Origin of the sequence: Methylobacterium goesingense (assembly GCF_022179225.1) — a bacterium.
Taxonomy (GTDB): Bacteria; Pseudomonadota; Alphaproteobacteria; order Rhizobiales; family Beijerinckiaceae; genus Methylobacterium; species Methylobacterium goesingense.
In genome coordinates, this window is sequence record NZ_BPQL01000053.1 from 1 (window position 1) to 51,996 (window position 51,996).

General features: G+C 69.8%; 48 protein-coding genes. 26 read left to right on the top strand and 22 right to left on the bottom strand.

Going from position 1 to position 51,996, the window contains the following annotated elements; genetic code table 11:
- From cobO to MFF30_RS10110, 4 genes are all read left to right on the top strand, one after another.
- The coding region (gene cobO / locus MFF30_RS10095) for a cob(I)yrinic acid a,c-diamide adenosyltransferase (protein ID WP_238279217.1) at window positions 1-539 on the top strand (539 nt) is incomplete at its 5' end.
- On the top strand, window positions 539-1,255 hold the full coding sequence (locus tag MFF30_RS10100) for a hypothetical protein (RefSeq protein ID WP_238279218.1): 717 nt from the start codon (window positions 539-541) through the stop codon (window positions 1,253-1,255). The genes cobO and MFF30_RS10100, both read left to right, overlap by 1 nt.
- Complete coding sequence (locus tag MFF30_RS10105) at window positions 1,252-2,706, top strand: cobyric acid synthase (protein WP_238279219.1); 1,455 nt, start codon at window positions 1,252-1,254, stop codon at window positions 2,704-2,706. Before MFF30_RS10100 ends, MFF30_RS10105 begins: the two co-directional genes overlap by 4 nt.
- A gap of 66 nt (window positions 2,707-2,772) precedes the next feature.
- On the top strand, window positions 2,773-4,116 hold the full coding sequence (locus MFF30_RS10110; RefSeq protein WP_238279220.1) for an MFS transporter: 1,344 nt from the start codon (window positions 2,773-2,775) through the stop codon (window positions 4,114-4,116).
- 1 nt (window position 4,117) lies between these two features.
- On the opposite strand, the gene MFF30_RS10115 is transcribed toward MFF30_RS10110, so the two are convergent.
- A complete protein-coding gene (locus MFF30_RS10115; RefSeq protein ID WP_238279221.1) occupies window positions 4,118-5,224 on the bottom strand; it encodes a DUF3616 domain-containing protein in 1,107 nt (368 codons plus the stop codon).
- Window positions 5,225-5,232: 8 nt separating this feature from the next.
- Window positions 5,233-6,234, bottom strand: coding sequence for an adenosylcobinamide-phosphate synthase CbiB (gene cbiB, locus MFF30_RS10120; RefSeq protein ID WP_238279222.1), 1,002 nt, complete (start codon window positions 6,232-6,234; stop codon window positions 5,233-5,235).
- A gap of 12 nt (window positions 6,235-6,246) precedes the next feature.
- Between cbiB and cobD the strand changes: the two genes are divergently transcribed.
- Window positions 6,247-7,257, top strand: coding sequence for a threonine-phosphate decarboxylase CobD (gene cobD, locus MFF30_RS10125; RefSeq protein ID WP_238279223.1), 1,011 nt, complete (start codon window positions 6,247-6,249; stop codon window positions 7,255-7,257).
- Window positions 7,258-7,263: 6 nt separating this feature from the next.
- On the opposite strand, the gene MFF30_RS10130 is transcribed toward cobD, so the two are convergent.
- The gene (locus MFF30_RS10130) at window positions 7,264-8,454 is read right to left on the bottom strand and encodes an MFS transporter (protein ID WP_238279224.1); all 1,191 of its coding nucleotides are present in this window, start codon (window positions 8,452-8,454) and stop codon (window positions 7,264-7,266) included.
- Window positions 8,455-8,947: 493 nt separating this feature from the next.
- Here MFF30_RS10130 and MFF30_RS10135 point away from each other — a divergent pair, with 493 nt between their 5' ends.
- The 13 genes from MFF30_RS10135 to MFF30_RS10195 all read left to right on the top strand — a co-directional run bounded on the left by MFF30_RS10135 (window position 8,948) and on the right by MFF30_RS10195 (window position 25,672).
- Window positions 8,948-9,145: a hypothetical protein gene (locus MFF30_RS10135; RefSeq protein ID WP_238279225.1), complete on the top strand. Its 198-nt coding sequence runs from the start codon at window positions 8,948-8,950 to the stop codon at window positions 9,143-9,145.
- A gap of 156 nt (window positions 9,146-9,301) precedes the next feature.
- Complete coding sequence (locus MFF30_RS10140) at window positions 9,302-10,708, top strand: malonyl-CoA decarboxylase (RefSeq protein ID WP_238279226.1); 1,407 nt, start codon at window positions 9,302-9,304, stop codon at window positions 10,706-10,708.
- A gap of 115 nt (window positions 10,709-10,823) precedes the next feature.
- The gene (locus MFF30_RS10145; protein ID WP_238279227.1) at window positions 10,824-12,359 is read left to right on the top strand and encodes a malonate--CoA ligase; all 1,536 of its coding nucleotides are present in this window, start codon (window positions 10,824-10,826) and stop codon (window positions 12,357-12,359) included.
- 1 nt (window position 12,360) lies between these two features.
- Window positions 12,361-13,308 carry an alpha/beta hydrolase gene (locus tag MFF30_RS10150; protein ID WP_238279228.1) on the top strand — a complete coding sequence of 316 codons (948 nt, stop codon included), beginning with the start codon at window positions 12,361-12,363 and terminating at the stop codon, window positions 13,306-13,308.
- 128 nt (window positions 13,309-13,436) lie between these two features.
- Window positions 13,437-14,594: a YihY/virulence factor BrkB family protein gene (locus MFF30_RS10155; RefSeq protein WP_238279229.1), complete on the top strand. Its 1,158-nt coding sequence runs from the start codon at window positions 13,437-13,439 to the stop codon at window positions 14,592-14,594.
- A gap of 80 nt (window positions 14,595-14,674) precedes the next feature.
- Complete coding sequence (gene msrB / locus MFF30_RS10160) at window positions 14,675-15,085, top strand: peptide-methionine (R)-S-oxide reductase MsrB (protein ID WP_238279230.1); 411 nt, start codon at window positions 14,675-14,677, stop codon at window positions 15,083-15,085.
- Between the two features lie 329 nt (window positions 15,086-15,414).
- Window positions 15,415-16,398: a CYTH domain-containing protein gene (locus MFF30_RS10165; RefSeq protein WP_238279231.1), complete on the top strand. Its 984-nt coding sequence runs from the start codon at window positions 15,415-15,417 to the stop codon at window positions 16,396-16,398.
- Window positions 16,399-16,832: 434 nt separating this feature from the next.
- Entirely contained in the window at window positions 16,833-18,239 is a 1,407-nt protein-coding gene (locus tag MFF30_RS10170; protein WP_238279232.1) for a dicarboxylate/amino acid:cation symporter, read from the top strand.
- Window positions 18,240-18,263: 24 nt separating this feature from the next.
- A complete protein-coding gene (locus MFF30_RS10175; protein ID WP_238279264.1) occupies window positions 18,264-19,178 on the top strand; it encodes an ROK family protein in 915 nt (304 codons plus the stop codon).
- A gap of 77 nt (window positions 19,179-19,255) precedes the next feature.
- Complete coding sequence (locus MFF30_RS10180) at window positions 19,256-20,281, top strand: ArsR/SmtB family transcription factor (protein WP_238279233.1); 1,026 nt, start codon at window positions 19,256-19,258, stop codon at window positions 20,279-20,281.
- A 52-nt stretch (window positions 20,282-20,333) separates the two neighbouring features.
- The gene (gene metF, locus MFF30_RS10185; RefSeq protein ID WP_238279234.1) at window positions 20,334-21,251 is read left to right on the top strand and encodes a methylenetetrahydrofolate reductase [NAD(P)H]; all 918 of its coding nucleotides are present in this window, start codon (window positions 20,334-20,336) and stop codon (window positions 21,249-21,251) included.
- A gap of 71 nt (window positions 21,252-21,322) precedes the next feature.
- The gene (metH, locus tag MFF30_RS10190) at window positions 21,323-25,075 is read left to right on the top strand and encodes a methionine synthase (protein WP_238279235.1); all 3,753 of its coding nucleotides are present in this window, start codon (window positions 21,323-21,325) and stop codon (window positions 25,073-25,075) included.
- A gap of 150 nt (window positions 25,076-25,225) precedes the next feature.
- Window positions 25,226-25,672 carry a hypothetical protein gene (locus MFF30_RS10195; RefSeq protein WP_238279236.1) on the top strand — a complete coding sequence of 149 codons (447 nt, stop codon included), beginning with the start codon at window positions 25,226-25,228 and terminating at the stop codon, window positions 25,670-25,672.
- A 21-nt stretch (window positions 25,673-25,693) separates the two neighbouring features.
- Here MFF30_RS10195 and MFF30_RS10200 read toward each other — a convergent pair whose 3' ends face one another.
- Complete coding sequence (locus MFF30_RS10200) at window positions 25,694-25,903, bottom strand: hypothetical protein (protein ID WP_238279237.1); 210 nt, start codon at window positions 25,901-25,903, stop codon at window positions 25,694-25,696.
- Window positions 25,904-26,095: 192 nt separating this feature from the next.
- Here MFF30_RS10200 and fae point away from each other — a divergent pair, with 192 nt between their 5' ends.
- A complete protein-coding gene (gene fae / locus MFF30_RS10205) occupies window positions 26,096-26,635 on the top strand; it encodes a formaldehyde-activating enzyme (RefSeq protein ID WP_238279238.1) in 540 nt (179 codons plus the stop codon).
- 36 nt (window positions 26,636-26,671) lie between these two features.
- Here fae and MFF30_RS10210 read toward each other — a convergent pair whose 3' ends face one another.
- The 4 genes from MFF30_RS10210 to MFF30_RS10225 all read right to left on the bottom strand — a co-directional run bounded on the left by MFF30_RS10210 (window position 26,672) and on the right by MFF30_RS10225 (window position 33,394).
- The gene (locus MFF30_RS10210) at window positions 26,672-28,282 is read right to left on the bottom strand and encodes an FAD-dependent oxidoreductase (RefSeq protein WP_238279239.1); all 1,611 of its coding nucleotides are present in this window, start codon (window positions 28,280-28,282) and stop codon (window positions 26,672-26,674) included.
- Window positions 28,283-28,399: 117 nt separating this feature from the next.
- Entirely contained in the window at window positions 28,400-28,879 is a 480-nt protein-coding gene (locus tag MFF30_RS10215; protein WP_238279240.1) for a hypothetical protein, read from the bottom strand.
- Entirely contained in the window at window positions 28,846-29,934 is a 1,089-nt protein-coding gene (locus MFF30_RS10220) for a sensor histidine kinase (protein WP_238279241.1), read from the bottom strand. The genes MFF30_RS10215 and MFF30_RS10220 overlap by 34 nt, the downstream gene beginning before the upstream one ends.
- Window positions 29,935-30,034: 100 nt before the next feature.
- Window positions 30,035-33,394, bottom strand: coding sequence for an error-prone DNA polymerase (locus MFF30_RS10225; protein ID WP_238279242.1), 3,360 nt, complete (start codon window positions 33,392-33,394; stop codon window positions 30,035-30,037).
- A 161-nt stretch (window positions 33,395-33,555) separates the two neighbouring features.
- Between MFF30_RS10225 and MFF30_RS10230 the strand changes: the two genes are divergently transcribed.
- Window positions 33,556-34,512 carry a D-2-hydroxyacid dehydrogenase family protein gene (locus MFF30_RS10230; RefSeq protein WP_238279243.1) on the top strand — a complete coding sequence of 319 codons (957 nt, stop codon included), beginning with the start codon at window positions 33,556-33,558 and terminating at the stop codon, window positions 34,510-34,512.
- Window positions 34,513-34,530: 18 nt separating this feature from the next.
- Here MFF30_RS10230 and nudC read toward each other — a convergent pair whose 3' ends face one another.
- The 7 genes from nudC to MFF30_RS10265 all read right to left on the bottom strand — a co-directional run bounded on the left by nudC (window position 34,531) and on the right by MFF30_RS10265 (window position 39,784).
- Window positions 34,531-35,436: an NAD(+) diphosphatase gene (gene nudC, locus MFF30_RS10235; protein ID WP_238279244.1), complete on the bottom strand. Its 906-nt coding sequence runs from the start codon at window positions 35,434-35,436 to the stop codon at window positions 34,531-34,533.
- 16 nt (window positions 35,437-35,452) lie between these two features.
- A complete protein-coding gene (locus MFF30_RS10240) occupies window positions 35,453-35,869 on the bottom strand; it encodes an HIT domain-containing protein (protein WP_238279245.1) in 417 nt (138 codons plus the stop codon).
- A gap of 49 nt (window positions 35,870-35,918) precedes the next feature.
- Window positions 35,919-36,698, bottom strand: a complete 780-nt coding sequence (locus tag MFF30_RS10245) for a molybdopterin-dependent oxidoreductase (RefSeq protein WP_238279246.1) — start codon at window positions 36,696-36,698, stop codon at window positions 35,919-35,921.
- Window positions 36,698-37,336 (bottom strand): cytochrome b/b6 domain-containing protein, encoded by a 639-nt coding sequence (locus tag MFF30_RS10250; protein WP_238279247.1) that lies wholly within the window; start codon window positions 37,334-37,336, stop codon window positions 36,698-36,700. The genes MFF30_RS10245 and MFF30_RS10250 overlap by 1 nt, the downstream gene beginning before the upstream one ends.
- A 106-nt stretch (window positions 37,337-37,442) precedes the next feature.
- Window positions 37,443-38,042 carry a hypothetical protein gene (locus tag MFF30_RS10255; RefSeq protein ID WP_238279248.1) on the bottom strand — a complete coding sequence of 200 codons (600 nt, stop codon included), beginning with the start codon at window positions 38,040-38,042 and terminating at the stop codon, window positions 37,443-37,445.
- Between the two features lie 135 nt (window positions 38,043-38,177).
- Window positions 38,178-38,786: a hypothetical protein gene (locus MFF30_RS10260; protein ID WP_238279249.1), complete on the bottom strand. Its 609-nt coding sequence runs from the start codon at window positions 38,784-38,786 to the stop codon at window positions 38,178-38,180.
- A gap of 137 nt (window positions 38,787-38,923) precedes the next feature.
- On the bottom strand, window positions 38,924-39,784 hold the full coding sequence (locus MFF30_RS10265) for a universal stress protein (protein ID WP_238279250.1): 861 nt from the start codon (window positions 39,782-39,784) through the stop codon (window positions 38,924-38,926).
- A gap of 390 nt (window positions 39,785-40,174) precedes the next feature.
- Between MFF30_RS10265 and MFF30_RS10270 the strand changes: the two genes are divergently transcribed.
- The gene (locus MFF30_RS10270) at window positions 40,175-40,885 is read left to right on the top strand and encodes a DUF4142 domain-containing protein (RefSeq protein ID WP_238279251.1); all 711 of its coding nucleotides are present in this window, start codon (window positions 40,175-40,177) and stop codon (window positions 40,883-40,885) included.
- A gap of 99 nt (window positions 40,886-40,984) precedes the next feature.
- On the opposite strand, the gene MFF30_RS10275 is transcribed toward MFF30_RS10270, so the two are convergent.
- The 3 genes from MFF30_RS10275 to MFF30_RS10285 all read right to left on the bottom strand — a co-directional run bounded on the left by MFF30_RS10275 (window position 40,985) and on the right by MFF30_RS10285 (window position 43,105).
- Window positions 40,985-41,656, bottom strand: coding sequence for a carbonic anhydrase (locus tag MFF30_RS10275; protein ID WP_238279252.1), 672 nt, complete (start codon window positions 41,654-41,656; stop codon window positions 40,985-40,987).
- 122 nt (window positions 41,657-41,778) lie between these two features.
- Complete coding sequence (locus MFF30_RS10280; protein WP_238279253.1) at window positions 41,779-42,294, bottom strand: NUDIX hydrolase; 516 nt, start codon at window positions 42,292-42,294, stop codon at window positions 41,779-41,781.
- A gap of 28 nt (window positions 42,295-42,322) precedes the next feature.
- A complete protein-coding gene (locus tag MFF30_RS10285) occupies window positions 42,323-43,105 on the bottom strand; it encodes a DUF429 domain-containing protein (RefSeq protein ID WP_238279254.1) in 783 nt (260 codons plus the stop codon).
- Between the two features lie 114 nt (window positions 43,106-43,219).
- Between MFF30_RS10285 and MFF30_RS10290 the strand changes: the two genes are divergently transcribed.
- Window positions 43,220-43,618 (top strand): DUF3775 domain-containing protein, encoded by a 399-nt coding sequence (locus tag MFF30_RS10290; protein WP_238279255.1) that lies wholly within the window; start codon window positions 43,220-43,222, stop codon window positions 43,616-43,618.
- 77 nt (window positions 43,619-43,695) lie between these two features.
- On the opposite strand, the gene MFF30_RS10295 is transcribed toward MFF30_RS10290, so the two are convergent.
- Window positions 43,696-44,154, bottom strand: coding sequence for a phospholipase A2 family protein (locus MFF30_RS10295; protein ID WP_238279256.1), 459 nt, complete (start codon window positions 44,152-44,154; stop codon window positions 43,696-43,698).
- A 301-nt stretch (window positions 44,155-44,455) separates the two neighbouring features.
- On the opposite strand from MFF30_RS10295, the gene MFF30_RS10300 reads away from it, so the two are divergent.
- Window positions 44,456-45,115 (top strand): transglutaminase-like cysteine peptidase, encoded by a 660-nt coding sequence (locus MFF30_RS10300; protein ID WP_238279257.1) that lies wholly within the window; start codon window positions 44,456-44,458, stop codon window positions 45,113-45,115.
- A gap of 90 nt (window positions 45,116-45,205) precedes the next feature.
- The gene (locus MFF30_RS10305) at window positions 45,206-45,544 is read left to right on the top strand and encodes a hypothetical protein (RefSeq protein WP_238279258.1); all 339 of its coding nucleotides are present in this window, start codon (window positions 45,206-45,208) and stop codon (window positions 45,542-45,544) included.
- Between the two features lie 20 nt (window positions 45,545-45,564).
- On the opposite strand, the gene MFF30_RS10310 is transcribed toward MFF30_RS10305, so the two are convergent.
- The 3 genes from MFF30_RS10310 to MFF30_RS10320 form a co-directional block, all read right to left on the bottom strand.
- Window positions 45,565-46,698, bottom strand: coding sequence for an ABC transporter permease (locus tag MFF30_RS10310; RefSeq protein WP_238279259.1), 1,134 nt, complete (start codon window positions 46,696-46,698; stop codon window positions 45,565-45,567).
- 22 nt (window positions 46,699-46,720) lie between these two features.
- Window positions 46,721-47,161, bottom strand: coding sequence for a DUF4112 domain-containing protein (locus MFF30_RS10315; RefSeq protein ID WP_238279260.1), 441 nt, complete (start codon window positions 47,159-47,161; stop codon window positions 46,721-46,723).
- Between the two features lie 111 nt (window positions 47,162-47,272).
- Window positions 47,273-48,427, bottom strand: a complete 1,155-nt coding sequence (locus MFF30_RS10320; protein WP_238279261.1) for an aminotransferase — start codon at window positions 48,425-48,427, stop codon at window positions 47,273-47,275.
- A gap of 699 nt (window positions 48,428-49,126) precedes the next feature.
- Between MFF30_RS10320 and MFF30_RS10325 the strand changes: the two genes are divergently transcribed.
- Together MFF30_RS10325 and MFF30_RS10330 are read left to right on the top strand one after the other, a co-directional pair.
- Complete coding sequence (locus MFF30_RS10325; protein WP_238279262.1) at window positions 49,127-50,548, top strand: MdtA/MuxA family multidrug efflux RND transporter periplasmic adaptor subunit; 1,422 nt, start codon at window positions 49,127-49,129, stop codon at window positions 50,546-50,548.
- A 244-nt stretch (window positions 50,549-50,792) separates the two neighbouring features.
- The coding region (locus MFF30_RS10330; protein WP_238279263.1) for an efflux RND transporter permease subunit at window positions 50,793-51,996 on the top strand (1,204 nt) is incomplete at its 3' end.

A 51,996-nucleotide genomic window follows, 5' to 3' on the forward strand; every position in this document is an offset into this window, starting at 1 on the left:
CCGGGCCGGTATTGACGATGAGGAGCCCCTTCTCGATCGTCAATACCGGCCCGGGCAAGGGCAAGACCACGGCGGCCCTCGGGCTGATGCTGCGCGCGCTGGGCCACGGCTGGCGCGTCGGCGTGGTGCAGTTCATCAAGGGCGCCTGGGACACGGGCGAGAAGCACGCCCTCAAGACCTTCGGCGACCGGATCGACTGGCATACGCTCGGCGAGGGCTTCACCTGGGAGACCCAGGACAAGGCCCGCGACATCGCCGCCGCCGAGCACGCCTGGGCCAAGGCCCTCGACCTCATGGCCGACCCGACGATCCGCCTCGTCGTGCTGGACGAGCTCAACATCGCGCTGCGCTACGACTACCTGGACCTCGACGCCGTCGTGGCGGCCTTCCGGGCGCGCCGACCGGACCTGCACGTCGTCGTCACCGGCCGCAACGCCAAGCCGGCCCTGATCGAGGCCGCCGACCTCGTCACCGAGATGGCATCCGTCAAGCACCACTTCGCCGCCGGGGTGAAGGCGCAGGTGGGGATCGAGTTCTGATGCGGGCGGCCATCGTCGCGCTCGCCCTGTCCACCGCGATGGGAACGCACGGCGTCCGAGCCGATCCAGCCCCCTCCTGGCCCGCCACCTATCTCGGCCGCGTCGAGGCCCTGGCGGTGGTGGAGGGCCTGAACGCCCGGCTGCTCGCCAGCCGCTCCGCGACCGCGACACTCGAAGGCTGGTGCGCCGAGCACGGCATGGCCGCCTCGTCCCGGCTCACGGCGGACCTGCAGCGCGGCGCGGACAAGCCGGCCTCGGAGGAAACCCGCAAGCGCTTGAATGCCGGCCCCGACACGGTCCTCCGCTACCGTCGGGTGCGGCTCGCCTGCGGCGACCGCGTCCTGTCGGAGGCGGACAACTGGTACGTGCCCGAACGCCTGACCCCGGAGATGAACCGCCTGCTCGAGACCACCGACACGCCGTTCGGCCGGGCGGTCCAGGCCCTCGGCACGACGCGGCAGACCCTCGGTGCGGAACGCCTGTGGCAGCCGCTGCCGCAAGGCTGGGAGCAGGCGCCACCCCCGCCGGGGGCTTGCGGCGCGCTCGCGATTCCCGAGCATCTGTTCCGGCACCGGGCCGTGCTGTTTACGGCCGAGCGCGTGCCGTTCTCGGAGGTGGTCGAGACCTACGGAGCCGCCATCCTGGCCTTTCATCGCGCCGCGCGGCCCGTCGATCCGGCCTGCGCCACGGCTCCGTCTGGGCAACCGCAGCCATGACCCGCGCCATCATGATCCAGGGCACCGGCTCGGATGTCGGCAAGTCGCTGATCGTCGCCGGCCTGTGCCGGGTCTTCGCGCGGCGGGGGCTCGCCGTGCGGCCCTTCAAGCCGCAGAACATGTCGAACAACGCCGCCGTCACCGCCGATGGCGGCGAGATCGGCCGGGCCCAGGCGCTGCAGGCGCGGGCGGCCGGGGTGGCGCCCTCCGTGCACATGAACCCGGTGCTGCTGAAGCCCCAGAGCGAGACCGGGAGCCAGGTCGTGGTCCAGGGCCGCATGGTCGGCACCGCCAAGGCGCGGGACTACCAGGCCTGGAAGCCGCGCCTCCTGGCCTCCGTGCTGGAGAGCTTTTCGTATCTGAAGGCGCAGGCCGACCTCGTGGTGGTGGAAGGCGCCGGCTCGGCCTCCGAGGTCAACCTGCGGGCCGGCGACATCGCCAATATGGGGTTCGCCCGCGCGACGGACACGCCGGTGATCCTGCTCGGCGACATCGACCGGGGCGGCGTCATCGCCAGCCTCGTCGGCACGAAGGCGGTGATCGATCCGGCCGATGCGGCGATGATCCGGGGCTTCCTCGTCAACCGCTTCCGCGGCGACCCGAGCCTGTTCGCCGACGGCATGGCGACGATCGCGCGGGCGACCGGCTGGCCGAGCTTCGGCCTGATCCCACACTTTCCCGACGCGGCGCGCCTGCCGGCGGAGGACGCCCTCGGGCTCGCGGGCTCGGGCGCCGGCGCGGCCCGGCGCAAGGTCGTGGCCGTGCCGGTGCTGCCGCGCATCGCCAATTTCGACGACCTTGACCCGCTACGCGCCGAGCCCGACGTGGCGGTGGTGCTCGTGCGCCCGGGCGAACCGATCCCGGTGGCCGACCTCGTGCTGCTGCCGGGCTCGAAGACCACCATCGACGATCTCGAGGCCTTCCGCACCGAGGGCTGGGACATCGACCTGCGCGCCCATGTCCGGCGGGGCGGACGGGTGCTCGGCCTGTGCGGCGGCTACCAGATGCTCGGCCGGCGCATCGACGACCCGCACGGCATCGAGGGCGCGCCCCGCTCAGTGCCGGGCCTCGGGCTCCTCGACATCGAGACCGTGATGACGCCGGTGAAGCATCTGGCCGCCGTCACCGGCACCAGCTTGGCCGACGGCGTGCCGTTCTCGGGCTACGAGATGCATGTGGGCGACACCACCGGGCCGGATACGGTGCGGCCGGCGATCCGGCTCGCGGACGGGCGCTTCGACGGCGCGGTCTCGGCCGATGGCCTGGTCACCGGCACCTACGTGCACGCCCTGTTCGCCGACGACCGGCAGCGCGGGGCCTGGCTCGCCCGTCTCGGGGCGGCGCCGAGCGGGCTGGCCTACGAGGCTGGCATCGAGGCGGTGCTGGACCGGCTGGCCGATCATCTCGAAGCGCATGTCGCCTGCGACGCGCTGCTCGCCCTGGCGTTGTAGCGGGCGAACGGATTAGGCTCGCCTCCGGAACGCCCGCACCGAACGGGCGCCATGAGGAAGCACCCGATGAGCCCAGCCCCTCCCCAGGTGGATGCGCGCGTCGCCGAGGCGACGATCCGTACCGTGACGCTGCGGCTGATGCCGCTCCTCGGTCTGATGTACCTGATCGCCTATATCGATCGGCAGAACATCTCCTACGCCAAGCTGCCGATGGTGGGCGATCTCGGCCTCAGCGAGAGCGTCTACGGGCTCGGGGCATCGCTGTTCTTCCTCGGCTATTTCCTGTTCGAGGTGCCGAGCAACGTGATCCTGGAGCGGGTTGGCGCCCGGCGCTGGTTTGCCCGGATCATGCTCACCTGGGGGCTGATCACCATCCTGCTCGGGTTCACCCAGAATACGACGATGTTCTACGCCTTGCGCTTCCTCCTCGGGGTGGCGGAGGCGGGGTTCTTCCCCGGTGTCCTGTTCGCCCTGACCCTGTGGTTCCCGCAATCGCACCGGGCGCGGATGATCGGCTGGTTCATGATCGCGAGCGCGCTCGCCAACGCGGTCGGCGCGGCCATCGGCGGCGCGCTCCTCGACCTCGACGGCACCCTCGGCCTCAAGGGCTGGCAATGGGTGTTCGTAGCCACCGGCCTTCCCGCCCTTGCGCTGGCGGTCATCGTCCTGCGCATCCTGCCCGACGGGCCGGACCAGGCGCCCTGGCTGAAGCCGGAGGGGCGGGACTGGCTGAGCCGCACCCTCGCGGCCGAGCGCGAGTCTGGGGGGAAGGTCGAGCACGGCAACCCCTTCGCGGCCCTCCTCGACCGGCGGGTCTGGATGCTCGCCTCCGTCTACATCGCCTTCCCGCTGGCCGCCTACGGCCTGAGTTACTGGCTGCCCACGGTGGTGCGCAGCTTCGCGGTCTCGAACACCCTCAACGGCTTCATCAACATCATCCCGTGGCTGATCACCGCGCTCGCCCTGTGGTGGGTGCCCCGTCGCGCCGCGCGGACGGGCGATCAGGTCTGGCACGTGGTGGTGCCGGGCCTCGTCGCGGCACTCGCCCTGGTGCTCAGCGTGGTGGTGCCGGGATCGGTGCTGAAATTCGCCTGCCTGTGCGTGGCGGCGGCCGGCGTCTTCTCGGCCCAGCCGGTGTTCTGGTCCCTGCCGGCGACCTTCCTTAAGGGTGCGAGTGCCGCCGCCGGCATCGCGGCGATTAACTCCGTGGGCAATCTCGGCGGCTTCATCGCGCAGAATGCCGTGCCGTTCATCCGCGACCAGACCGGCAGCAACCTCGCGCCGATGTACTTCCTGGCGGCCTGCCTCGGCCTCGGCGCGAGCCTGATGTTCTGGGTGCTCTCGGCCCTGCGCCGCGACGCCGCGCGCCGGGTCGCGGCGGATGCGGGCGCCGGCCTCCGGGTGGCGTAGGCTACGGGAGCGGCACCGCGTAGGCGTGCGGCGCCCCGTTCAGCAGGCTGTCGAACAGGACGAGGACCCGGCCCGGCCCGAGCGGAACCACGGCCTCGGCCTTGCCGTCGATGCGCTTGCCCGCCTCGTTCTCGCCCCGCACGGGGGCGATGGTCGCGACCGGGGTCAGGGTTCCGGTGGGTAGTTCGGCGAGGTACAGCCGGTAGGGCACGGGAAGGCCGTTGCGGGACGAGCCCGTGAGCACCAGCATCCGTCCGTCGGGCAGGATCGTCAGGTCGCGGATGCCCGCATCCGGTCCGGCCGCCAGGGGAATCGTGGTCACGTCGGCCGTCAGAGTGGCGTTCCCCTCCGCGAACAGCGCCTCGACGGGCACGGAGACGAGGAAGGCCCTGCCGTCGAGGCTCGGCGCCCGCAGGCCCGCATAGAGCCGCCCGCCCACCACGGCGAGGCCCTCGATGTTCAGCCCGTTCGGCTGCGGTGTGCCCTCCGGCGGCCGGTCGTTCCAGTCGAACTCCAGATCGCGCAGCACGAAGTCGCGCACCGGGCCGGCGGCCATCAGGGCGTCGAACAGGCGGTAGGTGCTCACCGTTTCCACGGCGGCGGTGCCGCCGGCGTTCGGGCGCAGCCGCGTGAGGATCATCGACGACAGCTTGTACTTGCGCTTGCCCCGGGTGCAGCCGTGCGACCCGGTGACGTAGAAGTAGGGCTCGGCATAGGCGACGGCCTCGCCGTCGAGCTGGTTGAACTTTCCCGGGCCGCCGCTGCATCGGGACTGCGCGGGCGGCGTGCCGCGAATGTCGGGCGCCGGCGCCGTGCCGAGGTCGTAGGCGGTAGCGCCCGGCGTCAGCGTGGTCGCGCCGAGGCGGGCGAACTGCGCGCCCCGGTTCTCGTCGTTGACCACGACGCAGAGGCGGGTGCCGTCCGCCTCGGCCGGCCGGCAGGCCATGCCGCTGAGGTCGTAGGCCCTGTCGCCCGTCGTCTCGCCCTCGAAGTCCCGGGTCACCGTAAAGGGTGTGGGCGCGGTCTCCGCCGCGAGGCCGGGCGTCGAGAGGGCGATGCCGAGGGCGGCCAGCGCCAGGGCGGTGCGCCGCCCGGGGCGCGTCGTCATCGACCGGATCATGGGACTGCAACCTTGAGGAGAACGAGGATCAGGAGGGCGAGGCCGAACAGGAATCCGCACGCCGTGCGGTAGAGCGCAAGCGCCCGTTCCACGTCGGCTGGCGTCGCCTCGGCGCGCCCGTCGCCCATCCAGCCGTCCTCCACCCGGGTGGCGCCGTAGGTGCGGGGGCCGGCGAGGCGCAGCCCCAGCGCGCCGGCCATGGCGGCCTCCGGCCATCCGGCATTCGGCGAGCGGTGGCGGCCCGCGTCCCGCCGGACCGCCCGCCACGCGTTGCCGGGCGAGGCGCCGGGATGGATGGCGGCGGCCGCGATGAGGAGCAGGGCGGTCAGCCGTGAGGCCGGAAGGTTCACGAGATCGTCGAGGCGGGCGGCGGCCCAGCCATAGGCCTCGTGGCGCGGAGTACGGTGGCCGATCATGCTGTCGGCAGTGTTGATCGCTTTGTAGAGCGCGCCGCCGGGCAGGCCACCGACCCCCATCCAGAAGGCCGGTGCCACGATGCCGTCGGAGAAGTTCTCGGAGAGGCTCTCGATGGCGGCCCGGCAGATGCCGGCCTCGTCGAGGCTCTCGGGATCGCGCCCGACGATCATCGACACGGCGAGGCGTCCGCCCGCGAGCCCGTCGCGCCGGAGATCGACGGCCACGCGGGCGACATGGGTGTAGAGGCTGCGCTGCGCCGGCAGGCTCGCCGCCAACAGAGCTAGGACGAGAAGCGCGGGCAGGAGACCGGCGGCCCCGGCGAGCGCGGTCAGGGCGAGGGCGAGGCCGCCGACGATGGCGAGGAGCACGATGAGGCCGGTCACGCCAGCGAGCCGGCGGCGGGCGGGTCCGCCCCGGTTCCAGTGTCGGTCGAGGGCACCGATCAAGGCGCCGATCCAGGTGACAGGATGCCCGAGCGCCCTGTAGAGCCGGTCCGGATAGCCGGCCGCCGCCTCGATGGCGAGGGCGAGCACCAGGACGATGAGCGTATCGGGCGGATGTGTGAGGGCGGTCCAGGACATGCGGTCTCGGTGATGGCGCGCGGCCCGGGGGCGGGAGCAGGGGACAGGATCGCCCATGGCGGCGACCTCGATGCCGCCCGGCGCCTCTTCCCGCAAGCGCCCGATCCCTGGATCGACCTCTCCACGGGGATCAATCCGGTGCCCTATCCGTGTCCGGCGCTGGAGGCCAGCGCCTTCCACCGCCTGCCCTCGACCGCCGACCTCGGCGCCCTGCGCGCGGCCGCCGCGCGCGCCTACGGGGTGGCCGATCCGGAGCGGATCGTCGCCGCGCCCGGAACCCAGATCCTGATCGAGACCCTGCCGCGCCTGGTGGCTTGCGCTCGCGTCGCCGTGGTGGGGCCGACCTATGCCGAACACGCCGCCGCCTGGGGCCGGGCCGGTCATGCCGTCGCGACCGTGCCGGGGCTCGAGGCCACACGCGATGCCGACGTGGTCGTCGTCGTCAACCCGAACAATCCGGACGGACGGACCTGGGAGGCCGGCGGGCTGCGGGCGCACGCTGACGAACTCGCGGGCCGTGGCGGCCTCCTCATCGTCGACGAGGCCTTCGCCGACCTGGAGCCGGTCGAGACACTGGGGCCCTCCCTCGGCCCGGGCCTCCTGGTCCTGCGCTCCTTCGGCAAGACCTACGGGCTCGCCGGTATCCGGCTCGGCTTCGCCCTCTGCGAGCCGGCCCTCGCCGTCGCCCTCGCCGAGGCGCTCGGGCCCTGGGCGGTGTCGGGCCCGGCGCTGGCCATCGGGCGCGCCGCCCTGTCCGACGCGGCCTGGCGCCTGGAGGCCGCCGTCGCCCGGGCGGCGGATGCCGCGCGCCTCGACCGCATGATCCTGCGGGCCGGCGGCACGCCGATCGGCGGGACCTGCCTGTTCCGTACCGCCGACTTCCCCGACGCGGCCGGCCTCTTCGACCGTCTCGGCGCGGCCGGAATCTATGTCCGGCGCTTTTCCGAGGCGCCCGCGCGCCTGCGCTTCGGCCTGCCGCCGGACAAGGCAGCCTGGTGCCGGCTGTCGCGCATCCTGCGGTGAGGGGCGTCAGCCGCCCTTCGGCTCCAGCACGTTGACGAGGAAGCCCGCGCTGGCCAGCAGGATGCCGACGGCGCAGACCCCGGACCAGCCCGCCATGAGGAAGGCCTGTGAGCCCGCGAAGGCTCCGAGCGCTCCGAATACGAACATCACCGTGAACAGCACGGTGTTGATCCGACCCCGCGCGCTCGGCACCAGTGCGTAGACCCGGGTCTGGTTGGCGATCAGCGCGGCGTTGAGGCCGATGTCGATCAGGAGGACGCCGAGGCCCACCGCGACCAGGGACCACGTGCCGCCCGCCCACAGCACCGCGAAGGCCGCCACCACGAACAGCGCGCCGATCACCACCATCGGGCGGGCGCCGTGCCGGTCGGTGAAGCGCCCCGAGAGGGGCGCCACCAGGGCGCCCGCGACGCCGATCACGCCGAACAGGCCGGCGCCGGCGGCGCTGAGGTCGAAGGGGGGCGCTTCCACCAGGAGGGCGAGGGTGGTCCAGAAAGCGTTGAAGCTGGCGAACAGCAGGCCCTGCGACAGGCTGGAGCGGCGCAAGACGGGTTGCGAGCGCACGAGGTGAAGGATCGACACCATCAGGGCGCGGTAGCGCAAGGGTCGAGTCTGAATTGGGCGGGGGAGGGTGGCTGCGGCGATGCCCGCCATCAGCACCGCAACGCCGGCGGCGGCGAAGAAGACCGCGCGCCAGCCGAAATGCGCGCCGACGAAACCGCTGGCCGTGCGCGCAAGCAGGATGCCGGTGAGGAGCCCGGTCATGACCTGGCCCACCACCCGGCCGCGGCTCGCATCCGGTGCGAGCTCGGCCGCGAAGGGGACCGCCTGTTGCGCCGCCGAGGCCAGGAACCCGATGACGAGGCTCGCCAGCGCGAGGGCCGCGAGGTTCGGGCTGAGGGCGGCCGCGAGGAGCGCCACGGCAAGGCCTAGGGTCTGCCCGATGATCAGCGTGCGCCGCGAGAGGCTGTCGCCGAGGGGTACGAGGCCGAGGATGCCGAGGCCGTAGCCGACCAGGGATGCCGTCGGCACCCAGAGCGCCGCGCGCTGGCCGAACTCGGCCACCAAGAGCGCAAGCAGGGGCTGGTTGTAGTAGATATTGGCGACCGCGCCGCCCGCGATCAGGGTCAGCCCGAATCGCGCCCGGGTGGTGAAGCCATGCGCACCGGCATCGGTGCCGTTTCCGGTCCCACTCATGCGCGGTCGACCCGCGGGCCGGTTCGCACCGGATTCCCGGGCATCGGACAGGATTCAGCGTTCATTGGGAGCGAACTCGCACGTCGTCGGTGCCGGCACCGGGAGACGATGGGAAGATGCAACGGCGTCCGCCGCCCGGTTAAGCCCGCGCGCCGGCTTCGGCAACCAGCGTCGACCCTGTCGCTGGTGCCGTGGCGGATGCGATTCGGCGCGGGCGGCGCGTCTCATCTAAGCCTTGTCTGTCGCAGCGCTCGGCTTAGTCTTCGGTCAGTCCGAGCGGCCATGTCGTCGCGGAGCACTTCGCGCAGGATTCCAAGCTCCCCATATACAGTTTGTTATCGGCGACTGATGCGGGTCCGGCTCTCGATGCCCGGTGCACTTGGCGTTTGTCGCATCTTGCGTTCTGATCAGTGTTCGAGTCGGTGAGTCGTCGCATTCGTGGAGCCGGGATGGCTGCCTCGGCGACATCGCCTCATCGACCAGGGAGTTTCAGATGGCGACGTACCGCGTCAACTTTGCCAAGCAGATCCTCGGGGTCCCCTTCACCGTCGGTTCGGTGGAGATCACTCGGGCGCGCGACCCCATGCGGGCGCTCCGCGCGGCGGAACTGCGCTTTGCCCGCCAGCACGGCGTCGAGGATTGGCGGGAGCGGGCCGACCGGGCCGAAATCGCCCCCGCCTCCGGCGCCTGAAGCGCTCCTCCGGCGCTTGCCGGGGGGACTTTACGGCCACGGTCACTGGTCCTGGGGCGGGAGCCGTCCTAAAGTAACCGCCGGGCCGGGCATCCGTCGCACGCGGGGCATCGGCTCGCCCATGATGGGCGTGAGCGAAGGGTCAGGCGGCGTGACATGGCGGCGATCTCTTTCTTCGGCGATCTGCTCCAAACGATCAGCGACCGGGGCCGGGATCTCATCGGCATTGGGCGAGGCGACCTTGCGGCCCGCGCCAACGCCCCGGAACTCGTCAAGCTCTGTGAGGATCTGATCTCGCGGAAGGGCGAGGCCTCCGGCGTCGCCCTGGCGCGGCTGATCCTGGAGCGCTACGCCACCTTGTCGGCCCGCGAGCGCGTCGCCTTCCTGCGCCAGGTCGCCACCGAATTCACGGCCGACCATGCCGCCGTTGACGCGGCGATCGCCGCGTATCGCGCCGATCCGACCCGTGCCGCCCTCGGCGCTCTTCACGATGCGGCCGAGCCCCGCAGCCAGGAACTCATCCGCCGCCTGAACCTGGCCCGGGACGGCACCCGCGCCCTGGTGCGGATGCGCGAGGACCTGTTCGGCCTGCGCCGCGAACTTCGGCGCGAGGAGGCCGACCCAGATCTCGTCGATGCCGCCGACAGTCTCGACAGCGATTTCGAGCACCTGTTCGCCTCGTGGTTCAACCGGGGCTTCCTGGTCCTGCGCCACATCGACTGGACGACGCCCGCCCACATCCTGGAAAAAATCATCCGCTACGAAGCGGTCCACGCGATCACGGGCTGGGACGATCTGCGCCGGCGCATCGAGCCGCCCGACCGGCGCTGCTTCGCCTTCTTCCATCCCGCCCTGGTGGACGAGCCCCTGATCTTCGTCGAGGTGGCGCTCACCGCCGGCATCAGTCCCGCCATCGCGCCGATCCTGGCGCACGAGCGCGATCTCCTGCCCCTGAAGGCCGCCACCACGGCGATCTTCTACTCGATCTCGAATTGCCAGAAGGGTCTGGCCGGGGTCACGTTCGGCAACTTCCTGATCAAGCAGGTGGTCGAGGACCTCGCCCGGGAAATCCCGAGCCTGAAGACCTTCGTCACCCTCTCGCCGGTGCCCGGCTTCTCGGCTTGGCTCGACCGCGAGCGCCGCTCGGACGCGCCGCAGGGCCTGACCCGCGAGGACGTCGAGGCCCTGCGCCTCATCGACGAGCCGGACTGGCAGAACGACAGGACGAAGTGCGAGGCCGTGCGCAAGGCGATGATCCCTGCGGCGGCGGCCTACTTCCTGCGCGCCAAGAACGAGCGCGGGCGCCCCCTCGACCCGGTGGCCCGCTTCCATCTCGGCAACGGCGCCCGGCTGGAGCGCCTGAACTTCCTCGGCGACGTCTCGGATAAGGGGCTCAGCCAGTCGCGCGGGCTGATGGTCAACTACCTCTACGACCTGTCGGCCATCGAGAAGAACCACGAGACCTATGCCAATCTCGGCACCGTGGCGGCCTCCAGCGCGGTGAGCCGCGAACTTCGCACCAACCTGCCGCCGATGCGGGCGGTGGCGCTCGCCGAGGCCTGACCCCGGCGGCCGCCATCACCCCACCCCGACGTTCGGGGCCGCGACGCCTGCGGCTCAGATCTTCGCGATTTCGGCGTTTGCGATTTTGACGTTTCAGAGCGTATCGATCCCGACCATGTCCAATCACCTCTTCGACCTCGTCCGCGCCAGCCTCCCGGCGGACCCCGCCGCCAAGGTGTTCCTCGAGACGGGCGAGGGCGCGCGCTATTCCTATGCCGACCTCATCGTGCGCTCGGGCGCCTACGCGGCCTGCCTGACGGCGGCGGGGGTGAAACCGGGGGACCGGGTGGCGGTGCAGGCCGAGAAGAGCCCGGAATTCCTGTTCCTGTATCTCGGCTCCGTGCGGGCCGGGGCGGTGTTCCTGCCCCTCAACACCGCCTACACCCCCACCGAGATCGCTTATTTCCTCGGCGACGCCGAGCCGGCCGTGTTCGTCTGCGATCCGGCGCGACGCGAGGCCCTCGCGCCGGTGGCACGGGATGCGGGCATGCCGGTGCTGCATACCCTGGACGCGAAGGGGCACGGCACCCTGGCGGAGGCCGCCGATGCCGAGACCGAGGCCTTCAGCGACGTGGCTCGCGGCCCGGACGATCTGGCCGCCATCCTCTACACCTCGGGCACCACCGGGCGTTCGAAGGGCGCCATGCTGAGCCACGAGAACCTGGCCTCGAACGCCCGTACCCTGGCGGAGGCTTGGCGCTTTACCGCGGAGGACGTGCTGCTTCACGCCCTGCCGGTGTTCCACACCCATGGCCTGTTCGTGGCCACCAATACGGTCCTGGCGGCCGGCGCCAGCATGCTGTTCCTCGGACGCTTCGACCCGACCGGGGTGCTTGCCCTGCTGCCGCGCGCCACGGCGATGATGGGGGTTCCGACCTTCTACACCCGTCTCCTGAAGGAGGCCGGACTGACGCCGGAGGTCACCGCCGGCATCCGGCTGTTCGTCTCGGGGTCGGCGCCCCTGCTGGCCGAGACGCACCGCGACTGGGAGGCCCGTACCGGCCACGCCATCCTCGAGCGCTACGGCATGACCGAGACGAACATGAACACCTCGAACCCCTATGCGGGGGCGCGCGTGGCCGGCACGGTCGGCCCGGCCTTGCCGGGGGTCGCCGTGCGGGTGGTCGACCCGGAAACCGGCGCGGCGCTCCCCACCGATGCCGTCGGCATGATCGAGGTGAAGGGCCCCAACGTCTTCCAGGGCTACTGGCGCATGCCGGAGAAGACGGCGGCCGAGTTCAAGGCGGACGGGTTCTTCGTCACCGGCGACCTCGGCAAGATCGATCCGGACGGCTACGTGCACATCGTCGGACGCGGCAAGGATCTCATCATCACGGGTGGCTACAACGTCTATCCGAAGGAGATCGAGAACGAGATCGACGCCCTGCCGGGCGTCGTCGAATCGGCGGTGATCGGCCTGCCTCACGCGGATTTCGGCGAGGGCGTCACGGCGGTGGTCGTCGGCCGCGCGGACGTGCCGGACGAGGCCACCATCTTGCGCACCCTCGAGGGGCGTCTGGCCCGCTACAAATGTCCCAAGCGCGTGCTCTTCGTCGACGAGCTGCCGCGCAACACAATGGGCAAGGTGCAGAAGAACCTCCTGCGCGAGTCCCATGCGGGGCTCTACCGGCCGGCCGATCCGGCGCGGTGACGTGATCGATCGCCGCGCCCTGCTCCGCGCGGCCGGCGCCGGTTTGGCGTTAAGCTCCGCCGGACTGGCGGAGCCGCTCGGAGCCATCGCGGCCGAGTCTCGCCTCCCGCTCTGGCCCGGCACGCCGCCGGGTGGCGGCGGTCCCGCCGGCCCCGAGGCCGTGAGCGAGAAGGGGGCGGCGAGCAACATCGCCGTGCCGGGGCTGGAAGTCTTCACCCCCGACGTTCCGAACGGCGCCGCGATGCTGGTCGCGGGCGGCGGCGGATACCGGCGTATCCAAATGGAGAGCGAGGCGCGCCCGGCCGCGCGCTGGCTCGCCGCGCGCGGCATCACGGCGTTCGTGCTGGCCTATCGGCTGCCGGGGGAGGGCTGGGGTGACGGTCGCCGCGCACCACTGCAGGACGCGCAGCGCGCCCTGAGGCTGATCCGCGCGCGGGCGCATTTGCACCGGATCGATCCCGCGCGGGTCGGTGTCCTCGGCTTCTCGGCGGGCGCGCACCTGCTCGGGCTCGCCGCGACCCGTTCCGCCTTCGCCTCCTATCGCGCTGTCGATGCCGCCGACGGGCTTTCGGCGCGGCCCGACGATGCGGCTCTGATCTACCCCGTGATCACCCTGGAACCACCCTACGATCACACCATGACCCGGCGCATGCTGGTCGGCGCCCGCCCCGACCCGGACCTGTCCGCCGCCTGGTCGGTCGAGACCCACGTGCGAGGTGGCTGTCCACCGACCTTCCTCGTGCAGGCCGAGGACGATCCGATCTCCAACCCCGTCAACACGCGCCTCATGGCGCAGGCCTGCCGCCACGCGGGCGTGCCGGTCGAGACCCACGTGCTCGCCTCAGGCGGCCACGGCTTCGGCATGGGCCGCCCCGGTACGCCGAGTGCGGCGTGGCCGGACTGGTACGCGGTCTGGCTGCGGGGCAGGGGAATGATTTCAGCGGATTAGGCCGGCCCGGAAGCGGCACGACCGGCGGGGAAGCGTAGGGACGCCGATGGCGTGTCGAAGGTGCGGAACGGCCAAGCCTGGATCACGTTGAGGCATCGCGCCGCATCGGCGCGCGGTCCGGTCCATCGATGTCTTCTTCTCCACGCCCGCCTTCTGCGCCCACCGGCGATGCCGCCCACTCGGTTCTCTGGACACTTCTCCTCGGAACCGCCCTGATCGCCCTTGCGGCGGCGCCGAAGCGTGGCTCCCGGCCCGTGTCCGCCGCGTCGGACTGTGAGACGGCGGCCGGCGCGGGCGGTGCCCGCTCCCATACGGGGGGGGCGGCCGCCTATCTCGCCGCGACGCAGATCGCCCGTGGCCGGGCCGCGCACTCGCCCACCGACATCACGGCGGCGGGCTGGAAGGATATCCTCTACCGGGTCTACCTCGAGTTCAATCAGGACCGCGTGCTGTCGGTGGCGGCGGGCGTGACTTTCTACTCGCTGCTCTCGCTGTTTCCCGCCATCGCCGCTCTCGTCTCCTGCTACGGCCTCGTGGCCGACGTGAATTCCATCAACGAGCATCTGGCCAGCATGCGGGGTGTGCTGCCGTCGGGCGCCATCGAGATCATCGGCGACCAGGTCAAGCGCATCGCCGCCAAGGGCAACGGCACCCTCGGCCTGACCTTCTTCACCAGCCTGCTGCTCTCCCTGTGGAGTGCCAATGCCGCCATGAAGGCGATGTTCGATGCCCTGAACGTGGTCTACGAGGAGGAGGAGAAGCGCTCCTTCATCATGCTGAACCTGCGCTCGCTCACCTTTACCATCGGGGCGCTCGTCTTCACCATTCTGGCGCTCACCGGCATCGTGGTGCTGCCGGTGGTGTTCAAGTTCGTGGGCCTGAGCGACACCGCCTGGCTCGTCGCCCTGCTGCGCTGGCCGGCCCTCCTCGTCGTCCTGCTCGGAGGGCTGTCGCTGCTCTATCGCTACGGTCCGAGCCGCGAGCGTCCGCGTTGGCGCTGGGTCGGCGTCGGCGGCGCGGTGGCGGGCCTACTCTGGCTCGCGGCCTCGATCCTGTTCTCCTGGTACGTCTCCAGCTTCGGGAACTACAACGAGACCTACGGCTCGCTGGGAGCAGCTATCGGATTCATGACCTGGATCTGGATCTCCACAACGATCGTTCTGCTCGGCGGTGAGATTAACGCCGAGATGGAGCATCAGACCGCCCGGGACACCACGACCGGGCCCGAGATGCCCATGGGCGCGCGCCGCGCCCGCATGGCCGATACCCTCGGGGCGACGGCCTAAGGGGCGGGCTCCCCTTTCGGCGGGTGGATGCCTATTTGGAAGACACGTTCCCGACCCTTCCACCCTTGCGAGCAGAGCCCATGAGCACAGCCCCCACCGACACGATCGAGGCCCGCACCGAGGCCGAGTGGCGCGCCATCCTGACGCCCGAGCAGTACCGGGTTCTGCGCGAACACGGCACCGAACGGGCCGGTACCAGCTGCCTGAACGCCGAGAAGCGACCCGGAACCTTCCACTGCGCCGGTTGTGACGCGCCGCTCTTCGCCACCGGCACTAAGTTCGAATCCGGCACCGGATGGCCGAGCTTCTTCGACCCGATCGACGGAGCCGTGGAGACGACGGTCGACCGCAGCCACTGGATGACCCGCACGGAAGTCCATTGCGCCCGATGCAAGGGCCACCTCGGGCACGTCTTCGACGACGGTCCGGCGCCGACCGGCCTGCGCTACTGCATGAACGGCATTTCCCTGCGCTTCGAGCCGCAGGGCTGACCGGCCGGAACGACTGCAGGGGCTCACGGAACCCCGCGGACAACGGTGACGGGTGGGGACGGGCGAGGTGGTCCGGCCGCGAAGGTCTTGATTTCGCCGTCGTTTTGCTTAGTCCGGAAGGGAGAAATATTGTCCGGTTCGTCCCACAACCCGGGGATGATCCAAAGATATATCCCATGTCATGGTTTCGCGGCGCGGCCTGCCTCGTCCGGACCCTGATGCCATCTTGACCCGGACGGCCCGCCGCGCTTCAGGGAAGCCGGCGGGCCCGACGCCAGCGCCAGCCCGGACCTCCGCCCCCGGGCCGGCCGCTTCCGCGGAGTTTGCCGATGAGCCTCGTACGCCGCTTTCTCGTGGCCCCCGCCCTGGTCCGCCTCATCCGGAAGGAGCGCGGCGCTGCTCGGATCAGCGAAGGCTACTTCGCGCCCCAGGCCGGGCGCGTCTCCTATGTGCGGGTCGACGGCCAGACCTGCCATCTCGTCCTCGTCACCTCGGCCCCGGACGGCACCACGAGCGAAGAGCGGACCGATGTGCCGCGCGCCCATGGCGACGCGCTCATGGACGTCTGCTCGGGCAAGGCCGCCTATGACCGCACCGGCATCGCCCTCGGCGGCGGCCGGGAAGCGCTGGTCGACCGCTATAGCGTGCCCGGCGAACTCGATCTCCTCAGCGTCTCCTTCGACGGGCCGGACGAGGCCGGTGGCTTCGCGGTGCCCGCTTGGTTCGGCCCCGAGGTCTCCGGGGATGCCGCCTACGATCGCCACGCCATCGCCCTGCAGGGCCCGCCGCAGCCCGGGGAGATCGCCCTCAGCAACGCCGCCCTTGATGCGGTCCTCGATCTCGTGGAGCCGCGCTTCGGCTTCGGCCGCTTCGGCGGATCGGCGCGCACCGGCGACGGCGACGGTATGATGAAGGCCCTGCGCCGCGTGGCTGGCGGCGCCACCGTCGCCGCCCCGGTGGCGGCTGCCGGGGCGGTCTCGGCCGCCGAGGAGCCCGCCTTCAGCGAGCCGGCACCCGTGGAGCCGACCCATGCCGAGCCGGCTCACGTGGAAGCGCCGCACGAGGAGCCGGCCCATGTCGAGGCCGCTTCGGTGGCGGAGGCGCAGCCCGAGGCCCCTCACGAGCCTGCGCCTGCGCCTGAACCGGCGCACGAGTCCCCGCAGAACATCGACTCGCGGATCGACGACGTCATCGAGAGCCTGTCGCAGGCGCTGGGCAATCCCCAGCCTCACGGTACGACCCGGGGCGAGGACGATATCGCCGCCGAGTTCGAGCGCTGGACCGTTCGTCCCCGCCGCACCCAGCAGACCTGAGTCCACAGGCCCGACCGGCGCTGCGGCGTTGGCTCGGGTCGCATTCGATACCTGTGCATCGCGCGGTGCGCGGGAGGGCGCAAATCGCCTTCAGGCTCGAACGGGGGTTGGGTCGGCCCCGATTTGCCGGCCGCCCCTGGCAACCGGTATCGCCGGAAGTATCGGATGCGGCCCGAAAGACCTGGGCGCTGGGCATGGATGCCTGCTGAGCGTGGCTACCATCTCGCTTCGATCTACCGCCAGCGCCCGCACGACCGCACGCGAATCCCAACCCCGAAGACCGAGGCGCCGCACAACCGGTTTCGGCGTCGACCGCGTGGTACGCCTTTCGGTTTGTCACTGGGAGCCGGCCGCCCCGATTGAGCGCTCCGAATAAACTGGCTAGCGTCGGGATTAACAATCAGCGGCTTGCGCTGAGAGCGGCGGGAGGAATCATGGCCCAGGCCATCACACAAGGTACGGTTGAGGCTGGCGCCGGCCGAACCACCAAGGAGCCCTGGTACAAGGTGCTCTACATCCAAGTGCTGATCGCCATCGCACTCGGCATTCTCCTGGGCTACCTGAATCCCGAATGGGGCAAGTCGGTCAAGTGGCTGGGCGATGCCTTCATTGCGCTGATCAAGATGATGATCGCGCCGATCATCTTCTGTACCATCGTGCACGGCATCGCCTCCATCGGTGACCTGAAGAAGGTCGGCCGCGTCGGCTTGAAGGCACTCATCTACTTCGAGGTCGTTTCCACCATCGCGCTTCTCATCGGCGTGCTGGTCGGCGAGATCGTCAAGCCGGGCGCGGGCTTCAACGCCGACGTGACCAAGCTCGACGGCAAGTCGGTCGAGAAATACGCCAAGATGGCCGCCGACGATTCGGTGACCGGGCACATCATGGCGCTGATCCCGAAGAGCTTCTTCGATGCCTTCGCCACCGGCGATCTGCTGCAGGTGCTGCTGATCTCGATCCTCACCGGCGTCGTCGTCACCGGCATGGGCCAGCGCGGCGAGGCCATCACCCACGCCATCGACACGATGGGGCAGATCTTCTTCCGCATCATCGGTCTCGTGGTGAAGCTCGCGCCCATCGGTGCCTTCGGCGCCATGGCCTTCACGATCGGCCAGTACGGCATCGGCAAGGTCGTCGACCTCGCCTGGCTCGTTGGCACCTTCTACGTCACCGCGTTCCTGTTCGTGGTCCTGGTGCTGGGCGGCATCGCCCGGGTGGCCGGTTTCTCGATCTTCAAGTTCCTCGCCTACATCAAGGACGAGCTCCTCATCGTGCTCGGCACCTCGTCCTCCGAGACGGTGCTGCCGCACATGATGACCAAGATGCGCCGCCTCGGCGCCTCGGACTCGGTGGTCGGCCTCGTGATCCCAACGGGCTATTCGTTCAACCTCGACGGCACCAACATCTACATGACCCTGGCCTCGCTGTTCCTGGCTCAGGCCGTGGGGGCGGACCTTTCGTTCGGCCAGTACGCCACGATCATCCTGGTGGCGATGCTGACCTCGAAGGGCGCCTCCGGCGTCACCGGCGCCGGCTTCATCACGCTGGCGGCTACGCTCAGCGCGATCCCCAACAACCCCGTGCCGGTGGCGGCCATGACCCTGATCCTCGGTGTCGACAAGTTCATGTCGGAGTGCCGGGCCATTACCAACCTCATCGGCAACGGCGTGGCCACCGTGGTGGTCAGCCGCTGGGAGGGCGAACTCGATCAGGAGAAACTGAACCAGGTGATGGCGCACCCGATCTCGATCGGCACCGACATCTCCGACCACGCGCCGAACATGGACCCGGTGACCACGCCCGCCGCCGCCGCGGCGCCGATTCCGGCTCCGGCTCGCTGACGGTACCCGGACCTGTCCGAACCCCTGCGCATCGGCATCGATCTCGGCGGCACCAAGATCGCCGGGATCGCCCTGGACCCTGATGGAACGACCCGGGCGGAGCACCGGGTCGCCACGCCGCGGGACGATTACGCGGCGACGCTCGCGGCCATCGCGGATCTGGTGCGGGAACTGGAGGCGCGGGCCGGCGGCGCCGGCTCGGTCGGCATCGGCATGCCCGGTGCGATCTCGCCCCGCAGCGGCCTCGTCAAGAACGCCAACTCGGTCTGGCTGAACGGCCGGCCCTTCGCCCAGGATCTGGAGCGCGCCCTGGCCCGTCCGGTGCGCTTTGAGAATGACGCCAACTGCCTCGCGGTGTCCGAAGCCGTCGACGGCGCCGGGGCGGGCCTTCCCATCGTCTGGGCGATCATTCTCGGTACCGGCGTCGGGTCCGGAATCGCCCTCCAGGGGCGTGCCCTCTCGGGGCGTGCCCTCTCGGGGCGCGACCGGATCGCGGGCGAGTGGGGCCACAATCCGCTGCCGTCCCCGCGCGATGACGAACGTCCCGGCCCCGCCTGCTATTGCGGCCGGCACGGCTGCCTCGAAACCTGGCTCTCAGGTCCGGCCTTGGCCGCCGACCACGCCCGCCGCGCCGGCGCGACGACGACCGGAGAGGCGGTGATCGCGGCCCTGCGCGCGGGCGAACCGGACGCCCTCGCGACCCTGGAGCGCTACCTCGATCGTCTCGGGCGTGGCATCGCGCACGTCGTCAACGTGATCGACCCCGACGTCATCGTCATCGGTGGCGGCCTCTCGCGGGTGCCCGAGATCCTCTCAGGGCTCCCCGAACGCGTGGCGCCGCACGTCTTCACGGATGCGTTCGACACGCCGATCCGGCCGAGCCGGCACGGCGACGCCTCCGGCGTCCGCGGGGCGGCTTGGCTCTGGAACGCGGCCTGAAACGCCGCGACCGTCGATGCCCGCGCTGACGCCGGAAACGCTTGTCAGGGTCGGAATTTTCACATAAAGATATCTTTATGTCTAACGCGGGATCCCCTTCAGCCACTGCCCTGCCGTTTCCGGACGCCCTCGCCATCCTGCGAGCCGCCGCGGAGGAGACGCGCCTGCGCATCCTGGCGCTCCTGGCTGCCGGGGAGCTCTCGGTCTCGGATCTCACCGATATCCTCGGTCAGTCGCAGCCACGCATCTCGCGCCATCTCAAGCTGCTCGTCGAGGCGGGGCTGGTGGAGCGGCACCGCGAGGGCGCCTGGGCCTTCTTCCGCCTCGTGGAGGATCGCGCCGTCCTGGTCGCGCCGCTGGTCGCGGGTCTCGACGGCGGCCGTGCGCCGCTCTCGGAGGATTTCGCCCGCCTGGAGGCCGTGCGCGCCCAGCGGGCCGAGGCCGCGCAGACCTTCTTCGCGCGTCTGGCGCCGAAATGGGACCGTCTGCGCTCCCTGCACGTGCCGGAGGCCACCGTCGAGGCCGCGGTCCTCGACGTGCTCGGCGACCGGCCGATCCAGAATCTCGTCGATCTCGGCACCGGCACCGGCCGCATGCTTGGGCTCCTGGCCGGGCGTGCCGTCCGGGCGGTGGGGCTCGATTCCAACCATGCCATGCTCTCGGTGGCGCGGGCGAACCTGGAGCGCATGGGGCTGGCCCGGGTCGATTTGCGCCAGGGCGATATCCACGCGCCGCCTTTCGGACGGGCTGGGTTCGACCTCGTCGTGGTGCATCAGGTGCTGCATTACCTCGATGATCCGGCCCGCGCGTTGCGCGAGGCCGCCCGCCTCGTCGCCCCCGGCGGCCGTCTGCTCGTGGTGGATTTCGCGCCCCACGATCTCGAGTTCCTGCGCGAGACGCAGGCCCATCGCCGCCTCGGCTTCGCCCCCGAGCAGGTGACGGGCTGGCTCGACGACGCGGGCCTGCCCACCGTCACCACCCGGGACCTCGCGCCCACCGGCGAGGTCGAAGACCAGTTGACCGTGACGCTCTGGCTCGCCACCGCTGCGGCCGAGATGGCGGCGGCCCCGCCCCACTTGACCCTCGAGCGGGCCGTCGCCTGAGGGCGACCCGCTTCACCGCCCGTCTGAACCGACCGACATAGAGGACGACCCGATGCCTTCCGCCTCCCAACATCGCGCCAGCCGCGACGGCTACCGTCCGATCCGGGTCTCCATCGAGTTCTTCCCCCCGAAGACCGAGGAGATGGAGAAGATCCTCTGGTCTTCGATCGAGCGCCTGGCGCCCCTCCAGCCGAAATTCGTCTCGGTGACCTACGGCGCCGGTGGTTCCACCCGCGAGCGCACGCACAACACCGTCGCCCGGATGGTCAAGGAGACGAGCCTTCAGCCGGCCGCGCACCTGACCTGCGTCGACGCCACCCGCGAGGAGATCGACGCCGTCGTGCAATCCTACTGGGATGCCGGCGTGCGCCATATCGTGGCCCTGCGCGGCGATCCGCAGGACGGCATCGGCACCGCGTACCGGCCGCATCCGGGCGGCTACGCCCAGACGGCGGACCTGGTCGCCGGCATCAAGCGGATCGGCGACTTCAAGGTCTCGGTCTCGGCCTATCCGGAGAAGCACCCGGAGGCCTCGTCCCTCGACGCCGACATCGACGCCCTGAAGGCCAAGGTCGATGCGGGCGCCGACCAGGCGATCACGCAGTTCTTCTTCGAGAACGACATCTACCTGCGCTACGTCGACAAGGTGCGGGCCGCCGGCATCGACATCCCGATCATCCCCGGCATCCTGCCCGTGCAGAACTTCAAGCAGGCGGCGAACTTCGCCCGCCGCACCGGCGCCTCGGTGCCGTACTGGCTGGCCGCCCGGTTCGAGGGGCTCGATAACGACGTCGATACCCGGCGCCTCGTGGCGGCCTCGGTGGCGGCCGAGCAGGTGCTCGACCTCGTCGATCACGGAATCAACGACTTCCACTTCTACTCGATGAACCGCTCCGACCTCGTCTACGCCATCTGCCACGTACTCGGCCTGCGCGCCCAGGCCCCGAAGGTTGCCGCCAAGGCCGCCTGAGCGATTCCCGCACATGCACCGCCCCTCCCCATCGGGGGAGGGATTTCCTGCGACGGAACCTGAGAGACCCCATGACCGACCTGCGCCCCGTCGACGGACGAGAGATCGAAGCCGCCCTGCGCCAGCGCGCGGGCGAGAAAATCCTCGTCCTCGACGGGGCGATGGGCACCGTGATCCAGCGCCTCGGCTACGGCGAGGCGGATTTTCGGGGCTCTCGCTTCACGGATCACGGGCATGACCAGAAGGGCAACAACGACCTCCTGATTCTGACCCAGCCCGATGCGATCCGGCAGATCCACCTCGACTACTTCCTGGCCGGGGCCGACGTCTGCGAGACCAACACCTTCTCGGGCACCACCATCGCCCAGGCCGATTACGGCATGGAATCGATCATCCACGAGCTCAATTCGGAGGGCGCGCGCCTCGCCCGCGAGGCAGCCGCCCTGGCTGAAAAGCAGGACGGCCGCCGCCGCTTCGTGGCCGGCGCCATCGGCCCGACGAACCGCACCCTGTCCATCTCGCCGGACGTGAACAATCCCGGCTACCGGGCCGTCACCTTCGATGGGGTCAAGCAGGCCTACGAGGAGCAGGTCCGCGGCCTGATGGATGGCGGCGCCGAACTCATCCTGATCGAGACCATCTTCGACACCCTCAACGCCAAAGCCGCCGTGGCGGCCGCCTGGGCGGTGTTCGAGGAGCGGGGCATGACCCTGCCGATCATGATCTCGGGCACGATCACCGATCTTTCCGGCCGCACCCTGTCCGGCCAGACCCCGGAGGCGTTCTGGAACGCGCTCCGTCATTCCAGCCCGCTCACCATCGGCCTGAACTGCGCGCTCGGCGCCAAGGAAATGCGCGGGCACATCTCGGAATTGTCGCGGATCGCCGACACCCTGGTCTGCGCCTACCCGAATGCGGGTCTCCCCAACGAGTTCGGCCTCTACGACGAGAGCCCCGAGGCCATGGGCAAGCTGGTGGGCGAGTTCGCCACCGCCGGCCTCGTCAACATGGTCGGCGGCTGCTGCGGCACCACGCCGGACCACATCCGCGCCATTGCGGAGGCTGTCGCGGGCGTGAAGCCCCGCGCGATTCCCGAGGTGCCCCGCCTGATGCGCCTGTCGGGCCTGGAGCCTTTCACGCTGACGAAGGAGATCCCCTTCGTGAACGTGGGCGAGCGCACCAACGTCACCGGCTCGGCGAAATTCCGCAAGCTCATCACGGCCGGCGACTACGCCGCCGCCCTCGACGTCGCCCGCGACCAGGTGGCGGCGGGTGCCAGCATCATCGACGTGAACATGGACGAGGGCCTGCTCGATTCCGAGAAGGCCATGGTCGAGTTCCTCAACCTCGTGGCCGCCGAGCCCGACATCGCCCGCGTGCCGGTGATGATCGATTCCTCGAAGTTCCACGTCATCGAGGCCGGCCTGAAGTGCGTCCAGGGCAAGGCGATCGTGAACTCGATCTCCATGAAGGAGGGCGTCGAGAAGTTCATCCAGGACGCCCGGGTGTGCCGTTCCTACGGCGCGGCGGTCGTGGTCATGGCCTTCGACGAGCAGGGTCAGGCCGATTCCTACGAGCGCAAGGTCGAGATCTGCACCAAGGCCTACCGGGTCCTGACCGAGGAGGTCGGCTTCCCGCCCGAGGACATCATCTTCGATCCGAACGTGTTCGCCGTCGCCACCGGCATCGAGGAGCATAACGGCTACGGCGTCGCCTTCATCGAGGCCACCAAGACCATCCGCGAGACGCTGCCCCACGCACATATTTCGGGCGGCATCTCGAACCTCAGCTTCGCCTTCCGGGGTAACGAGCCCGTGCGCGAGGCGATACATGCGGTGTTCCTGTACCACGCGATCCAGGTCGGCATGGATATGGGCATCGTGAATGCCGGCCAGCTCGCGATCTACGACGAGCTGCCGGCGGAGCTGCGCGAGCTCTGCGAGGACGTCGTCCTCAACCGCCGCGACGATTCCACCGACCGCCTGCTTGAGGTGGCCGAGCGCTTCAAGTCCGGCGGCGGCGTCCAGGCCAAGACGGCCGACCTGTCCTGGCGCGAGGCGCCCGTCGAGAAGCGCCTGGAGCACGCGCTGGTCAACGGCATCACCGAGTTCGTGGTGGCTGACACCGAGGAGGCGCGCTTGAAGTCCGCGCGGCCGCTCCACGTCATCGAAGGTCCGCTGATGGCCGGCATGAACGTGGTCGGCGACCTGTTCGGCTCCGGCAAGATGTTCCTGCCGCAGGTGGTCAAGTCCGCCCGCGTGATGAAGCAGGCGGTCGCCTATCTCGAACCCTTCATGGAGGCGGAGAAGCTCGCCAATGGCGGCGACGGCAAGCGCCAGGCCGCCGGCAAGATCCTGATGGCGACCGTGAAGGGCGACGTCCACGACATCGGCAAGAACATCGTCGGCGTCGTGCTCGCCTGCAACAACTACGAGATCATCGATCTCGGCGTGATGGTGCCGGCGGCCAAGATCCTCGATGTCGCCAAGCGCGAGAACGTCGACATCGTCGGCCTATCCGGCCTCATCACCCCGTCGCTCGACGAAATGGTGCATGTCGCAGCCGAGATGGAGCGCGAGGGATTCTCGGTGCCGCTCCTCATCGGTGGCGCCACCACGAGCCGCGTCCACACGGCCGTGAAGATCCACCCTTCCTACAACCGGGGCCAGACCGTCTACGTCACGGACGCGAGCCGCGCGGTGGGTGTCGTGTCGAGCCTTCTCTCGAAGGAGACGCGCGACACCACCATCGAGACCATCCGGGCCGAGTACAAAAAAGTCTCGGACGCCCATGCGCGCTCGGAGCTCGACAAGCAGCGGCTGCCGTTGGCCAAAGCCCGCGCCAACCCGTTCCGGATCGACTGGTCGGGCTACCAGCCGAGCAAGCCGAGCTTCACCGGCGTGCGCGTGTTCGGGTCCTACGAGGTCGCCGACCTCGTGCCCTACATCGACTGGACGCCGTTCCTGCAGACCTACGAGTTCAAGGGCCGCTACCCGGCGATCTTCGAGGATCCCAACCAGGGTCCGGCCGCCAAGGCGCTGTTCGACGACGCGCAGGAGATGCTCAAGCAGATCGTCGACGAGCGCTGGTTCAACCCAAAGGCGATCATCGGCTTCTGGCCGGCGAACGCGGTCGGCGACGACATCGCGCTGTTCACCGGCGAGAGCCGGGCCGAGAAACTCGCGACCTTCTTCGGTCTGCGCCAGCAGCTGACGAAGCGCGACGGGCGCGCCAACACCTGCCTGTCCGATTTCGTGGCCCCGACCGAGACCGGCATCGCCGACTATGTCGGCGGCTTCGTGGTCACGGCGGGCCTGGAGGAGGTGCGCATCGCCGAGCGCTTCGAGCGGGCCAACGACGATTACCGCTCGATCCTGGTCAAGGCACTGGCCGACCGCATCGCCGAGGCGCTCGCCGAGCGCATGCACGAGCGTGTCCGCCGCGAGTTCTGGGGCTACGCCGCCGACGAGACCTTCGCGCCGGAGGACCTGGTGCGCGAGGAATATGCCGGCATCCGTCCAGCCCCCGGCTATCCCTCGCAGCCCGACCACACCGAGAAGGTCACGCTGTTCGACCTCCTCAAGGCGGAATCACGGATCGGCGTGAAGCTGACCGAGTCCTACGCCATGTGGCCGGGCTCCTCGGTCTCGGGTCTCTATATCGCCCACCCGGAGGCGCATTACTTCGGTGTCGCCAAGGTGGAGCGCGACCAGGTCGAGGATTACGCGATCCGCAAGGGCATGGACCTGCGAGACGTCGAGCGCTGGCTCGGCCCGATCCTGAATTACGATCCGGCTCGCTACCTCGCGGCCGCCGCCGAGTAGGGCTGTCCGCGCGCCTTCCCCGTGGGCGGGGCGGGCGCGCGTGTCGAATGGCACGGGAGTGTGGCCGGGCGAGGCTTGACCGTGGGAAGGTCTGCGCTTCAATGCCGATCCGGCTGCACCGGCCCGAGAGCAGCGAAGGGCGCCCCGCACGTGTATCGGCTCACCGTCTCCCTCGGCGCGACGATCGCGCTCGGGCTCGTCGCCTCGGGCTGCACGGGCTTCGCCTACATCTCGAAGACCTATGTGAGCGTCACGCCGCAGGTCGTCACCATCGGCTGCAAGGACCCCTACGAGGTCTACGACCAGCGCCGGGTCCGCAAGATGCTGATCGTGTCCAACATCCTTCGGGAGACTACGGGGTGCGGCATCGACGATGCGTTCGCCGGTGGCGACCCTGACCTGACCCGGGTCAAGCGCTTCCGGGACGCGGCCCGGACTTACCTCGACGAGACGGTGCGGGAGGATTGCCGGATTACCGGCGAGACCGTGTTCACCGATCTCCAGACCGAGTTCACCTATGCCTGCGCCGGCCCCATCGAGCCGCGCGGCACGAAGGTCCCGCGTCTGCCCGGTCGCAGCAACCGGGTCGGTCTCTGAGGTCCAGTCGTACTCTGAGGGTCAGTCGTTTCTGGACGCGCGCGGAAACGTGCGCTCCATCGCGTCGCCCGAGGCCGCGAGCAGGGCGCGGGCGAGGGTGCGTGCCTCCTCCCGGTCCAGCGCCAGGATCGCGGTGACGGGCTTGCCCGCCAGATCGGGCAGGCCGATCTCGACCCGGACCCCATCCGGCGCCGCTGTCACGGCCAAGCTCCAGTCCCGTTCCGTACTCATCGCGTGCCGCGCCTTTCGAGCGCCGTCGACGCGTTCCGTCGCCGGCGCTTCTGCATGACCGATCCCGTCGCACGAGGCCAGGGGGAGGTGCGCGCGCGACCGCGATTGACGGGCCGTGGCCCCTTGGTGTTTGTGCGCCCCGATCCGTCCCGCCCGGCCGGGCGCGGCGACGATGCCCTGGAGAGAGACCCCATGTCCGAGATCTGGTTCCGTACCGGCGAGGCGACCGTGCTCGCGGCTGAGGGACAGTACACCGACGCGATGCCGGAGGTTCTGATCGGCTCCACCCGAGGCCCGGCGGGCCACGCCTTCGCGGGCATGATGGGGCAGGTCCAGGGCCATACCCGGATGTTCGTGGTGCGCGACCTCAATCAGCTTGTGCGCCCGGCCACGATCATGACGACGAAGGTCACGATTCATACGGCCGAGTATGCCGAACTGCTCGGCGGTGTCGTCCAGGCCGCCACGGGGGACGCCATCATCGATTGCGTGATCGAGGGCATCCTGCCCAAGGACGGGCTCGACGACCTCTGCATGATCATCATGATCTGGCTGGACGAGCGCTGCGGGTCCGACCCGAACGTCGACCGCAAGGATCTCTACCGTACGAACTACGAGGCGACGAAGCTCGCCATCGCCCGCGCCATGAAGGGCGAGCCGACCATCGACGAGCTCATCGCCAACCGCAAGACGGTGAAGCACTACGCCCTGGAAGACGTGATCGAGTACTGATCTCTTCCGAGGATACGGTCCGCGCCGGGGCGCTCCTCAGGCGCGGACATGCTCCCAGACCTTGGAGATGACGACCGAGCCCTCGCCCACCGACGACGCGACGCGCTTGACGGAGCCGGCGCGCACGTCGCCGACCGCGAAGATGCCGGGATGCGAGGTGCCGTAGGGCGAGGTCGCCCCGGCGGCCGCCCCGGTCAGAACGAAGCCGTGGGGGTCGAGGTCGACCAACCCCGAGAGCCAGCGTGTGTTGGGGGCGGCGCCCACCATCACGAACATCGCGCAGGTCGGGATCGTGCGTGACGTGCCGTCGCTGCGGATCGTCACGGCCTCGAGGCGGTCCGCGCCGTGCAGGGCGGAGACCTCGGCGCCGTACGCGATGGTGATCGCGGGGTCCGCCTCCAGGCGGCTGGAGAGGTAGCTGGACATCGAGGTGGCGAGGGACGGCCCCCGCACCAGCAAGTGGACATGCCCGGCCGAGCGGCTGAGGAACATCGCCGCCTGGCCCGCCGAGTTGCCGCCGCCGATGACGACGACCTCGGCGTTCTTGCAGTAGCGGGCCTCGATCTCGGTGGCCGCGTAGTAGACGCCCGCGCCCTCGAAGGATTCGAGGCGATCGATCGGCAGGCGCCGGTACTGGACGCCGGTGGCCACCACGACGGCGTGCCCGCGCACCCGCTGGTCGTTGTCGAAGGTCGCGCAGAAGGTGGCGTCGGCGAGGCGTTCCAGCTTGGCGACCCGGCGCGGCATCGCGAAACGCGTGCCGAACTTCAGCGCCTGCACCTCGCCCCGCCAGACGAGATCGGCCCCGGAGATGCCGGTGGGAAAGCCCATGTAGTTCTCGATCCGGCTCGAGGTGCCGGCTTGCCCGCCGATGGCGACATCCTCGATCACCAGGGCGCGCAGCCCCTCCGCGCCGGCATAGACGCCGGCGGCCACCCCGGCCGGGCCGCCGCCCACGATGAGCACGTCGAAGGCCTCGTCGTCGACGAGGGCGTGGTTCAGGCCGAGCAGTTGCGCCACCTTGTCGGGGGTCGGGTCCGTCACCACGATCTCGCGGCCGAAGATCACCGCCGGCCGGTCGATGGGGATCGCGCAGCTGGTCGCGACGGCACCGGCCTCCGGGCTGCCGAGCGCGTAGGACCGGTAGGGCAGCCGGTTACGGCTCGCGAATTCCGCGATGCGGCGGACGGCCCGGTCGTCCTCCTCGCCGATGAGCACCAGGGTGCCGTCCTGCGTGTCGAGCTGGCGCCGCCGCCGCGCGGCCAGGACCGTGATGACGATGTCCGACATCTCGGGGATCTCGGACATCAGCCGCAGCATCGCCGGACGCGGCACCTCGACCACGCGGGTGTCCCGCACCGCCCGCATGGGCATGGAGAAGTTGCCGCCGTTCAGGAAGGCGATCTCGCCCATGAACTGCGTCGGCCCCAGGGTGGAGGGCAGGTGGCGCTCGTCGGTGAACGGGTTGACCACCTCGACCTCGCCGTCCTCGACGTAGACGAAGCGGTCGGCCGGTTCGCCGGCGCGGGCGAGGTACGTCCCGGCCGGGTAGAGGCGCTCGGTTCCGGCGGCCCGGAGGGCGGCGACATGCGAGGCTGCCAGGGGGACGCGCTGCATCTCGCGCAGATCACGGCCGATCGTTTCCATAGGGCGCCTCCGTCGGATGGGGTTCGACGCGGCGCAGCATCGATCACGCCTCCGTGACAGGCAAGATGCGGCATGCAATGCGGTGTCCGGAAAAACCGCCGTGCGGGCGGCCTTGGATCACTCCTGCGGGATGCGTCCAACCGAGCACAGGGTACGGATCGAACCGCTGCTGTCGGTGTAGCAGCTCGCCGACCAGCCGTTCTGCTGGATGAAGGACTTGCGCCGCTCCTTGAGGGCGGTGGCGTGGGCCGTGGCGATGGCGGCCTGAACCGCGCCCGCGCTCTCGCCCACCACGATCTGGGCCGCGATGGCGAGGTCCGCGAAGTAGGCCGCCGAGGGGGTGGGCTCGGAGGAGGCCGCCTGCACGATGGGATCGGCCCGGCAGGTCAGGTCGATATGGAGGCCGCCGGGCACGCGGATGTCGACGCTCGGGCCCGTGCGCCGACCGACCTTGCCCCCCATCGCGGCGGCGATGCGGGCGGCGAGGCCGTCGCATTCGTCGGCCCGGGCCGTGCCGGCGCCAAGAGTCGGTCCGGCGCCAAGAGTCGGTCCGATGCCGAGGATCAGGAGGATCGCGAGACTTCTGACGTGGCGCATGGTCGGGACTCGTGCCGGTGAGGAGCGGCCGGTCGGGCCGCGAAGGCGAGGCGCACCACGGTGCCCCCCGCGTTGCTGTAGGTGAGCTGGCCGCCGAGTTGGCCCGCGAGCCCCTGCGCGATGCGGAAGCCCAGGCTGCGCGCTGTGTCCGGGTTGAAATCCGCCGGAATGCCGCGTCCGTCATCCGCGATGGTGAGCTGCAGGCGTTCCGCGTCGAGCCGTTCGATCTGGATCGTGATGGCGCCCCGTCGCCCGTCCGGGAAGGCGTGCTTGACGGCGTTGGTCACCACCTCGACCACGAGGAGCGACAGGGTTGTGAGCTGGGTGAGGTCGAATCGCACCGGCGGTGTGTCGACGCGGCATACAATGTTCTGCGCACCCGTGGCGTCGAGGAGGTCGGTGCAGAGTTCCTCAAGGTACTGCCCCACCGGACGCTCGATGCTGCTCGGGTCGTGGAGCCGGCGATGGATGCGCGCGATCGTCTCTAGCCGCACCCGGGCCTCGTCGAGGGCGGCGAGCGCGGCCTTCGGGTCGTTGCCGACCTTGCGCTTCTGCAGGGTCAGCAGGGCGGCCACGAACTGCATGTTGTTGGCGACCCGGTGCTGCAATTCCTGGAACATCGTGCGCTGCTGCTCGTAGAGCCCGGCCGAGACCCCCCGCTCAGCGCTCAGCCGCTCGCCCGCCCGGTGCATGACGTGGATCAGCGCGATGTCGACGGCGACGATGAAGACGTAGAAGCACAGGGCCAGCACGGTCGGCCCATCGATGAAGAAGGCGCTGGCCGGCGGGATGAAGAAGTACCAGGCGGCGAGCCCGCTTAAGGTCGCGCAGGTGATGCCGGGCCACAAGCCGAAGAAAAAGGTCGTGAGGATTACGGCCGGGAAGAACGTCAGGTAGGGAAAGCCCGGCGGCAGCATGTCGTCGAGGGCGAAGCGTAGGCAGAGGGCGAGGCCGGAGGCGGCCACGGCGGCGCCCTCGCCGAGCCAGGCGCGCGCGCGCAGGCGCTCGGTCGCGTGGACGACCTGCCAGCCACTCCACCAGGGTCCGTGTATCAATGATCGAAACAGCGTCGTGGGTCTCTTCGGGTTTGGAACCGATCTAGTCTGGTCGCGGTCGGGTGGCCAGCGGGTCCGACCCCGGGGCCGCGATTCGGCCTCAATGGAAATCGCGGCTGCGGTAAATCCGCCGATCCTCCGGGGCTCCGAAATCGGTGGTCTCGGGCGGCAGCCGCAGGCCCCCGGCTCGCAGATCGCGCAGGGCCGCCGAGAGGTCGCGGAACTGTTCCGCCAGCAGGTGCACGACGAGCCCCTGGCGCTGCACCCGGCCCCGCACCGCGAGGAAGCGGGCGCCCATAGCGGTCGCGCGGTTGGCCTCGAACACGTCGCGCCAGACGATGACGTTGGCGATGCCGGTCTCGTCCTCGAGCGTCAGGAACACGGTGCCGCGCGCCGTGCCCGGGCGCTGCCGGGTGAGGACGAGGCCCGCCACGGTGATGCGGGCGTTGTTCGCGACCCGCGCACCGTCATGATGGTCGCGGGCCGGGATCGCGCCGATCCGGGCGAGCCGCGTCCGGAAGAACGCGACGGGATGTCCTTTCAGCGAGAGGCCGGTCGCGGCGTAGTCCTCCGCCACGTGCTCGGAGGGGGCCATGGCGGGGAGGTCCACCGCGGGCTCGTGGCGGAAGAGCCCGTCATCGGCGTGGAAGGCGAAGAGCGGCATCGGCGTCTCGAGGAGGTGGGCTCGCCGGTCGCCGTCGGCGCGCCCGGCGGCCTTGGCGATCTTGGCAATCTTGGCGTCCCTGGCGGCCTTGGTTGCGCTGGTGCCCTCCAGGGTCCGCACCGCCCAGAGGGCGGCCCGCCGGTCGAGGTCGAGGGAGCGGAACGCATCCGCCTCGGCGAGCCGCTCCAGGGCGTTGCGAGGGAGCGCCAGGGCCGCCTGCAAACCCTCGATGCTGGCGTAGCCGTTGCCCCGTAAGCGCACGAGGCGGTGCATGGCCGCCTGCGGCACCCCGCTCACCTGGCGCAGGCCGAGGCGCACGGCCAGGCGCCGCTCGACCCCGGGGGGGGGCGGCTCGGAGGCCGGCTCCAGCGTGCAGTCCCAGTCGCTGGCATTGACGTCGACCCCGCGCACCTCGACGCCGTGGGCACGGGCGTCGCGCACGAGCTGCGCCGGCTGGTAGAACCCCATGGGCTGTGCGTTCAGGATCGCGGCGAGGAAGACGTCGGGATGCCGGCACTTCATCCAGGCCGAGGCGTAGACCAGCAGCGCGAAACTCGCCGCATGGCTTTCCGGGAAGCCGTAGGTCGAGAAGCCCTCGATCTGCTTGAAGCAGCGCTCGGTAAAGTCGCGCGGGTAGCCGCGCGCCACCATGCCCTCCACGAACTTGGTGCGGAAGTTCACGATCTGGCCGTTGTGCCGGAAGGTCGCCATGGCCCGGCGCAGGCCGTCGGCCTCGTGGGGCTCGAAGCCCGCGGCCGTGATGGCGATCTGCATGGCGTGCTCCTGGAACAGGGGCACGCCGTAGGTACGCTTGAGGACGCCCTCGAGTTCGTCCTTCGGTCCTTGGGAGGGATGGGGCGAGGGGTAGATCACAGGCTCCAGCCCCTGGCGGCGGCGCAGGTAGGGATGGACCATGTCGCCCTGGATCGGCCCCGGCCGGACGATCGCCACCTGCACCACGAGGTCGTAGAATTCCTTCGGTTTCAGGCGCGGGAGCATCGACATCTGCGCCCGACTCTCGACCTGGAACACGCCCACCGAATCGGCCTTAGCCAGCATCGCGTAGGTGGCTTCGTCTTCGCGCGGCAGGTCGGCGAGCGTCGGGTAGTCGTGTCCGTAATCGCGTCTCAGGAGATCCACGCCTCGGCGCAGGCAACTCAGCATGCCGAGCGCCAGTACGTCGACCTTCATCAGGCCGAGCACGTCGATGTCGTCCTTGTCCCACTCGATGAAGGTGCGGTCCGCCATGGCGGCGTTGCCCACCGGCACGGTCTCGTCGAGGCGCCCGCGCGTCAGCACGAAGCCGCCCACATGCTGCGAGAGGTGACGCGGGAAGCCGATCAGCGCGTGGGCGAGTTCCAGGGCCTGCCGGATCGACGGGTTGTCCGGGTCGAGCCCGGCCTGCCGGATATGCGCGTCCGGCAGGTCCTTGCCCCAGGAGCCCCAGACCGTGTCGGCCATCACGCCGGTGATGTCGGGGGGCAGCCCCAGGACCTTGCCGACCTCCCGGATGGCGCTGCGCGGGCGGTAGTGGATCACCGTGGCGCAGATCGCGGCCCGGTCGCGGCCGTAGCGCTCGTAGAGGTACTGGATCACCTCCTCGCGGCGCTCGTGCTCGAAATCCACGTCGATGTCGGGGGGCTCGGCCCGGTTCTCCGAGATGAAGCGGGCGAAGAGCAGCCGGATCTCGGTGGGGTCGACCGCCGTGATGCCGAGGCAGTAGCAGACCACGGAATTGGCGGCCGAGCCGCGCCCCTGGCACAGGATGCCGCGCTGCCGCGCGAACTCCACGATGTCGAACAGGGTGAGGAAGTAGCGCGCATAGTCCATCTTCGCGATGAGGCGCAGCTCTTCCTGAATTGTGTTCATGATTTGTTCCGGAATGCCGTCCGGATAGCGCCAGCCCGCGCGCTCCGCGACCCGGTAGGCCAGGTAGTCTTGCGCGGAAAAGCCCGGCGGCACCGGCTCGTCGGGATACTCGTACTTGAGTTCGTCCAGGGAGAAGTCGCAGGACTGGGCGATCTCGATCGTGCGGGCAACGGCCTCGGGATGGTCGGCGAACAGGCGCGCCATCTCGTCCGCCGGCCGCAGGTGGCGCTCGGCATTGGCCTCTAGGCGGTAGCCCGCCGCATTCAGGGTGCAGCCCTCGCGGATGCAGGCGACGATGTCCTGCAGGGGGCGCCGGTCGGGGTGGTGGTACAGCGCGTCCGACACCGCCACCAGGGGCGCGCCGAGGCGGAGCCCCAATTCGGCAAGGCGCCCGAGGCGCCGGCGCTCGTCGCCGCGCCGGCGGTGGCTCCCCGCCAGGGTGACCCGGCCGGGGGCTTCGGCGGCGAGTTCGCGGAGATGACGCAAGAAGGGGTCGTCGTCTCCGAGCCGCTCCGGCGGGACCGCGATGAGCATCTGGCCTTCGCTGGCGGCCAGGAGTTCCGAGAAGTCGAACCGGCACTGGCCTTTCTCGGAGCGGCGGTTGCCCAGGGTGAGGAGCCGGCAGAGCCGGCCGTAGGCGGCCCGGTCCATCGGGTAGGCCACGGCCTCGAAGCCCTCCTGCGTGACGAGGCGCACGCCCGGCAGGAAGCGGATCACGGGCTCGCCGGCCGCCGCCCGCCGCTTCACCTCGGCATGGCCCCGCACCACCCCCGCCAGGGTGTTGCGGTCGGCGATGCCGATGGCGTGCAGTCCGAGTTCGGCCGCCTGCCCCACCATCTCGCCGGGATGCGAGGCCCCCTGCAGGAAGGAGAAATTCGTGGTGACGGCGAGTTCGGCATAGGCGGGCTGCCCGACCATCGGCGTCATCACTGTCCTGGCTCCGCTGTATCCGATTCGTGGTTGAGAACGAATCGTGATCGTTTCGGATCCCGGGGTGCCGGTTTCGCGTCGGGGAGTCAAAGTCCCATGGGCGGCTGGCCAAGCTGTTCGCCGTGCGCTAGCCCGGTCCTCCCCAGACAGGATGTCCCATGCTCACCTGCGCGATCCTCGACGATTACCAGGGCGTCGGTCCCACCATGGCCGACTGGTCGGGGTTGACGGACCGGATCACCCTGCGCGACCTGCGCACCACCTTCGCGACCCAGGACGCGCTCGTCGACGCGATCGGGGATTGCGAGATCGTGGTGATGATGCGCGAACGCACGCCGTTCCCGGCCGAGCTCTTCGCGCGCCTGCCCAAGCTGCGGCTCCTCCTCACCAGCGGCCTGCGCAACCTGTCGATCGATCTCGCCGCCGCGAAGGCACATGGCGTCACGGTCTGCGGTACCGCCAGCCACCCCGAGCCGCCGGTGGAGCTGACCTGGGCGCTGATCCTGGGGCTGGCCCGCCACCTCGTGCCCGAGGTGCAGGCCCTGCGCACGGGCGGCCCCTGGCAGTCCAGCGTCGGCAGCGACCTCGCCGGCCGCCGCCTCGGGCTCCTGGGTCTCGGCAAGACCGGTGCTCGCGTCGCCCGGATCGGCCAGGCCTTCGGCATGGAGGTCAGCGCCTGGAGCCAGAACCTCACGGCCGAGCGGGCCGCGGCGGAGGGCGTCGCCCTGGCGCCCTCCCTGGAGGCGCTGCTGGAGGCGAGCGACATCGTTTCGATCCACCTCGTCCTCGGTGCGCGGACCCGCGGCCTCGTCGACGACGCGGCGCTGCGCCGGATGCGACCCGAGGCGTTCCTGATCAACACCTCCCGCGCCGCGATCGTGGACGAGGCAGCGCTGCTCGCCGCCCTCACCGAGAACCGGATCGCCGGCGCCGGCCTCGACGTCTACGAGACCGAGCCGCTGCCGCCGAATTCGCCCTGGCGCACCCTGCCGAACGTGCTGGCGACGCCGCATCTCGGCTACGTCACGGAGCGGAACTACCGCACCTACTTCCCCGAGATCGTGGAGGATATTTCGGCGTTCCTCGACGGGGTGCCGATCCGCGTGCTGGGCTGAGCCGGCCGGGGCGGCACTTCAGGCCCGCCCCTCGACGAAGGCCCGCATCAGCAGGTGGGCGATCGCCAGCGGCGGCGGCGTGGTCAGCCCGTCGGGATGACGGCCTTCCAGCATCGCCGCGACGGCGTCCCGTGAGAACCAGCGCGCATCGGCGAGTTCCTCCGGATCGAGGGTGATGGCCGCGTCGAGGCTCTCGGCCACGCAGCCGATCATCAGCGAGGACGGGAACGGCCATGGCTGCGAAGCGTGGTAGCGGACCGCGCCGATGGTCAGGCCGACCTCCTCGAAGGTCTCGCGCCGCACGGCGTCCTCGACGGTCTCGCCGGGCTCCAGGAAGCCGGCGAGGCAGGAATACATGCCGTCATGGAAGCGCGGCGAGCGCCCGAGGAGGCAGGCCCCGTCCCGGACGATCAGCATGATCACCACCGGGTCGGTACGGGGGAAGTGATGCGTCCCGCAGGCCGAGCATTCGCGGCGGTAGCCGCCCGCCGCCAGCGTGGTCGGGGTTCCACAATTGGCGCAGAAGCCCTGCCGCGCGTGCCAGCCGAGGAGCGACTTCGCCGTGGCGAGGAGGCCGAGTTCGTGCGGCGCGATCCGGCCTTCGCCGGCCAGACTCCGCAGATCGTTGGTCCGGAAGTCAGGGTCGGCCTCCAGGGCCTCGGACGCCTCGGCCGGCACGACGGCGGCGAAAACCGGGTCTCCGTCGAGGCGCCCGAGATAGAGCGTCAGGCCGCGCTCCCCCGTGCGGGCGGCCATGTCCGGCGTCAGGAGCGCGGTATCGCCCGAGAGCACGACGCGGTCGCCCGCCAGGATGGCGATGCGTGCCCCGGGCGCGTCGAGATCGGGGATCGCGGCGGCGCTCTCGGCCGAGTGGCGCACGAGGCGGCTCTGGACGTAGCCGAGCTGGCCCAAGGGATCGGTCATCGGATCGGCCATCGCCTCAGGCCGCCGCGAACAGGGCGCCGATGCGCTCGATCATCTGGGCGCGGGCGTGGTGCGGGTAGGGGGTCGCGGTGCCGACGCCCCAGACCGGCTTCGGCCAGGCGGGATCGGAGAGAAAGCGCCCGATCACGTGGACGTGGAGTTGGGATACGACGTTGCCGAGTGCCGCGACGTTGACCTTGTCGGGCTTGGCGAGCGCCAGCATCACGCCCGTCGCGATCCGCATCTCGTCCATCAGGCCCCGCGCATCCTCCGGCGACAGGTCGGTGATCTCGCTGGCGCCGGCCCGGCGCGGCACCAGGATCAGCCAGGGGAAGCGGGCATCGTTCATGAGAAGGACGCTGCACAGGGCGAGGTCGCCCACGTGCACGGTGTCGGCGGCCAGCTGCGGGTCGAGGGTGAAGTCTGTGCTCATCGCGACGCGATGTAGAGCGGAAACCTGGCCGATGCGAGGGGCGCGGCCCTCAGATCCCGCTGAACCAGTTGTAGCCCTGGTCCTCCCAGTAGCCGCCTGGATAGTCGTTGGTCACGAAGATCGCCGCGATGTGCTTGGGGCTCTTGAAGCCGAGCTTCGTCGGCACCCGCACCCGCAAGGGGTAGCCGTACTCGGGCGCGAGGGGCTGGCCGGCGAAATCGAGGGCCAGGACCGTCTGCGGGTGCAGGGCGCTCGGCATGTCGAGGCTGCCGTAATAGCGGTCGGCGCATTTGAACCCGACATATTTCGCGGTGAGGTCGGCGCCGGTCCGCTCCAGGAAGGTCCGCAGGGGCACGCCGCTCCACTGCCCGATCTGGCTCCAGCCCTCGATGCAGATGTGGCGGGTGATCTGGCTCTCCTGAGGCAGGGCGCGCAGCTTCTCCAGCGTCCAGGGCGCCTTGTCGGCGACGAGGCCGGAGACTTCGAGCTTCCAAGTCGCCGCGTCGATCTCCGGGATGTTGTCGGGCGGGTAATAGGCGTTGAAGCGAAACGGCGTATCGATCATCGAGGCCGGGTAGGTCGGGGCCAGGGTCGCGGGATCGAACAGCCATCGCTGGACCCGGTCGTTGGCCCGCGACATCGCCCAGAGCACCCGGTCGGCCAGGGAGCCGTTGCTGCCGGTGGAGAGATCGCAGCCGGAGAGCAGGGTCAGTGCCCCCAGCGAGAGGCCGCCGCGCAGTACCATCCGGCGCTCCAGGCGCGCGAGGTCGGGGGCAAGGTCGCGGCGCAGGGCCTTGAGGCGGGCGGCGTCGTCGGGATCGCGGTGCATCAGCGGACGGTCTCCTCGGTGACGCGGGCGCGGCCGGTGATCATCGCCAGCAGCGTCTTCGGCACGACGATCACGAGGGCGAGGTGCAGGAGGATGAAGCCGGCAAGACCCGCCATGGCGAAGAAGTGGACCCGGCGCGCCCACTCGTAGCCTCCGAACAGGTTCGCGAGGCTCTGCCACTGCACGGGCTTCCACAGGGCGCAACCCGAGGCGACGAGCAAAAGCCCGAGCGCGATGGCGATGAGGTAGGCGAGGCGCTGCACGGCGTTGTAGCGGCCGACCCGGTGGCTGAGCCGCAGCGCCAGGGCCGCGCGGGCGTCGCGCCAGACCGCGCCCGGGCTCAGGGGCAGGAAACTCGTCGCGAAGTGGCGGGCCAGGAGCCCGTAGGCGACGTAGGCGAGGCCGTTGAGGGCAAACAGCCACATGGCGGCGAAGTGCCAGGCAAGCGCGCCCCCGAGCCAGCCGCCCAGCGTCGCCCATTTCGGGAAAGCGAAGGGGAAGAGCGGCGAGGCGTTGTAGATCGCCCAGCCGCTGAACAGCATGCAGAACACCGCGACCGCGTTGATCCAGTGTGTGACCCGCACCACGAGGGGGTGGATCACCACGAGGCGCGACGGGGTTTCGGGAACGATCGTCAACAGGACCTCGGTATCTTGGGGGGCTTGGCTTCTTGGAGGCGGGGACGTTTCTCGGAAGCCGTGACCCCGGCCCCGCCCGCTGCTGCGGATAGGGCCGGGGACCAGATCACATCGACGGCACGGTGCCGTTGCGGCCGACGATCAGCACGACGGCGTTGAGCTTTCCGTCCGGCCCGGCCTTCGTGAAGGCCACGACCTTCTCGCCCGCCACCACGATGCTCTTCTCGCCCGGGTCGACCAGGGTCACCGGCACGTCCTCGGGGACCACCACCTTCTTCTCGCCGCCCTGATACTTGACCAGCATGGTGCGTCCGTCGGTGCCGGACAGGCTGCCGATGGCACCGTTGGTCATGGTCGAGTTGGAGCCGAGGTCCCACGGGTAGTGCCCGTCCGCGGTGCCGCGCAGGGAGGAGGCGAACACCGTGACCTGCAGCGCCTTCTGGGTGCCGTCCGGCTGCGGGATCGCGGCCGTGCCGATGTAGCTCTCCGACTTGATGTCCGAGAGCTTGCCGCTGCTGGCGGCCAGGATCTTGGTGTCGTCGCCGAAGGTCACGGTCTTGGTCTCGCCCATGCGGGGCTTGATGGTCACGGTCGAGCCGTTGACGGACTCGATCGTGCCCCGGTAGCGCACCACGTCGTCGGCGCGGGCGGGCGCGGCGGCGAGCGCGAGACCGAGGGTCAGTCCGGTCAGCAGGGTCTTCATCATGGCGTTCCTCCGTGTCTGTTCAGGCGTGGAATCGGGTCTTCAGGGGGCGTGGTCCGCCCGGGCGTCCGCGAGCCATTCGGGAGTGGCGAAGCCCGGCTTACATCGACGCATTCGGGCCGCTTCGGCAGGGCCGGGTCACATCGGCGGAACAGTGCCGTTCTCGCCGACGACCATGCGCTCGGCCACGGCGACGCCGCCCGCATCGGCCCGGGTGAAGGCCACCACGCGGGCCCCCGGCTTGATCTTGCCGACATCCCCCGGTGCGAGGGCCACGACCGGTACGCCTTCAGGGACCGTGATGGTCTTCTCGCCGCCCTTGTAGGTCACCCGGATCGTGCGGTCGCCCGTGCCCGAGAGGGCGCCCACCGCGCCGTTGGTCATGGTGTTCTCCTTCTCGAGATCCCACGGGTAGTGGCCGTCCCCGGTGCCGCGCATACTGGGCGCGAAGACCGCGACCTCAAGGGCCTTGAGGGTGCCGTCCGGCTGCGGGGTCGCGGCGGTGCCGATGTAGCTGTCGGGCTGGATGTCGCTGATCTTGGCCGCGTTGGCGGTGGCGACCCGCACGGTCTCGCCGAGCTTGACCTGCACGCTGGCCCCGAGGCGCGGCTTGATCGTGATGCTCGCTCCGTCCACCGCCTCGATCGTGCCGCGGATGCGCACCACGGGGGAATCCGCTCGGGCCGGCAGGCCGATCAGAATTCCGGACAGGGCGAGTCCGGAGAGGACGAGGGTCAGCGACTTCATGCGAATGGTTCCGGCAGCCGGTCCATGCCGGCCCCGGAAGGCTGAGCCCGTTTGGAGATGCGCGCAAGTCAATTGCGCGCGATCCGGATGATTCGGGTCGCGGTTTTCAGCCGCCCTCGATCTCGCCGCGCTCGGCCCTAGTGAGCCATCAGCATCGGGATTTCCGCATGGGCCAGGAGGTGGCTCGTCGGCCCCCCGAAGATCATCTGGCGCAGGCGACTCTGCGTGTAGGCCCCCTTGATCAGCAGATCGCAGCCGAACGCCTCCGCCTCGGCCAGGAAGACCTCGCCCGGCGTGCGGCGCCCGGCGGAATGGGCGCGGAAATCCGCCGCGATCCCCTCGCAGGCCAACGACCGGGCCAGATCCTCCGCACTCGGGCCCGGCACGGTGCCGCCCTCGACGCTGATCACGCGGATGCGCTGGGCCTGGCGCAGGAACGGCATGGCGAAGGCCACCGCGCGGGCGGTTTCCGTCGAACCGTTCCAGGCGATCAGGATCGCGTCGCCCAGGGTGGCGGGGGCGATCGGGGGGGCCAGCAGGATCGGGCGGCCGCTCTCGAACAGGGCCGTCTCGAAGGTGGTCATGCGGGGTGAACCGTCGTCGGTCCCGGGGCGCCCGACCACGGTGGCGGTGAACAGGCGTGCGTATTGCCCGAGGAAGGCGTCCCCAGCCGGCACGTCGGGTCGCCAGCGGTAGCGGGACCCGGCAGTCCCGACCGTCTCGGGCGTGCAGGGCCCGTCGCTCGCCAGGGGGACGCCGGCCTGCTCCATGAAGGTCACGAACCGCTGGCCGGCCGTCTCGGCCTCGGCCTTGTCGGCCTCCTCGTCCCGCAGCCAGGTCATGCCGCCGACCATGTCGACGGGCACGTACTCGGCGAGCGCCGGGCGCAGGGACACGCCTTCGATGAGGCTTCCGAACCGGCGCGCGGCCAGGATGGCGGTCTCGAAGACGGACGGGAGCGCGTCGTGGGACGCGACGGGAACGAGCAGGGTCTTCATGGAAGGGCCTTTCTCGCGGCGGCACGATCGAACCGGAAGCTAATGGGAAACGGCCGCTGCGGAAACCGGCGCATGTGCGGCCCCCAGACCTTTTCCAGAACGCCTTTTACGGCCCATCCTTCCCGGGAGAGCTTTTCCGGCTCGCCGCCCCGAAGGTCACGAACCGCATCTCCAGGCATTCGTTGGCGACCTGTAGCCTACTGAGTCCGCAAAGCTTGGCCTTAAGAAGGGACAGATTTTCGGCCGGGGTGCGAAGATTGGATCACGCGAGCATGGAACTCAATCGCTTTAGCGTCGTTGGCCCCGCAACCGTGACGGGACGTTGCGCTGACGGGTTGTTTTAGCCTGTGCGCCGCCTGTGACGTCCATCAATACGAATTCGAGGATCTCATGATCAAGAAGACCTTTGCCGTGACCGCCGTGATGGCCGCCCTCGCCACCCCCGCCTTCGCGCAGGGCATGCCGGGTGATTTCCGCATGGAGGCCATGCAAGCCAACGCCTTCGAGATTCAGTCGAGCCAGATCGCGCTCAACAAGAGCCGGAATCCGCAGGTGCTGCGCTTCGCCCGCGAAGCGATCCGCGACCATCGCGCCGCCAACGTCGCCCTGGCGGGTGGTGAGCGCAACTACGCGGCCGTGCGCAACAACGAGGGTGTCGGCGGCCTGATCACGGCCCCGCTGGGGGTGGCCGGCGGTGCGGTGGGCGCGGCCACGGGTGCGGCGGCCGGTGTCGTCGGCGGAACGCTCAGCGGTGGCCCGGTGGCCGGCGTCGAGGGCCTTGGGAGCGGTGCGGCGCGCGGCGCCGAGACCGGCAGCCGTGCCTTCAGCGGCGATGTCGACGCCACGGCCGGCACCACGATCATTCAGCCGAACCCGCAGCAGCAGGCGATGCTTGCCGAACTCTCGCAGACCCCAGCCGGCCCGCGCTTCGACAGCCTCTATGGCCGCATGCAGGTCCAGTCGCACGAGATGACCATCGGCATGTTCCGCTCTTACGCCGCGTCTGGCCCGAACCCGGCCCTGCGCGCGCATGCCGAGCAGGCCCTGCCGGTGCTGCAGTCCCACTACCAGATGGCGCAGCGTCTGCCCGGCGCTCGCTGATCCGAAGGGAGCGACACACCGGACCCGTCGCCCGGCGTGTCGGTTAAAACAGAAAGGACGTCGCGCCTTCGGGGCGCGACGTCCTTTCGCGTTTTCGGCCTATTCGACGGCGCGGCCGATGATTGCGGCGGGGGTCAGGCTACGGCCCGCCCCATCGACGGCCGGCTTGAATTCGCCGGTCTCGGGGTCGCGCAAAAGCAGCTCGCCGCGCGCGATGCCGAAATGGGCGCCGTGCAGGGCGAGCCGGCCGCTCTCGACCCGCGTGCGCACAAACGGGAAGGTCATCAGGTTCTTCAGGCTCTGCGCGACCATCGAGTATTCGAGCCGGGTCAGGAAGTCCGGCGCCTCCGGGTCGCCCGCCATGGCGGCGGCGGGCTCGACCAGCGAGACCCAGCTCCCGATGAAATTGCCCTTCGAGAGGGGCTTGGCGGGATTGGCGTAGGCCTTGATGCCGCCGCAGGTGGCGTGCCCCAGCACGACGATGTGCTTGACCTCGAGGCCCTCGACGGCGAACTCGATGGCGGCCGAGGTGCCGTGGTAGTCGCCGCCCGTCTCGTGGGGGGGCACGATGTTGGCGACGTTGCGGACTACGAAGAGCTCGCCGGGGCCGGTGTCGAAGATGACCTCGGGCGAGACGCGGCTATCGCAGCAGCTGATCATCAGCACTTCCGGGCTCTGGCCATCGGCCAACTTGGCGTAGCGCTTGGCCTCGTCGGTGAGGCGTCCGTCGATGAACGAGCGGTAGCCGGCCTTCAGCGTCTCTGGAAACATGGAATGGTCCTCACTCATGGGGGTCGTGACTCACGGGTGTCTGGGACGGACGTCGTAAGGTGACGCCCGTCTCGCGTGACGGGCGATCTGGGTGGCTTGCGATCGCACGGCAAGCCGGATGGCTAGGGTTGCTCCCGCCAGTTTAGGACGACGGGCGTGGGGGGTATCGTCCCGGCTATGATGTCGCGGGCGACCGCCGCCAGTCCCTCCGGCTCGATCCGCTCGGACGTGGCCTCGAGTTCGGCCAAAGTCCACCAACGGGTTCCCAGAACCGGGTTGTCCTCGGTCTCGGCGAGCCGGCTCGTGTCCACGGTCGCATCGGGCAGGTGGACGACGAAATAGCGCTCGCGGGCATCGCGCGAGGTTCGGAAGTGGTGGAAGGGGCCGTCGCACGCGGCGACCTGCGGCCCGATCTCGATCCCGGTCACCCCGATCTCCTCGGAGAGTTCGCGGCGGCAGGCCTCGACATGGTTCTCGCCCGGTTCCAGCCCGCCGCCGGGCATGAACCAGAAGGTGCGATCATCTGGCCGCGCCGGATCGATCGGTCGCACGGCCTCGTAGGCGATGAGCAGCAGGCGCTGGTCCGGGTCGAACACCAAGGCTCGGGCGATGTCGCGAACGGGTAGATCCTGCGTCATATCGTACCCCAAGATCTCGTAACCCAAGTCAGGACTTCGCTTTAGCAGGGAAATCGTCCGGAGCCAGGGGCGGGCCGGCGGCCCGGGCCGGCATCCAGATCACGATCGGTAGACCCGCCGCGTCGCGCCCCGGCGGATCGGGCAGGGGGATCGCGCATCCCGCCAGGATATCGCGGGCCACGACGAGGCCGGCCAGGGCGTCGAGATGATCGTCGGCCCCGATGCCCGCCGGACGGGCCGCGATCAGACCGGCCGGCAAGCCGGCGGCGGCGAGGAGGGCGCGACGCTCGGCGAGGCCGTCCTGGCGCGCGGGCCCCTTCTTGCCCGCCGTGAGGGCCTGCCCGCTGTTGAGGCTGTGGAACGCGATCTCGGGATGGACCTCGTGCAGTCGCATCATCAGCTCGGGCCGCGCGCGCAGGAGCGCATCGACCTCGCGGACGTAGCCCAGAATGTTCCAGCACTGGATCGAGGGGGCGAAGGGAGGCGTGCTGTGCGCCCGCGACAGGGTCTTGGCCTCCGCGTAGGTCTGGGCATGGACCGCCGCGCGGGCCGGCACCGGGAACACGCTGGCCCGGCCCCGGCCGAGATACGCCCGCGCCGCGCGGTCGGCCGCGCGTCCGCCCCCCGTCACGTGGCTGTCGAGCCCGATGGGGATGTCGATCCCGACGCTGAGGGGGGCCTCCGGCGCGTCGAGCAGGTCGGCGACGCGGGCGAAGCGCGCTGTCCGGTAGCGGGTCGGGTCGTCGAGGTCGAGGAGCACGCCCGCCCAGGCGCCGCGGCAGCCGTCGAGGCCACCGATCCAGCGCGTCATCGGCTCGCTCCCGCGTTCGGCCGCGCACGCAGGCCCGCGAACCGGATCCGGCCTGGCCCGTTGTCGCTGCTCGGGGCCGCCGCTGCCGGCGGCCGGTGAAACGGGAATGCATTCATGGACATCGCCGTCGACAAGGTCACCGAGATCATCCTGCGCGTGCGCGCCGTCGATGTGAAGGAAGGGGCGACCGATCCCGATTCCGGCTCGAACCCCACCGATGACGGTGCCACCGACGTGCTGATCTCGGGCACCAACGATGCCACCGAGGAGGAGTTGCGCGCGATGATCGGCGCCCTCAACGACGACGAGCGCGCCGACCTCCTGGCGCTCCTCTATATCGGCCGCGGGGATATGGAGCCGGAGGAGTGGGCCGACGCGGTTCGCTTCGCCCGCGAGCGCGAGGCGGCGGGCGAGGGCGCCGCCCACGAGATCCTGGGGATTCCGAACGCGGGCGACCTTCTCGAGGAAGGCATGTCCAACCTCGGCATCACGCCGGACCTTCCGCAGGCCTGAGCCCTGCATCCAGGATCGGTTCCGCGCGGCGGAACCGATCTCCAGGACCGCCCTGGGCAAGATGGGGAATTCGGTCGCTATCGGCAGGGCAATGCGGTCGCGGTGTCGGCGACCAGACCCGCAGTGTCGCGCAGGCTCTCGGGCTGGTTCGGGTCCAGCGACACCGCCTCCGCTTCTCGATGCAGGCGATCGTTGCAGGCACAGGTGGCGATCTGACCGCGCGGGGGCGAGCACATGTCATGGTGCATGCAGGCTACGTCCAGTGCATCGATCGGCGGGCGCGGGCTTCGATTTCCAGGTCCGCAGTAATTACCATGAATGAGGAAGGTGCCGCGCTCGGTATCGACGAACGGCATCTCCTGGGCCCGGGCCGGGAGAGTCAGGGCGCTTGACAGAAGCGCAATGAAAGCTGCGTTCGCCAGAAGAGCGCGAAGAAATTGATAAAAGTTACCTGTATTCATCGTGGATGCCTCATCCTCGTGCCCCATCGCGCCCTCGTGGACGAAGATGGTGCAGCTTGGCGATGTGCCAAGCACCCTATTGTCCGATCGTGATGGTGGCGCGACGGCATTCCTGGTCATCCTGTGCATCGAACGATCCCGGTCCACCCGCCTGGCGTCCCCCCGGAGGACTGGAGCTGATCCGGGGTGAATCGTCCGGCGAACCGTGTCGGTGTGCCAGCGCAGCCGGTCGCTCACGCGCGAGGGAAAAAGCCCAGCGATTGCGCGGCCGGACCCCGCCATCCACACCGTTAACCTTTTCTTAACCCGCCGATTGCCGTGCAACGCCTGCCATGGGACATTCGTTAACAGAAGCTTAACGGGACCAGCGGCGGTCATGCGGTACGGAATTTCCCAGCGTTTCCCGACCCTCAAGGGCCGTCTCGCCGCCCTCGGCGGGGCCGTGCTCCTCGCCGGCCTCACCCTGGCGCCGGGCGCCAGTGCGCAGACCCTGGCGTCCCTGCCCACGGTGCCGAGCACCATCACGGCCGGTGCGCCAGCCCGGGCGATCGCCGCCTGGGTGGATTTCTGCCAGAGCTACGCGACCGAATGCGCCGTCAACACCGCCGAGCCGGCGCAGATCACCCTGACGCCCGCCATCTGGAACACCATCGTGTCGGTGAACCGCCGGGTGAACAAGTCCCTGCGGGCCGTCACCGACATGGAGCACCTGAACGTCGCCGATCGCTGGGATCTGGCCGAGGACGGGTCGGGTGACTGCGAGGACTTCCAGCTTCTCAAGCGCAAGTTCCTGGCCGAGGCCGGCCTGCCGCGCCGGGCGATGCGGATGACGGTCGTCATCGACGAGAAGGGCGAGGGCCACGCCGTCCTGACCCTGATCACCGACCGGGGCGACCTCGTCCTCGACAACAAGACCAGCGCCGTGCTCCCCTGGCGCCAGACCGGCTACACCTTCATCAAGCGCGAGAGCCAGAGCGCGGTCGGCTGGGTCTCCCTCGGCCGCGCCACTTCGCCCGTCACGACCGCCAACCGCTAAACGTCCCGGAACGGGACTGGGGACAATGCGCGCTTTAAGGCCGGGTTAAGCTTGGCCGCGCGAGGGTGACCGGGTTCGGGAAGCCTCGCCATGACGATCCGCGACCGCGCCTTGCCCGCGCTCTCTCTCCTCTGTCTGATCTTGTTCTCGGGTAGCGCCTCGGCCGAGGGCCAACCGGGCGTGGCGGACCGCCACGGCGCCTGGCGCGCCTGCCTGCACCGGAACTTCGCCCTGCAGGTCGCCCTCTCCAGCCGGGTCATCGCGGCGGATTCCGCCCTGCGGGCCTGCCGCCCGAGCGAGCAGGCCTATCTCGCCGCACTCTCCACCTCGCCCCTCGTCGACGGCGACGACGTCGCCCGCGTCCGCCCGGCCCTGATCCTGCGGGCGAAAGGCTGGCTCCTCGATGGCGGCGCTTCCCGCCCGCTCTGACGCGGCGCGGGAAATCGGGATCAGCCGAAGGATTTGCGGGGATCGAAGGCGTCGCGCACGGCTTCGCCGGCGAAGACCAGCAGGCTGAGCATCACCGCCACCACGAAGAACCCGGTGAGTCCGAGCCAGGGCGCCTGGATGTTGTCCTTGCCCTGGGCCAGGAGCTCGCCCAGCGAGGCCGAGCCCGGAGGCAGCCCGAAGCCGAGGAAGTCGAGGGAGGTCAGCGTCCCGATCGACCCGTTGAGGACGAAGGGCAGGAACGTCAGCGTCGCCACCATGGCGTTGGGCAGGAGATGCCGGCTCATGATGCGGATGTTCGACAGGCCCAGGGCCCGGGCGGCGCGCACGTACTCGAAGTTGCGGGCGCGCAGGAATTCGGCGCGCACGACGCCCACGAGGGATACCCACGAGAACAGCAGCAGGATGCCCAGCAGCACGAAGAAGCCCGGCTCGATGAAGGCCGAGATGATGATGATGAGGTAGAGGGTCGGGATACCGCTCCAGACCTCGATGAAGCGCTGCAGGGCGAGATCGACCCAGCCGCCGAAATAGCCCTGTACCGCCCCGGCGACGACGCCGATCGCCGACGAGATCAGGGCCAGGATCAGCCCGAACAGCACCGAGATGCGAAAGCCGTAGATGATGCGCGCCAGCACGTCGCGGGTGGTGTTATCGGTCCCGAGCCAGTGCGTCTCAAGCTCGGTGCAGGTCTTGCCCACGTTCTGGCACTGCGCCTCCGTCAGCATCCAGGTCGGCGGAGACGGGGAGGGGGTCGGCAGGCCGTCGATGATGGTGTCGTAGGAATAGGGGATCGGCGGCCAGATTGCCCAGCCGTTGTCTGCGATCTCCTTGCGCGTCTCCGCCGAGCGGTAATTCGGCCGGGCGTAGAAGCCGCCGAACTTCTCGTCCGGGTAGTCGATGACCACCGGAAACAGGATCTCGCCCTTGTACGAGACCACCAGGGGCCGGTCGTTGGCGATGAACTCGGCGAACAGACTCGTGACGAACAAGCCCGTGAAGATCAGGAACGACCAGTAGCCGAGCCGGTTACGCCGGAAGTTCGCGAGCCGCCGCCGGTTGAGCGGCGACAGGCCGCGGTGCGGCGGAGGCAGGGCGACCGCCTGGGCCATGTCGGGACGCGCGACCTCGTTCATCGGGCGCCCCTCGTGCCGCCGTTCAGCCGTCGATGCGCGTCGCCGTGCCTTCGATCTCGTTCGGGCGCAGGCCGCCGTGGCGCTCGAGGTGGCGCCGCAGCAGACGCACGTTGCGCCGGTTGGCCTTGAAGGCCGCATCGAACAGGTCGCCCGCGAGCGGCACGGCGCCGAGCGCCCCATCCGCCGCGATGTTCAGGGCCATCCGGGCGATGAGCCAGCGCGGCGCTCCGAGCCGGCGCGCCTCCACCACGATGTAGGAGGCCAGCAGCATGCCGGCCACGTCCCCCACCACCGGCACGAGGCCGACTAGCGCGTCGAGGCCCACGCGCCGGTTGATGCCCGGGATCACGAAGGCCGAGTCCATCAGGTGCGCGAACGCCTCCAGGCGCAGCAGCGTCGCCTCGCGATCGTCCGCCTTCGGGCGGAAGCGGGTGGTGACACCGGCGGTCTGGGTGAAGTCCATGGTCGGGCTCCGGGGCAAGTCCAGCCTGTGGGATCGGCGCGGCGTGGTCATGCGCCAGGATGTGGCCCCGGCCCCGCGCACCCGCAAGCGCCGTCCGCGCGAACCCGCCCATCAGGCCGCCTGCCGCGCGACGGTGGCGAGCCGATCGAGGGCCCGGTCGAGGACATCGTCTGCCTTGGCGAAGCACAGCCGCATCAAGTGGCGCACGGAGGCATCGGGGTAGAATGCGCTGATCGGGATCGCCGCGACGCCGTGCCGGCGCACCAGGTCGTCGCAGAACGCGACATCGTCGTTGCAGCCGAGCGGCGCGAGATCGACGTTGAGGAAGTAGGTCCCGTGCGAGGGCAGCACTCGGAAGCCCCGTGCGGCCAGGCCCGTCGCGAGGTGGTCGCGGGAGGCGGCGAAGCGCGCGCGCATGCCGGTGAAGTAGGCGTCGTCCTTGGCCAGACCGTAGGCCACCGCCTCCTGCAGGGCGGGGGGCGTCGTGAAGGTGAGGAACTGGTGGGCATTGGCCACTACGCGCAGAAGGGCCGGCGCCGCCATCACGAAGCCGACCTTCCAGCCCGTGAGGCCGAAGATCTTGCCGGCCGAGCCGATCTTCACCGTCCGGTCGCGCATGCCGGGCAGCGCCATCAGGGGGATGTGCCGGGCGCCGTCGAAGACGATGTGCTCCCAGACCTCGTCGCAGATCGCCACCACGTCGTGACGCGTGCAGAAGGACGCCAGCAGCGCCAGGTCCTCGCGGCCGAAGATCGTCGCGCTGGGGTTGAGGGGGTTGTTGAGGACCACGAGCTTGGTCCGGTCCGAGAACGCCTCCGCGAGGGCGTCCGCGTCGAGCCGGAAATGCGGTGGCTGAAGCGGCACGATGCGGGCGACGCCGCCGGCCCGGCGCACCAGCGGCAGATAGGCGTCGTAGAGGGGCGCGAACAGCACGACCTCGTCGCCCGGCGCGATCAGGGCGAGCAGGGCCGCGGCGATGGCCTCGGTGGCTCCCGAGGTGACCATCACCTCCGCCGCCGGATCGAGGTCCAGCTCCTGGTGATGCGCGTAATGCGCCGCGATCGCCCGGCGTAAGCCCGGCAGGCCCATCATCGGCGGGTACTGGTTGTCGCCGTGCAGGATGGCCTCGGCGGCTCGGCGCCGGACATCCTCCGGTCCCGGATCATCGGGAAAACCCTGGCCCAGGTTGATCGCGCCGAGTTCGCGGGCAAGGCCCGACATCACCGTGAAGATGGTCGTCGGCAGATCGGCGAGGACGGGATTCATGGGGCGCGGGGGCTCGAGGGATGGTGCGGGCTCTGGCCGGGGTGGCGTAGCACGACGCCTCGCGGCCACGAAATGTGCGGCCGCGCACCCGGCCGCGCCGGCCAGGATCGATGTCGACTGACGATTATTGACAATCATCAGCCATCACGTATCTCTGAGACACGGCTGGAGCGGTGATTGCCAGCGCGGGACTTCGCCCCCTCGTTCCGTTCACGTTGTCACCGTTCCGGTCCGTCCTCGAAGAGGCCGTCGCCTTCCCTGGCGACGGCCTTTTTCGCGTGCGCGCCGAACCGGTTTCCACAGGGACCGCACCACGCCGGCACCCCGCCTCCCGCCAGCAACACGGGGGAAACCCGAAGGCCCCACTGGAGTCGCATTGGTCCCTCAGAAGGAGTGCCATGCCGCGCCGCGTTCTCATTTCGAAGCCTCGTTTGGGCGTCTTGGCCCGTGCGGGACGGGTCTCGGCGCGTGCGGGATCGGAAGACGCCGCGCCGCGCGCGTGCCGCGACCGTTTCGATGGGGTGCGACCTCGCTCGATGCTGTCGCTGACCGGTCGGCGCGCTTATCTTGAGGACAATGCGGCAAGCCCGGGCGGCAGGGCCGGATGGAGGAGGGACCAGACTCGTTGGTCTCATGTGAGGATGCCGTGAGACATTCCAGCGCGTCACGCCGTTTCCGACACACCGCGATCATCAGGCCATGAACGAAACCTCGCCCATCCGAACCGAGACCGCGCGGGAATATCCCGGGGCGATGCCGGCCGACACGCGCGCCGCGCCGCCCGTCCGGCGCCGCAGCCGGGCAGGCCTCTGGTTCGTCGTGCTCCTGATCCTGGCGGGTGCCGGTTATGCCGGCTACCGCTTCTATCTGGCACCGAAATCCGGCACCGAGGTCGCCGCGACGTCCGGGCGCGGCAAGGGCGCCGGACGCGGCGGGCATGCCGAACCACCCCAGGCGGTGGGCATCGCCACGGTCGCGCCGGGCGACGTGCCGATCGTGCTGGCCGGCCTCGGCACCGTGACCCCGCTCGCCACCGTGACGGTGCGCTCGCAGATCAGCGGCTATCTTACCGAGATCGGTTTTCGCGAGGGCCAGACCGTGAAGAAGGGCGACTTCCTCGCCCAGATCGATTCCCGGCCCTACGAGGCTCAGCTTGCCCAGTACCAGGGCCAACTCATGCGCGACCAGGCGCTGCTGCAGAACTCGAAGCTCGACCTCGCCCGCTTCCAGCGCCTCTCCCAGCAGGATTCGATCTCGAAGCAGAACGTCGACACGCAAGGAGCCCTCGTGAAGCAGAACGAGGGCACGGTGGCGGCAGACCAGGCCCTCGTCGACCAGCAGAAGCTCAACATCACCTACACCCGCATCGTCTCGCCGGTGGAAGGCCGCGTGGGCCTGCGCCAGATCGACCAGGGCAACTACATCACCGCCGCCTCGACCAGCATCGTGGTGGTCACGCAGTTGCATCCGATCTCGGTGATCTTCACGCTGCCGGAGGACGACGTCGCGCGGGTGATGCGGCGGGTCCGCGCGGGCGCGAAGCTCGCGGTGACAGCCTACGATCGGGGCGACACCAACGCCATCGCCACCGGCGTCCTCGACACGGTAGACAACCAGATCGACACCACAACCGGCACCGTGAAGCTGCGGGCGATCTTCGAGAACCAGGACGACGCGCTGTTCCCGAACCAGTTCGTCAACGCCAAGCTCACCGTCGATACCGTGCGCGCCGCACCGATCGTCCCAACTGCGGCGATCCTGCGCGGCACGCCGGGCACCTACGTCTACCTCATGCAGGGCGACGACAAGGTGGTGGTCCGCCCGGTCAAGCTCGGCGAGGCAGACGGCCCGCGGACGGTGGTCACGGAGGGCCTGAGCAACGGCGACCGCGTGGTCGTGGACGGCACCGACCGCCTGCGCGATGGCGCGCCGGTGCGCATCACCGAGGAGGGCGGCAAAACCCGGGGCGCCCCCAATCGGGACGGCGCCCCGGCCGAGGCCCAGGCGACTCCGTCCGCCGCGCCAGTCACGCAGGGCGAGAAGCCCGACGCGGCCAAGGCGGATGCCGTCGCCCCCGAGGGCCAGAAGCGCGAGCGCCGCCGGCAACGGTCCGCCGAGTGATGCCACAGGTTCGGACCATGATGGCCGCTTTGACAGGAACGTGGAGCGCAGGTCCCCTCTCCTGGAAGGAGAGGGCCAGGGTGAGGTGTGTGGATTGTCCGGAGATGTCACACACTACACCCCAACCTTCTCCTTCCAGGAGAGGGACCCCGTCGCGAGCCTTCGAGGGACGAGGCCTCCTCGCGATGATCGATCCGAGATGGTCTGGATCTCGAGACATGCGGTCGAGTGAGTTTCTCGCCCGATGAACCCGTCTCGCCTCTTCATCCTGCGCCCGGTCGCCACCACGCTGTTCATGCTGGCGATCCTGCTCGTCGGCATGGTGTCATATCTGAACCTGCCGGTCTCGGCCTTGCCGTCGGTCGATTACCCGACGATCCAGATCCAGACCTTCTATCCGGGCGCCAGCCCCGAGGTGATGACCTCGGCGGTGACGGCTCCCCTTGAACGGCAGTTCGGACAGCTCGCCAACCTGAACCAGATGACCTCGCAGAGTTCGGCCGGCGCCTCGGTCATCACCCTGCAGTTCAGCCTGGATCTGCCCCTCGACATCGCCGAACAGCAGGTCCAGGCGGCGATCAACGCGGCCGGCAACCTCCTGCCTTCAGACCTGCCCGCGCCCCCGATCTACGCCAAGGTCAACCCGGCCGACGCGCCGATCCTGACCCTGGCCCTGACCTCCAAGACCTTGCCGCTGACCGAGGTGCGCGACCTCGCCGAGACTCGGCTGGCGCAGAAGATTTCCCAGGTGGCCGGCGTCGGCCTCGTCAGCACCGGCGGCGGCCAGCGCCCCGCCGTGCGCATCCGCTTCAACGCGCGCGCACTCGCGGCTTACGGCCTCAACATCGACGACCTGCGCACCACGGTCACCAACCTCAACGTCAACACGCCGAAGGGCACCATCGACGGGCCGACCCAGTCGTACGCGATCAACGCCAACGACCAGATCCGCGACCCGAAGGCCTATGACGACGCGATCATCGCCTACAAGAACGGCGCGCCGGTCCGGCTCTCGGACGTGGCCGACGTGGTCAACGGCCCCGAGAACACCAAGCTCGGCGCCTGGATGGACGAGACGCCGGCTGTCATCCTGAACATCCAGCGCCAGCCCGGCGCCAACGTCATCGCCACCGTCGACAAGATCAAGGCGCTGCTGCCCCAGCTCCAGGCGACCCTGCCGGCCGCCATCACGGTGACCGTGCTCACCGACCGCACCACCACCATCCGCGCCTCGGTGCACGACGTGCAGGTGGAACTGGCGCTTGCCATCGGCCTCGTGGTGCTGGTGATCTTCCTGTTCCTGCGCAGCGTCTCCGCCACCCTGATCCCGAGCCTGTCGGTGCCCCTCTCCCTGATCGGCTCGCTCGCGATCATGGACCTCTACGGCTTCTCCCTGGACAACCTCTCGCTGATGGCGCTCACCATCGCGACCGGCTTCGTGGTCGACG

What these genes read in the sequence shown, in the direction of transcription:
- MFF30_RS10275 (WP_238279252.1), bottom strand. Translation starts at nt 41,656, where the DNA reads ATGTTTCCAGAGACGCTGAAGGCCGGCTACCGCTCGTTCATCGACGGA.
- MFF30_RS10215 (WP_238279240.1), bottom strand. Translation starts at nt 28,879, where the DNA reads ATGCGCCACGTCAGAAGTCTCGCGATCCTCCTGATCCTCGGCATCGGA.
- MFF30_RS10255 (WP_238279248.1), bottom strand. Translation starts at nt 38,042, where the DNA reads ATGATGAAGACCCTGCTGACCGGACTGACCCTCGGTCTCGCGCTCGCC.
- MFF30_RS10210 (WP_238279239.1), bottom strand. Translation starts at nt 28,282, where the DNA reads ATGGAAACGATCGGCCGTGATCTGCGCGAGATGCAGCGCGTCCCCCTG.
- MFF30_RS10165 (WP_238279231.1), top strand. Translation starts at nt 15,415, where the DNA reads ATGAGCCTCGTACGCCGCTTTCTCGTGGCCCCCGCCCTGGTCCGCCTC.
- MFF30_RS10170 (WP_238279232.1), top strand. Translation starts at nt 16,833, where the DNA reads ATGGCCCAGGCCATCACACAAGGTACGGTTGAGGCTGGCGCCGGCCGA.
- MFF30_RS10320 (WP_238279261.1), bottom strand. Translation starts at nt 48,427, where the DNA reads ATGAATCCCGTCCTCGCCGATCTGCCGACGACCATCTTCACGGTGATG.
- fae (WP_238279238.1), top strand. Translation starts at nt 26,096, where the DNA reads ATGTCCGAGATCTGGTTCCGTACCGGCGAGGCGACCGTGCTCGCGGCT.
- msrB (WP_238279230.1), top strand. Translation starts at nt 14,675, where the DNA reads ATGAGCACAGCCCCCACCGACACGATCGAGGCCCGCACCGAGGCCGAG.
- MFF30_RS10145 (WP_238279227.1), top strand. Translation starts at nt 10,824, where the DNA reads ATGTCCAATCACCTCTTCGACCTCGTCCGCGCCAGCCTCCCGGCGGAC.
- MFF30_RS10305 (WP_238279258.1), top strand. Translation starts at nt 45,206, where the DNA reads ATGACGATCCGCGACCGCGCCTTGCCCGCGCTCTCTCTCCTCTGTCTG.
- MFF30_RS10280 (WP_238279253.1), bottom strand. Translation starts at nt 42,294, where the DNA reads ATGACGCAGGATCTACCCGTTCGCGACATCGCCCGAGCCTTGGTGTTC.
- MFF30_RS10260 (WP_238279249.1), bottom strand. Translation starts at nt 38,786, where the DNA reads ATGAAGTCGCTGACCCTCGTCCTCTCCGGACTCGCCCTGTCCGGAATT.
- nudC (WP_238279244.1), bottom strand. Translation starts at nt 35,436, where the DNA reads ATGACCGATCCCTTGGGCCAGCTCGGCTACGTCCAGAGCCGCCTCGTG.
- MFF30_RS10270 (WP_238279251.1), top strand. Translation starts at nt 40,175, where the DNA reads ATGATCAAGAAGACCTTTGCCGTGACCGCCGTGATGGCCGCCCTCGCC.
- MFF30_RS10230 (WP_238279243.1), top strand. Translation starts at nt 33,556, where the DNA reads ATGCTCACCTGCGCGATCCTCGACGATTACCAGGGCGTCGGTCCCACC.
- MFF30_RS10240 (WP_238279245.1), bottom strand. Translation starts at nt 35,869, where the DNA reads ATGAGCACAGACTTCACCCTCGACCCGCAGCTGGCCGCCGACACCGTG.
- MFF30_RS10100 (WP_238279218.1), top strand. Translation starts at nt 539, where the DNA reads ATGCGGGCGGCCATCGTCGCGCTCGCCCTGTCCACCGCGATGGGAACG.
- MFF30_RS10325 (WP_238279262.1), top strand. Translation starts at nt 49,127, where the DNA reads ATGAACGAAACCTCGCCCATCCGAACCGAGACCGCGCGGGAATATCCC.
- MFF30_RS10315 (WP_238279260.1), bottom strand. Translation starts at nt 47,161, where the DNA reads ATGGACTTCACCCAGACCGCCGGTGTCACCACCCGCTTCCGCCCGAAG.
- MFF30_RS10245 (WP_238279246.1), bottom strand. Translation starts at nt 36,698, where the DNA reads ATGCACCGCGATCCCGACGACGCCGCCCGCCTCAAGGCCCTGCGCCGC.
- cbiB (WP_238279222.1), bottom strand. Translation starts at nt 6,234, where the DNA reads ATGTCCTGGACCGCCCTCACACATCCGCCCGATACGCTCATCGTCCTG.
- MFF30_RS10285 (WP_238279254.1), bottom strand. Translation starts at nt 43,105, where the DNA reads ATGACGCGCTGGATCGGTGGCCTCGACGGCTGCCGCGGCGCCTGGGCG.
- MFF30_RS10290 (WP_238279255.1), top strand. Translation starts at nt 43,220, where the DNA reads ATGGACATCGCCGTCGACAAGGTCACCGAGATCATCCTGCGCGTGCGC.
- metH (WP_238279235.1), top strand. Translation starts at nt 21,323, where the DNA reads ATGACCGACCTGCGCCCCGTCGACGGACGAGAGATCGAAGCCGCCCTG.
- MFF30_RS10115 (WP_238279221.1), bottom strand. Translation starts at nt 5,224, where the DNA reads ATGACGACGCGCCCCGGGCGGCGCACCGCCCTGGCGCTGGCCGCCCTC.
- MFF30_RS10225 (WP_238279242.1), bottom strand. Translation starts at nt 33,394, where the DNA reads ATGACGCCGATGGTCGGGCAGCCCGCCTATGCCGAACTCGCCGTCACC.
- MFF30_RS10310 (WP_238279259.1), bottom strand. Translation starts at nt 46,698, where the DNA reads ATGAACGAGGTCGCGCGTCCCGACATGGCCCAGGCGGTCGCCCTGCCT.
- MFF30_RS10155 (WP_238279229.1), top strand. Translation starts at nt 13,437, where the DNA reads ATGTCTTCTTCTCCACGCCCGCCTTCTGCGCCCACCGGCGATGCCGCC.
- MFF30_RS10130 (WP_238279224.1), bottom strand. Translation starts at nt 8,454, where the DNA reads ATGAGTGGGACCGGAAACGGCACCGATGCCGGTGCGCATGGCTTCACC.
- MFF30_RS10110 (WP_238279220.1), top strand. Translation starts at nt 2,773, where the DNA reads ATGAGCCCAGCCCCTCCCCAGGTGGATGCGCGCGTCGCCGAGGCGACG.
- metF (WP_238279234.1), top strand. Translation starts at nt 20,334, where the DNA reads ATGCCTTCCGCCTCCCAACATCGCGCCAGCCGCGACGGCTACCGTCCG.
- MFF30_RS10180 (WP_238279233.1), top strand. Translation starts at nt 19,256, where the DNA reads ATGTCTAACGCGGGATCCCCTTCAGCCACTGCCCTGCCGTTTCCGGAC.
- MFF30_RS10300 (WP_238279257.1), top strand. Translation starts at nt 44,456, where the DNA reads ATGCGGTACGGAATTTCCCAGCGTTTCCCGACCCTCAAGGGCCGTCTC.
- MFF30_RS10140 (WP_238279226.1), top strand. Translation starts at nt 9,302, where the DNA reads ATGGCGGCGATCTCTTTCTTCGGCGATCTGCTCCAAACGATCAGCGAC.
- MFF30_RS10135 (WP_238279225.1), top strand. Translation starts at nt 8,948, where the DNA reads ATGGCGACGTACCGCGTCAACTTTGCCAAGCAGATCCTCGGGGTCCCC.
- cobD (WP_238279223.1), top strand. Translation starts at nt 6,247, where the DNA reads ATGGCGCGCGGCCCGGGGGCGGGAGCAGGGGACAGGATCGCCCATGGC.
- MFF30_RS10265 (WP_238279250.1), bottom strand. Translation starts at nt 39,784, where the DNA reads ATGAAGACCCTGCTCGTTCCCGTCGCGTCCCACGACGCGCTCCCGTCC.
- MFF30_RS10105 (WP_238279219.1), top strand. Translation starts at nt 1,252, where the DNA reads ATGACCCGCGCCATCATGATCCAGGGCACCGGCTCGGATGTCGGCAAG.
- MFF30_RS10200 (WP_238279237.1), bottom strand. Translation starts at nt 25,903, where the DNA reads ATGAGTACGGAACGGGACTGGAGCTTGGCCGTGACAGCGGCGCCGGAT.